Genomic DNA, 57,671 nt, shown 5'->3' on the forward strand with positions numbered 1-57,671 from the left:
TCAGACAATGCTCCGCGCTGATGAACCCCGCGTTGGCCAGCAGGTTCCCGTGCGTGAGCATCACCCCTTTCGGCACGCCTGTCGTGCCCGACGTGTACATGAGCAACGCGACGCCATGCATCTCCGCCGGTACTGGTGCGGCAAGTTGCGTCAGCGGGGCAATCTCGGGCAACGTTGTCGCCTCGGGCGAAGTGCAGACAAGCGCCACCGGTCGCGTCATGCCTTGCGCGCGCAACGCGTCCACCGCTTGCGCGATGGCGGGCAGCATCGCCTCGGACACGAAGATCAGCCGTGTGTCCGAGTGCTCTACGATGTACTCCATCTGCGCAGGCTGGCACAGCAGGTTGATGGGGTTGACGATCAGGCCGCTGTACATCGCCGCGAGAATCAAACGCGCTGTCTGCAGGCCGTTGCCCATGCAGACGGACACGATGTCCCCCTGGCGCAGTCCTGCGTCGGCAAATCGCCGGGCGAGTTCGCGGCAATCGTCGCGCAAGCCGCTAAAGGTGAGCGTGGCCGCGTCGTCGCCCGTCTCGGGGGTCGTCAGCAGGTAGGTCTTTGGGCCGAACGCGTCCGCTTGGGTGTCGATGAGCTCGCGCAGCGTGCGCGGCGTCATCTGGGTTTCGTGGGCCGTGACGTCGGCGACCGACGCCGGATTCATGGGCGCGTTCATCGTCCGACGCTCCCGAAATAGTCGCCCAGCAGATCGTCGACGTCGGGCACGGCCGCCGCGATGGGGAACGCCACGCGTGTCACGTTCAGGTACTGACGAAAGCCGAGGTTGTCGGTGAAATTGTTCTTCCCCCAGGTGCCGCAGCCCATCGACAACGAGAACGGCAGGCCGTTGTCGAAATTGCCACCCGTGGCGAAGCAATGCGCCTGGTTGACGATCACGCGTGCGACCGGCAACGTCTCGGCCAACGTCACCGCCTGCGCCGGGTCCGCCCCATGCAGTCCGACGGAATGGCCCGCGCCCATGTAGGCGTAGATCCGCTCGACGAGCGATGCCGCCTCGGCGAAGTTCCCGGCACGATAGACCGTGAGTACCGGCGAGAGTTTTTCGCCCGAGAACGGATGATCGGCGCCCACGCCGGACTCCTCGACCATCAGGAACGCCGGTTGCTGTGCCGCCACGTCGTCGAGCCCGGCCAACTGCGCGATCGTTTGCGCCGCTTTCGCCGTGCAGCCGCCCGCCAGCTTGCCATCCACCCACATGACGTCCTGAAGTGCGCGCTTCTGGCTGGCGTTCAGCAGCACGCCGCCGGCGGCGCGCAGCGCGTCGATCATGGCGTCGTAGACCGGGCTTTCGATCACGACACTGTTCTCCGACGAACAGCTCGTCGCGTTATCGAAGGTCTTGGAGCGCGCAATCTTGCCCGCCGCATCGGTCAAATCGGCGCTGGTCGTCACGATCGACGCCACGTTGCCCGCTCCGACGCCGAACGCCGGCGTGCCGCTCGTATAGGCCATGCGCACGTTCGCCTGCGATCCGGTGGCGACGATCAGGTCCGCCTGACGCATCAGCGCCGCCGTGGCGGCCTTCGTAATCGGCGCAGGCAGCATCTGCACGAGGTCCGGCGACAGTCCGGCCTTGGCGAGTTCGGCGTGAATGAATTCGAGCAATAACGCGCACGCCGAATGTCCCTTGGGCGACGGCGCGACGATCACCGCATTGCCACACTTGAGCGCGTTGACAATCTTGTTCGCGGGGGTGGCCGCGGGATTGGTGGATGGCGTGATGGCCGCGACGACGCCCACCGGACGCGCAATCTCCACGATGCCTTTCTCCGTGTCCCGCGCGATGACGCCATGCGTCTTGCGCCCGTGCAGATCGCGCAGCAGGCCGAGTGTCTTGCGGAAGTTTTTCTGGAACTTGTCGTCGACGTTGCCGAGTCCGGTGTCGCGCACCGCGAGTTCGGCCAGTTGGCGGTTGCGCGACGGCTCCATGATCGCCCACGCCGCCGCACTGGCTGCCATGTCGAGCGTTTGTTGCCCCGCGCTCGCGAAGTCGCGCTGCGCCGCGTGCGCGCGGGCGACGAGTGCCGCGACCTGAGCGTCGACGTCCTGCTGCGCAGGCGCGTCGGCGCGGGTGCCGGTGGGAGGAACGATGGCTCCGAAGGCCCGTGAATTCATGTGATGTCTCCTGATGCGCAAGGCGCCGGTTGTCGCTTGGTTTCGCGACTCCAATCTAGCCAACCGGGTTGCGTCGCAGGTCTCAAATTCCCGGACAAACCGGACACATTGGACAGGTGTATCGGTCGTCTCGATATTCGGGACCGAAGTGGTCCGCAAAAGTGATGAAAACGATGCAAAATCACGTTAAACAGCGCAGCCGGAATGAAGGCGTCGCAGGTGCGGCGAGTCGGAACCTGTCGCATCGGCAGACGAGGACTGCGCGAGGCATGGCATCAGGAGACAACATGACGGCATCGAATCAATCGAACGCAGCCGCGGTGCGGGCATTCCGCGTGCTCGAGACACTGGCGACGGCTGGCGGGCCGCTCTCGATGATGGATCTCGTCAACGCGCTGGATTTGCCGAAGCAGACGGTGCATCGCATCCTCACCCAGCTCAAGGACGCCTGGCTCATCACGCGCAGCGCCAACGACCGCCGCTACGAATGCTCGCCGCGCGTTCGTGCGCTGGCGATCAACGTGCTGATGCAGACCGGCGCCGCCGCCGCGCGGCATGGCTTGCTCGAGCAACTGGTCACGCGGATCGGCGAGACGTGCAACCTCACGATGCTCTCGGGCAACGACGTGATTTATGTGGATCGTGTGGAGACGGAATGGCCGCTGCGCATGCACCTGCAGCCGGGTTCGCACGTGCCGATGCACTGCTCGGCCAGCGGCAAGCTGTTACTGAGTTTTCTGCCGAAGGAACGGCGCGAACGGCTGATCGAAACCCTGCCGCTGCGCAAATTCTCGGAGCAGACGTTGACCGACCGCGGTGAATTTCGCACTGAACTCGAGCGCACGCGCCGGCGCAAGATGGGCATCAACAATCAGGAACACTTGCAGGGCTTGATTGCGATTGCGGTGCCGGTCATGCTCAACCGCAATCGCGCCTGCGCGGCCATTGCGGTGCAGGCGCCCATCGGACGGCTGACGCTCGACGATCTCCTCGCCTTCGAGCCGGAGCTGAGATTCGCCGCCGAGGAGACGGCGAAAACCTTCAAGAATTGAGTGACGCGGTGCGTGACGATGTGCCGTGCACCAGACGTTCGAACAGGTCGCCCCCGCCCATCTGCCCGCCTTTGAGCAGTATCTCCATGCCGTCGAGCGCTGGCGCATCGCTGCGAAGCCGGCACAGGGGCGCCCCCGGCGACACCATGCCCGCGTAAGCCAGCCCCCAGGCATCGAGCGCGCGCACGCCGTGACTCGACGTGTCGCCGCCGGCAATCGCCATGCGGGAGATGGGCACCTCGTCCAACACCTGCCTGAGCAGCCGCCCGCCCGCTTGCGCCAATGCCAGCGCAGGGACCGCCCGATCCTGCGTCGACGGGTGGGACGATGATTCAGTCGACGCGTCGGTGAACGGCACGGTGCAGGCGAGCGTGTGGCGTCCGGCGCGAAGGTGCGTGGCCAGTTGCGCGGCGGCCTCGCGGCAGTAGCGTCCATCCGGCTCGATCAGCCGTGCGGCGTCGAGGCGCACGACCTCGAACGACACAGCGGCCGTCACCTGGGCCGCCGTCACCGGCGACAGGCTTCCCGCCAGCACCAGCACTGGACCCTTCGCCGCCGGGACATCGTCATCCACCGCCTCGCCGCTTCGCGACATCGCGCTCGCCAGCGCCTGCGTCACGCTGCTCGGCCCTACGGCCAGCAGCGGTGAGCGCCGCGCCGCGCCCCAGAGCTGCGCGCCGATCTGCGGCAAGTCGCCCTGCCGGGCCACGTCCCAGAGCACGTTGACCACCCCCTCGGCCCGCAACGCGTCGACACGCGCCGACACCGCATTCGTCGAAGCGGTCGCCCCAACGTCGTCCCCCGGCGGAGTGTCGTAGCATGTCCAAGGCACGAGGCCGATATCGTTCAGACCCTGCTGCGCCAGATGACGCCGCAGATCGGCTTCATGCATCGGCGTCACCGGATGACGGCTCATCGTCGGATGCCGGTCGATGCGCACGACTTCACCGCCCACGCCGGCCGCAGCGAAGAGATTGCCGAAGAGGCAGTAGCGGCCAAGATTGGGTTGTCCCCCGACGATCGCGACCCATGGGCTCGGCATCGACGACGACAACGCACTCACGGCCTCGCCAATGCTTCCGACCTCCGGCGCGCTATCGAACGTCGAGCAGGTCTTATAATGCAGCACCGTGGGTTGCAAGTGCCGGGCCAGCGCCGCAATCGGCGCCAGCTCTTCACGCATGCGAGCCGGCGCGAGCGAGCGCGACACGCCGGCGATTCCCAGGCAGTCGAGTGGCCCGAGCGTTGCGAGACGCGCCGCGTCCGGGGGCGCGAACAGCAGAATGCTGCGCAAGCCCGCGCGTGCCGCGCTCGCCAGGGTATCCGTCGCACCGGTGAAGTCATCGCCGTAATAAAGCAGTTGGGGGCGATGCGTCATATCCGCCGGAGATTCGATAGGCATGGCAGCACCGGTCAATGGCCGAAAAATCGCAACGCGGCCGCCAGCGCGGGCGCATCGCGAGACGCCGCTTCAAGCGACTGGCCGGCACGCACCGCCGCCCATGCGTCCCGTAGACTCTGCACCCCCGCCGCCGGGCCATCGGGATGCGCCAGAATCCCGCCACCCGCCATGAAGAGCAGATCGTCGCGGCCGACGGCGCGCCAGGTCGCCGGCACCGTGCCGGCCCATTGCCCCGACGAGAACGCCGGCATCACCTGGTCTCGCGCGATGTCCTGCTCGGCAGCATCGACGGCCAGCGGCGCATAGCAGTCGTGCGCCGACTCGATCACCTCCTCGTCGGCCTGCGCGAACTTGCCTTGCAGGCCATGCACATGCATGTGATCGACACCGGCCAATCGCCATAGCGTTTGATAGGCCTGAAAGCCCATCCCCAGCATCGGATCGCGCGACATAGCACCGTAGCCGTTTCGATGCGCGTGGATTGCCAGATCGGTGTGACGGCGCAGCGTCTGCACGGCAGAGAATCCGCACCAGTTCAGGCTCACCATGACGCAATTGCCGCCTTCGCGCATCACGAGATCGGCATGGCGTCGCATCGCATCCGTTTCGTCGGTGATGTTGAAAGCCACCATCACCAGCTTGCCGGTGCGCGCCCGATGCTCGCGCACGACGGCCATCACCGCGGGCACCCGCTGAGCGAGCGGCGCGTGCACGGGGTTGGCACACACTTCGTCATCCTTGATGAAGTCGACGCCCGCCGCGCACAGCCGCGCGACCAGCGCCGCCGTTTCCGCGGCGCTCATGCCGACGTTCGGCTTGAGGATCGTGCCGACCAGCGCGCCTTCGCGCACGCCCGTCGCCTCGCGCGTACCTGCGATGCCATAGCGCGGAAAGTCGAACTGCTGTCGGTAGCTCGCCGGCAACGCAATGCGCTCCAGCCGCATGCCCGTCACTTCGCCGAGGTCATACAGATTGCCCGCAAGCGTGGCCGCGAGCGTTGGCAGATTGACGCCGACGTTGTCATACGGAAACGCTATCCGAACGCGGGCCCGATGCCACGGGCCACGGATGCCCTTGCGCTCGAGAAAGGCGTTCGGCAACGACGGCTGCGCCACGTCGCCTGCGAGGTCGACCGCTTCGACCACGGCGCGCGCGCGCTCACGCAGCGCATCGGTCTCGCCGGCCACGCGGGTAAATGTGCCGCAGGACTGCTCGCCGGCCATGACTTCGGCGACCCTGCGCGGATCGAGCGGCGTCTCGATCAGATAGGTGGCAGACAGGGTCGCGCTCATAGCGTCGTGAGGTCCGGAAAGGCGCGCACGGGATCGGTGCCGTCCCAGGCGGCCGCAGCCTCGCGAATCATCGTGAAGAGCTTGCCCTTCGGGCCGGCGACTTCGGACAACTCGATGGTCGTCCCGGGATGACAGCCGGGGTCGGCACTGCGATCCTCGAAATAAACGAAGCGGCCGTTCTCGCCCACCTCGCCGCTCATGCAGACTTCGAACCCCGCGTCACGCGCGCGCGCCAGATCGGCGTCGAAGTCCTCGGTCCAGTACGCCACGTGCTGCGCGCCGCTGCGCCCGGCGTTGAGGAAGTCGCGGTACATCGACGGCACGTCGTTGCGGATCTGCAGCAATTCGATCTGCAACCCGCCCGCGTTCGCCAGCGCCACGGCGTTGTGCGGTTCGAAGCGCTCGCCGCGGTAGGTGTAGTTGCGGATCGGCACCTTGGGGTTGTAGTACCACGGCCCGACACCGAGCACGTTCGACCAATAGGTCATTGCCGCCTCGATGTCCGGCACAAGGTATGCCACCTGGCGTATCTCGCCGAAGAATCTGCTCATGGTCTTCTCTGTAATCGTCTGTTGCGTAAGGTACGGATGGGCGGCGCCACGCGAGGCGAATCGATCGCGCCCGCCGCCATCCTTGAATGTGGCGATGCATACCACCGCATGGGGCACTTGCCGCGCCGTGGTGTCGTCGGTGTCGCCGGTGTCGGCGGCTTCGTCAATGAAGGAAGCCGATCGAGATCCAGGGAATCGCAGCCACGCAGATCAAACCGACGATGAGCGCCGCGAGATAGCCCCAGATCGCCCGCATGCCCTTCGCGGGATCGACCTTGCCGATGGCACAGGCGGCGTAGTACCCCACGCCGAAGGGCGGTGCGAACAGACCCAGGCCCATCGAGAGCACCACGATCATCGCGTAATGCACCTCGTGCACGCCCACCGCGCGGGCGATTGGGAACATCAGCGGCCCGAACAGCACGATGGCCGGAATGCCCTCGAGCACGCTGCCCAGCACGATGAACGCGACGATGGACACCACGATGAAACCCGCACTTCCACCGGGCACGCGTTCCATCGCGGCCGCGAAGTCCTGCGCGAAGCCCGATTGCGTGAGTCCCCACGCCATGCCGGTCGCCGCACCAATGATGAAGATGATTGCGCCCGACAAGGCCGCCGTCTCGATCAGCATCGGCAGCAGCCGCCGCGCGTCGAACCTGCGATAGAGCAGCAAGCCCGCCACGACCGAATAAGCGATGCCGATGGTCGACACCTCGGTGGCCGTCGCAATGCCCTCGACGACCGCCGCACGAATCACGAACGGCAGCGCCACCGCCGGCAACGCGTACACGAAGGCGCGCCACACGTCGCCCTTCCTGGCCTTCTCCACCCCGGACAGATCCTCATGGCGATAACGCCACCACACCACGCTGCACAGCGCAATGCCGAGCACCACGCCCGGCAGCAAGCCCCCGGTGAACAGCGCCGAAATCGACACCCCGGTCACCGACCCGATGGTGATCAGCACGATCGAGGGCGGAATGGTCTCGGTCTGTGCGCCCGTCGTCGAGAGCAACGCCACGAGATCGCCGGGATCCGCCCCGCGCTTCTTCATCTCGGGGAACAGCACGGGCGCGATGGCCGCCATATCGGCCGCCTTGGAACCGGAGATGCCCGACACCAGGTACATCCCGCCGATGAGCACATAGCTCAGGCCGCCACGCACATGACCGAGCAGGCTTGCGAGAAACTGCACCATCGCCCGCGCCATGCCCGTCATCTCGATCAGCAACCCGAGGAAAACGAACAGCGGCACCGCCAGCAGGATCAGGTGCGACATGCCTTCGTCCATCCGGCCCACGAGCACGACCATCGGCGTGTGCGTCGTCAGCGCGAGAAAGCCGAAGGTCGCCAGGGCGAACGAGAACGCGATCGGCACGCCCGCGAACACGCACGCCCCGACGACACCCGCGAAGAAGATGACCAGATTCCAGCGCCCGAGCGGCGCCAGCACCGGTCCGAGCAGCCAGAAGCCGACGCACACCACGCCCACCAGCGCTACGGCCTGGATCACCCGCGCGGCGGGCGCGGTGCGCAGCAGTCGCAATACGCTCACCACGAGCATCAAGGCCACGCCGACCGGCAACGCCGCCGCGCGCCAGACGTTGCTGATCTCCATCGCGGGCGTGATCACGAACGCCTCTTCCGACGCGTACTCGTACGCCGGATGCACAATGAGCATCAGGAACGCGAGCGCGGCGGCGATCGCCAGCACGTCGAGGAATGCCCGCGTCGACGGCGATGCCTTGCCGACGAACGCTGTCATGCGCATATGCTCGCCGCGCCGCAACGCGACCACGGCGCCAAGCATCGACATCCAGAGAAACAGGATACCGGCGAGCTCGTCGCCCCAGACCAGCGGGGCATGGAACACATAGCGGGCGACGACCCCAGCGAGCATCACGAGGATGTCCGCGAGCACGAGCAGTGCTGCGGGAATCTCCGTGAGCCAACCGATGGCGCGATCGAGGCTGCCGACGAACGCCCGCCAGCCATGCAACGGCAGGTCGGCGGCACCGCTCGCCGGCAGCGAGTCCCCGGCGGGTACGCCGTGCGGGGAATGCGCAGGACGGGGGGTCATCTCAGGCCACCTTGCCGGCCGTCGCTTCGAGAAGCGCCCAGGCTTCCGGGCCGAATTTCTTCTTCCACTCGGCGTAGTAGCCCGATTTCTGCAACTGGGCGCGGAACGTCTCCGGCGCAGCGGCATTGAACGCGAGTCCCTTGCTCGAGAGCGCGTTCTGCAGGCCCGTGTTGAGCTTGTAGACGTCTTCGCGCTGCTGGATAGCCGCCTCGTTGAAGGCCCGCGCGGCGATGACCTTGAGGTCGTCCGGCAGCGCGCGCCACGAACGGCCATTCACGACGAGGTGATAGCCGTCCCAGCTATGGTTCGTGACCGAGCAGAACTTCTGCACTTCGTAGAGCTTCGCCGTCTCCACGATGGCGAGCGGGTTCTCCTGCGCGTCGACAACGTGCGTCTGCAGTGCGGAATAGACCTCGCTGAACTGAAGGCTCGTCGGCGACGCCTGAAGCGACTTGAACAGCGAAATGCCCATCGGGCTGACGGGCACACGAATCTTCATGCCGGCAAGATCGGTCGCCTTCGTGATGGGCTTGTTGCCGCTCGTGATCTGACGGAAGCCGTTGTCCCACATCTTCTCAAAGGTGTAGAGCCCCGTCTTCGCGAAGGTCTCGCGAATGCTGTTGCCGAGCTTGCCGTCGACCGCGTGCCACACCTGGTCGTAGTTGGAGAACGCAAAGCCGACCGCCGTAATGGCACTGATCGGCGCGAGCGTCGCAATCACCATCGTGCCGGCGTTGAAAATGTCAATACCGCCGTTGCGCACTTGCGCGAGCATGTCGGTGTCGCCACCGAGCTGATTGTTCGGGAAGATGCGCAGTTCCATGCGCCCCTTGCTCTCCGAAGCGATGCGCGCCGCGACCTCCTGCGCCCGCACGTTCAGCGGATGGCTGACCGGCAGATTGTTGCCGTACTTGAACACGTATGCCGGCGCCGCGGCACGCGCCATGCGCGGCAGCGCGCCCGTCACACCGGCAACGCCCGCGACACCCAGTGCGGGCAAGGCGGAAAGCGCACGCAAAATGTTGCGTCGGCCCTGAGAAGTTGAATCGGTCATCCGCATGTCTCCTGATTTATGGTTTTTACACAAGCGTCGGCGCGGCGGTCAGCGCGACGGCGCGAAATCCCGACACCCCGCTCGCCGATTGATCCGCCCGGCGGCGTGGCGTCAGTTGCAGCGAACGTGCATGCCGCCGTCGACGAGCAATTCCACGCCGTTGATGTAGCGCGCCTCGTCCGACGCCAGAAATACGGCCGCATTCGCCACATCCCAACCATCCCCCATGCGACCGGTCGGGGACAGACGGTTGCGCGCCTCCACCATCGCCTGCGCGCTCGGGTAAAAGCCGGAAATTTGTTGATAGATGTGCGGCGTGTCCATCACGCCCGGCAGAATGCAGTTCGCCCGGATGCCCTTGGCCGCGTACTGCAACGCCACGCTCTGCGTGAGCGAATTCACCGCGCCCTTCGATGCGGCGTAGGCGCAATACGCATAGCCGGTCCAGCGCACGCCGCCGAGCGCGCCGATGTTCACGATCGCGCCGCTGCCCTGGGCTTCCATGAGCGGCAGCACGGCCTTGCACGTGAGGAACATGCTCTTGACGTTGACCGTCATCACGCGATCCCAGACGTCCTCGGTGGTTTCCACGGGCCCGCCCTGGGAGGTAATGCCAACGTTGTTGTGCAGGATGTCGACGCGGCCGTAGGTCTCGATGGCGGCCGCCACGGCACGCTGCACGTCGTCCCAGCGCGTAACATCGGCGGCCAGCGCAACGGCGTCGTTGCCTTCGTCGGCGATCACACGGCATGTGACGTCGGCCGCGCCCTGCGCGCGGTCCACGGCCACCACCTTGGCGCCGCTGCGAGCATAGGCCACGGCGGCCGCCTTGCCATTGCCCCACCCGTCGCCGACCGATCCCGCGCCGAACACCAACGCCACGCGTCCCGCCAACCGACGCGGCGCCGACTCACCGACTGCTGCCATCACAATGTCTCCTGTGCATTCGCGTACCGGCCTGGCGGTACGTTCGTGGATGTCTTGAAGACGTACGATAGGTCGCAACGCCATAATCGACCAACTCGGAATCGTGATGCGATTTGATGTGTTTTGATGAAGTATGCTGTGATCGTCGACGCGACGGCACGTGAAGCGAGGCCGCCGCCGCACATCACATTGAGGGGGGAAGCGAATGAGACGAAACATGCCCAATCTGGCCGACATCGCACGTCTGGCGGGCGTTTCCACGGCAACGGTCGATCGCGTGCTGCATCGCCGCGAGGGCGTGCGGCAGACGACCGTGCAGCGTGTGCTGCATGCGGCCGGTGAACTGCAATACCTGCCCGAGCCGGCACTGGAAGCCGTTCGGGCGGTACCTCCCACGCAGGTGCTGTTCGTTCTGCCCGGTCGCAGCAGCAAGTTCCTTCGCATGCTGGGCGAATGGGTGCAGTGCTCGCAAAACCAATGGGCGCCGTATCACGTGAACTGTCGCGTCCAGTTCATCCAGGGGTTCGATCCGGACGCCCTGTCAGCCGCATTGCTGCGGCGCGGACGCGGGTGCAACGGGGTGGCCTTCATGCCGCTGGAGCATCCCAAGGTGCGCGAGGCAGTGGACACGCTGGCCGACGAGGGCGTGGCGGCCGTGACGTTGGTGTCCGACCTGTCGCACTCGCGGCGCATCGCCTATGTGGGGTTGGACAATGGCTCGGCCGGGCGAACGGCGGCGTATCTGATCGCGCGCTTCGTCGGCGCGAAGCGGCACGCGAAGGTGGCGCTCATCGCGGGCTCGCTCAGCTACAAGGCGCACGTTGAACGCGAGGCGGGGTTTCTGCAGCTCTTCTCAGAGCAATACCCGCAGATGCAGGTCGTCGGGCTTCGCGAAGGCTACGACGACGAAGCGGTCAACTACCGGCAGACGCGGGCACTGCTCGAACAGCATCCGGATCTCGCGGCAATCTACAACATCGGCGGCGGTTCGGAAGGCGTTGGGCAGGCGCTCAAGGAAGCGGGAATGCAACACAAGGTGGTCTTCATCGGGCACGGTCTGACGCCGGATACCCGCGCACTGCTGATCGACGGATCGATGGATGCCGTCATCACGCAAAGCCCGCAAAGCGCCATCATGAACTGCGTGCGCATCTTCGCGAATCTGCGCGAGAAACGCGATCTGTCCGCCGGCATCGAGGCGAATCGCAGCCAGGTGATCTTTCGCGAGAATCTGCCGTAAGCCATCGCGCGGCGGCGAGACGTTGCTCGCCGTGCCCGCAGCGTTGCGTGAAGCGTACCGGCGCGTCGAACCCGCGAATCCGTCCTCGTGCTCGACACGCCGACCGACCAAAACAAAACACCAGGCTCAGCGGTAGCCGTTCGGGTTCTGCATCTGCCAGCGCCAGTGATCGGCGCACATACGATCGATACCGTATTCGGCTTCCCAGCCGATGAGATCGCGCGCCATGGCGGTCGCCGCATAGCAGCTACCGATGTCCCCGGCGCGCCGCTCGACGATCTCGTACGGCACCGGCCGGCCGCTCGCGGCTTCGAACGCCTTCACAACCTGCAGCACGGTGTAACCGTGTCCGGTGCCCAGGTTGACCGTGAAGCCGCCATCGCGTTGCTTGAGCGCATCAAGTGCGGCGAGGTGCCCGCGCGCGAGATCGACCACGTGAATGTAGTCGCGCATGCCCGTGCCGTCCGGCGTCGGCCAGTCGCCGCCGAACACCCGCAGGCGCTGGAGCTTGCCGACCGCCACTTGCGCCACGAACGGCATCAGGTTGTTCGGCACACCTGAGGGATCCTCGCCGATGCGCCCGCTCTCGTGTGCGCCGACCGGATTGAAGTAACGCAACAGCGCGATACGCCAGCTCGGGTCCGCCTTGGCCACGTCGTTCAGGATCGTCTCGGCCATGAGCTTGGTCTGACCGTAGGGATTCGTCGCCGACAGCGGGAACGACTCGTCGATGGGTACCGTTGCCGGATTGCCGTACACGGTCGCCGACGAGCTGAACACGAGATCCTTGACGCCATGCGACTGCATGGTCTCGACCAGCGTGAGCAGGCTGTCGATGTTGTTGCGATAGTAGGCGAGCGGCATTTCGACCGACTCCCCCACCGCCTTGAGCGCGGCGAAGTGAATTGCGCCGGTAATGCCAAAGCGCGTGAACAGGTCGTCGAGCACGGGCTTCGAGCACGCGTCGCCCTCGATAAAGACCGGGGCGCGCCCGGCAATTTCACCGATGCGCCGCACCGCCTCTCGATGGCTGTTGACCAGATTGTCGAGAATGACCACGTCATAGCCGTGCGCGAGCAGCTCGACACAGGTATGCGAGCCGATGTAACCGGCACCGCCGGTCACGAGAATGGTTCCGAGTGTATTCATGCTTTGCCCTTGAGGCATCTCATCCGTTGGCTATTCGACGGTCACCGATTTCGCCAGATTGCGGGGCTTGTCGACGTCGGCGCCCCGGGCACACGCCGTATGATAAGCCAGCAATTGCAGAGGCACCACGTGGAGCACCGGCGACAGCTCACCGTAATGTTCGGGCATGCGGATGACACGAATACCCTCGGCGCTGGCAATGCGCATATCGCCGTCGGCCAGCACGTAGAGTTCGCCGCCACGCGCGCGCACTTCCTGCATGTTCGACTTGAGCTTCTCCACCAGCACGTCGTTCGGGGCGACGGTCACCACCGGCATCTGCTCGCTGACCAGCGCGAGCGGGCCGTGCTTGAGTTCCCCAGCAGGATACGCCTCGGCGTGGATGTACGAAATCTCCTTGAGCTTGAGCGCCCCTTCGAGGGCGATCGGATAGTGCAGCCCTCGCCCGAGGAACAGCGCGCTCGGCACGTCGGCAAATTGCGCCGCCCAGGCGATGAGCTGCGGCTCGAGCGCGAGCACACTCGTGAGCGCCGCCGGCAAATGACGTAACTGCGCGAGGTGGCGCGCCGCCTCGGTCGCATCGATGCGCTTGCGCTCGACACCGAGCGTGACGGCCAGCATGAACAGCGACACGAGTTGCGTGGTGAACGCCTTGGTCGACGCCACGCCGATTTCCGTGCCCGCGCGCGTGATGAACGACATCGCCGTCTGCCGCACGAGCGCGCTGGTCGCCACGTTGCAGATCGCCAGCGTGCGCTCATGTCCCAGGCCCTGGGCGTGCTTGAGCGCGGCAAGCGTGTCGGCGGTCTCTCCCGACTGCGAGATGGTCACGACGAGCGCTTGCGGATTTGGCACCGACTCGCGATAGCGGTACTCGCTCGCGATCTCGACCTGCGTGGGAATGCCGGCGAGCGCTTCAAGCCAGTATTTGGCGGTGAGCCCCGCGTAGTAGCTGGTGCCGCAAGCGAGAATCAGCACACCGTTCACCTGCGGCAAGACGTCGGCGGCGCCTTCGCCGAACAAGGCCGGAGAAAATTCGGTGATATCGGCAATCGTGTCCGCAATCGCCCGCGGCTGCTCGAAGATCTCCTTCTGCATGTAATGCTGATACGGCCCCAGCGAGACTTCGGACTGGTACGCCGCCATCGCGCGTACCGAACGCTCGACCTCTACGCCCTGAGCGTCGAGCACCGACACGCGCGCTGGCGTGAGCAACGCCACGTCGCCTTCTTCGAGATACATGAACCGGTCGCAGTGACCGGCGAGCGCCATGGCGTCGGAAGCGAGGAAATGCCCATCCGCCGCAAAGCCGATCACGAGCGGCGAACCTTGACGCGCGCACACCATGCGCTCCGGTTCGCCCTTGCTGATGACGGCGATGGCATAAGCGCCCCGCAATTGCGCAATGGCCGAGCGCACGGCATGCACGAGCGTGCCGCCGTCGTTCGCCGCGAAATGCGCATCGACCAGATGGGCGATGACCTCGGTGTCGGTCTGGCTCGTGAACTCGTAGCCCTTGGCCCGCAGCGCGTCGCGCAGCGCCTCATGGTTCTCGATGATGCCGTTGTGCACCAGCCCGATCCGTTCGCGCGAGAAGATCGGATGCGCGTTCTCGGTCGCCGGCGCGCCGTGCGTCGCCCACCGCGTGTGCGCGATGCCCAGTCCCGCGCCCATGGCCGCGTCGGCCAGTTGCGCCTGGAGTTGCGCCACGCGCGACACGCTGCGCACGCGTGTGAGCTGATGTGCTGCGTCGAGTACGGCCACGCCGCACGAATCATAGCCACGATATTCGAGACGGCGCAGTCCTTCGACCAGCACCGGTACCACGTCACGGCGTGCCACGCCGCCCACGATTCCACACATGACTTCCCCTCAACAATCAATTGGATGAGCGCAGCACGCCGCCGCCGCCCGAATGGCCGGTTGCGTTCGTCTGCGTGTTGACCTGTCTGATGTCCGGCGTTGTGATGACGGCTCGCCGGGATTGTCTTCCGCCTTCTTCGTTGTCTCGCCCGGTGCGCTGCGTCAGTCCTGCGCCGCGGCGGGATTGACTTGCATGAGGTGACCGTCGCCCACGTAAGGAATGAGGCCCTGCGCACGAATCTGCGCGACGGCTTGCCTGGCGCACTCGGTATCCGCGGGGGCGCAGTAATCGATCGAGATCACCGGCAGGTCGTAGCGCTCGCGCACTTCGCGCGCTCGCGCAAGCAGCCACGCGCGATCGTCTTCCGGCACCGCCACGTACCGCTGATTCCCTTCGTCCCAACCGCGATAGAGCGATTCGAACGCCACGGCCGCCACGTCGCCGTGTACCTCGGGCATCAGCACGAAACCGCGATTCAGAATCAGTTCGGCACGCGGGAAACGGCGCCGAATTCGCTTGATGACCGCGACCAGCCCGGCTTGCTGACGCGCACGCTCGGCATCGGTCTTGGCGACCAGTTCATACGAATCGAGCGTGTCGAGGAAAAAGCCGCGATAGCCCTTGGCCCATAACGGCGCGATGACCTTCTCCACGAAAAACTGCGGCCAGCCCGGGGCGGCCTGATCGATCACTTCCGATTTCCAGTCGCCATTGCGGCCAATGCGCCAGGCTTTCGGGATCGCGGCGTAGTAGTCGCGCGTGGACAAGACTTCGCCCACGCTGACGTAAGCGATCCAGCGCCGGCCCTTGGGCTCGGTGGCCGGGTCGACGGCCTTCGGCACGAAGCCGTTGTCGGGCTCGATCACCACCTGATCGTAGCCGGCGAGCGCCTTCGGGTCGAGCGTCGCGCCATAGAAAAACGCAATGCGCCCGAAGACAGGCGGCTGCGCCGATGCGGTGTTGAGGAAGAAGCCGGCAAAGACCCCCACCACCCCGCCCATGAATCGAGCCAGTGGCCGGCGCCACCAAGTGGCGTGCGGTTGCGTCGTGTTGTCAGACATGGCGATCGGCAGCGGCAGTATCAGTGTCAGCGCTGCTGTTGCAGCATGTAGGTCTCATATTCGAGCGCGTCGAGCCGGCGATCGAGCAACTGCATCGCCACCATCACGACGACCAGCAGCGCCAGCGCGAAACCGTAGCCGTACGCATTCGGTCCGAGCATCAGCGTGACCCACGTAAACAGGCCGTTGGCGACGACCATCGCGGCGGTGAGCGCCAGCACCGTGCCACGCCGGTCCAGATAAAAGAAGATGTTCAGAATCCCGAGGAAAAGCACTTGCAGGCTCGCGGAAATGACGTCGATGTGCAGCAGCGGCAGATACAGCACCGAAATGCCGATCAGCCGCAACAGCTTGTCGCCGAACGCGAAGATCAGCAGCGTAACAACCGCCTGGATCTTCAGAATTTCGTACAGACCGGTACGGACCGAGCGCACCATCATGTCGCGCGATTCTTCGATGTACTTGAGCGTTCCGCCGGTACGCACCGCGTTGAAGAACTGATCGTAGTACTCGACGAAATCCGTCTCGATACGCAGCAGAAACACCGCCATGCCCGGAATCACGCACAGGTACGAGAGAAATACCGGCAGATCGTAGATCACCGACGCGCGCAGCGGGCCGATCACGTCCTGCCCGGTTACCGGATAGAACCAGAACATCAGCTTGTCGAGCCAGATGCCCAGATTGAACAGCAACCCCACGAACATCAACGACGGATACGAGAAGCGACGCGCAAAGACCTGCCAAAGCAGATATTCGTCCGTGCGGTAATTGCGGTGAATCAGGCAGACCATGCCGAGCAGCAGGATCAGGTGACCGATAACGAAACCGCCGAGCAGCCCTTCGAGCCCGTATCGATTGAGCAGCACCGCACTCACCACCGTCACGGTGTAGCCGACGAAGAAGATCGCCAGCACGGCACGGTATTGCTTCACGCTCGTGAGAAACAACACGCCGATCCAGATATTGCTCACGATCACGAAGCCCGTGAGCATCAACAGCCGATAGCCCGTGGACTGACCGCGGAACACGGTCAGCGCGAGGATGAGGCCGATGATGCCCGTGCCGACCGTCGTTACCAACGCAACCGCGTTGTAGTTCGGCAGCACCAGATCGGGACGCCGCTCGAACAGCCGGTCGCTCAGAAAGCGTGTGAACGAGAGTTGAAGTATGCCCGTGACGATGAGGCTGAACGCGATCAGATACGTCACCGACACCTGGAACTGCACGATGAGGCCCGGCGGTTGCACGACCGCGAGGCTCATCAGGCCGATGAGCAGAATACCGAGAATCGAGAGAATCAGCGGGCCCGCGCTGATGACCCCGGCGTAGCCATAGGCCGCGAGCGTGCTGGTCAGCGTGTCGCGCCGGAGAATCTTGCGAAGTTCAAAGCCAATACCGGCCATCAGTGGTCTCCCGCAACCACCCCGGCGGCGGGACGCGCCAGCAGTGTCTCGTACAAACTGCGATAGGCGTCCTGCATCTGGGTGATCGTGTAATAGCGTTCGACGCGCGCGATCGCCGCGCGCTGGGCCGCATGCCAGGTGGTGGGCTCGAGCACGTCGAGCAGCGCCTGGGCGAATTGCTCCGGGTTGGCGATCTGCACGACCTTGCCGGCAGGCCCCAGGGCGCGATCCTCATCGCCCAGGCCTTCGACCAGTTGGCGGCACGAGCCGACGTCGGTCGTCACCACGGGCACTCCGGCCGCGTAGGCCTCCAGCACCACCAGCGGCAACGCTTCGGAAATCGACGACAGCGCCATGACGCCGACCTGCGGCAGGATGTCGGACACCTTCTGAAAGCCCATGAACCGAAGGCTGTCTTCCAACCCCAGGCTCGCCGCAATGTCACGGCACTCCTGCGCGTAGGCCGGATCTTCTTCCTCGGGGCCGACCACCCACCCCTGCAGTCCCGGCATGTGGCGACTGGCGATGAAGATCGCCCGAATGAACGTCTTGATGTCCTTGATGGGCACCACCCGGCCGATCAGCGCCACCACCGGCGGGATGTCGGCCGGACGCTGCTCGCGCAACGGCGCGAACTGCGCCACCGAGATGCCATTGGGCGTGTTGCGGGTCTTGTACTCGGGCGCGCCGTCGGCGATCTGGCGCAGACGATTGCCCTCGAAGAGCGCGGTGATCTCGTCGGCCGCCTCGTAGCACACGCGTCCCATCGCTTCGAAGAAACGCACCCACAGGTTCTGGAAATAACCGACCTGCGAGATGTCGCGCTCGAACAGCCCCCGGTTGTCGCGAATCCACTGGCTCTGCAGCAGATCGATCTTGCGCTCCTTGGTATAAATGCCGTGCTCCGAGACCAGCAGCGGACGCTGGTGCTTGAAGCGCAGCAACGCGCCCAGGAAGCCCGCGTACCCCGTGGAAACGGTGTGGTACACCCTGGCCGGGATCAACTGGTCGCAAATGCGCGCGAGTTGCCACAGCGGCTTGTGCATGATCCGGATCGTCCAGAAATAGTCCGTGAACGACGGATCCAGGCAGTACTTCTTGTAGCGATCGGTGATCATGTCCCACGAGCGCCGGCTGTGCAGAAAATTGGCCTCGCTGATCTCGCCGTCTTCGGCGAGCATCGGAATCACGTCGTGAATCAGCTTGCCGATGCCTTGCAGGTCGTCGCGCCGGCGCAGCATGTCATGCATCTTCTCCATCTTCTCGAACGCCTGCGCGTCGCCTTCGGCGGCACGCATCGGCGCGGGCGCCTCGAATTCGTACAGATAATGCGCCTCGAAATGCACGATGTTGTCGTACAGCGGATAGACCATGTCGCCGTAGTCTTCGCGACGGCTGCCGATGAACACGACGGCAAACGTCAGATCCGGGAATGCGCGGATCATTTGATCCACCCACGACGACACGCCGCCCCGCACATACGGGAAGGTGCCTTCGAGCAGCAAAGCGATGTCGGCCGAGTCAGCGCGACGTTCGTTGGTACGCATTAGCGGGTCCAGAAACGCATGACGGGCTGCAGCATCGGGGTGGCCGTGCCATTCCCGAGGCCGGCGAGCATCTGCCCGACCCGTGCGTATTGATGTTTGAGGAACGCGACTTCGGCAAGCCAGGGCACGAGTCGGTCCGCAGGAAATTGATGGAACTCGGCACGCTGCAGACACTGTTCCGCTTGCTCCGGATCGTGACGCATCAGCGCGCAACGGCCCAGCAGGTACCACATGACCGCATCGCTCTCGCGATGGGCGAGCGCCTCGCGGGCAAATCGCTCCACGCGCTCCATCGTGAATCGGTACACCTCGCCGCGCACGAGGTTCTGATAAATCAGCTCCCAGTACAACTCGGCGAGCCGATGGCTCGCGTCGGCACGATCATCATCATTCTCTGCACGATCGCGCTGAGTGCGCGCGTCGAAAATACGCTGCATGATCTGCTTTTCCACGCCGTCGATAATCCCGTAGGCGAGCAACCGGATCTCTTCCACCGGATCGGCCAGCAGGTCCCGCATGATCTCGCCGGTGGCCCGCGACGGCAGCGCCTGCACCGACACCAGTGCGGCCACGCGGTCTTCGCTGGTGCCTTGCGTGTTGCGCAACCGCGCACGCAGGCGCGCACCGGCGCCGTGCGTGACGCGCGAGACCAGATACGTCACGAACTCGGGGCGATCAACCGCCCCGGAGCGGGCGAGCTCTTTCGGCGCGGGGAACAACACGCTGATCGCCATCACGCCGAGGAACAGCAGCAAACCGCCCACCGGCATGAACAAGCTGATCGCCAGGCTGTGCCAGAACGCCCCGGTACGCCCGTGGTAATGCTCCGGCAGTACCGAACGAACGAAGGTCGCGGTGAGCACTGCCGTGAGCAGTTGCCATCCAAAGAAGACCACGAGCGGGTCGATCCGCCAGGCCGGTTCGAAAAGCGTGTGCACCGCCTGGGCCTGCGCGAGCAGGGCCAGGATACCGAGCGCGATCGCCAGCAGTTTTTTAAGCATGATCGCGGCAGCGCTCCAGCAATTTGCTCAGCCCCTCGCCCGGGGCGCGCTCGTCCACGCTCGCCGAGTGCACTGCCACGTGACCGGTCTGGAAATCCAGCCCGTATTGCTGACGCAGCGCGCTCTCAATGCGGATGAGGTACCCGTCGATGCCATTTTCATCGGTAATCGGCATCAGGGCGATGGCGATTTGCTGACGAGGGCCTGACTGAATCCACAAGGCGTCGAGTGCCCGGCGCGAACGCACGGTCTGCTCGAACAGCGAATCGCCGCTCGCGCCCCGCGGGAAAACGAGCGCCACGAGCGAGGACTGGATGCCGCTCTGGCGCTTCATGCGAGCAAGGCGACCCAACTCCAGCGCGAAGTCGTAGGGCACGCTTGGCACCTCGTCGCGCACGCTGGCCACCACGCCCTGCTGTGCCACGCCGTCGGCGTAATAGGCCAGCAGCACCAGCAGCAATTGCAGGTTGTCGTGATTGAGCGCGAGGAACGACATGCGGCGCACGATCAGCATGCCGTTGATGTTGCCGTCCGTGTCGGTGAGCGGTGCGCACACAATATACGCACTGCCCTCGCCTACCGTCACGTCGTCGCGCACATGCGAGAGCGTGCCTTCGCGCAGGCAAGTCTGCACGAGCGGATCGCTCTCGACCGGCGTGAACGCCTCGCCCACGCACGCCACCGCCGTGGGCACCAGCCGCCCGAGGTGCACCGGGAAGACCGACGCCACTTCGATCTGGCACGTCAGCGCGGCAAATTCGAGCATCGGCTGTGCGTTGGGCAACGTTTGTGCCGCGGCGCCCGCCTCGTTGGACGTCGTCAGTTCCCGCAATCGCATGATGGCGTCGCGCAGGGTGCTCGGCTTGGTGAGCAAATCGCGCTCGAGCCGTTCGTGCGAGACACGCAGCAGGTAGTGATTGTTCGTAATGGCGACGAGGCGATCGTTCAGATACGTGTTGATGCCTCGAGCCCGCGTCGCGCGGTTGCCCCAGATGTCGCAGAAGTGCCCGCCGACGACGATCATCGTGAAGCCGCCGACGAAGAACATCGCCGGGAACGGCTCGCCATGCAAGCCATACAAGCCGTACCAGACGGCGGCAAGCACGAGCCCCGCCACCACGCCGAGCAGCGCGCCGTAGCGCAGCGCCATGACCAGGGCGACGAGCCACATCCATGGAAAGCCCAGCCCGATGAGCAGCGGATCGCCGGGTCGCAGCAGCCAGGCAATCGCCACGGCGAGCGCCATGCCGGTGACCACCTCGAAGACCGCTACCGGTCGCGCCACGGCCGGCGCGATCAGTCGGCCATAGGTGCTCACGTTGCCGAACGGCTCCGAGCGTCGCACCTGTTCCGGGCCGACGGGCTTCGCGTCGATGGCAGCGTCCTGTTGAGTCGCGGTTTTCACGATGCGGCCCGTTACCGTTGCGCCAGCGGTGCCAGCAGATTGCGAATCAACGTCTGACCGACGCCGGCCAGGCTCGAACGGCTCCAGCCGCTGCGGCTGCCGGTCGCGCTCCAGACGATGCTGCCGTTCGAGACATCGATGACATCGAACGTCACGCCGGCCACCGGCTCACCATCGACACCGACCTTGTAGCGCCATTCGGTCACAGCCCCCGAGAGCGCATACTTCGCCCCGGTCTTGCGCGCCCATTCCAGGGCACGCATGCGCGCCTGTGCGTTGTTGCCGCCGACGAGCGAATCGCCGCCATCCGGATCGCCGACATAGCGATGCAGATCGGTAAAGCCGTTCTGGACCAGAATGCTTTGGGCAATGCTCTCGGCGCGCTGGCCGGCATCCGGCGTTTCCGTCGTATTGGCGATCGGCAGAATCGCCCAGGCGGCCGTCTTGGGCAGATTCGGCGCGTCGCCGACATTCATCGTCGAACAGCCCGCCACCAGCGCGGTCAGGACGGCAGCGCCGGCCAGGCGGCGCCACAGCTTACTCACGATTGTCTTCATGGTCTTGCTCTCCCTTGCGGATGCGAAATTTCAGTAGAACAGCCGGTACGCGATGCCGACCTGCGTCGTGGCAACACCGGTGCCGTTGGTGATGTCGTGCGAGTAATACACGCGAGCGTGATCGTTGCCGAGCACCGACCCCGCCATGCCCAGGTTGACCTGCGGCCCCCAGCCTTGCTGACTGTCATGAATGTAGCCCACGTCGAGATACGGCCGCCAGGCACGCCGGTAAGCGTTCTGATAGTCCTGTCCGAAGCCGGCCATGACACCGTACTGGGTCGTTGTGATCGGCATGAACTCCGAGGCCACCGGCGCGGTGCCGGTCGGCAGCAGCACGGCGAGCGACGGGATGGTGGCCGTGCCCGGCGTATAAATGCCGCGCTCGGCCACGAGCCTGACGTTCAGGTCCGGGTAGTCGATGCGCAGCTTGTACCCCAATTCGCCGCCGAAGCGCCAGCCACGTCCGAGGTATGTGCGGTCCTGCGCATGAAAACGGTCGTACTCGGCGTTCGCCTGACCGTACCAACGACCATCGCCAGCCCACAGCATCTGCACACTGCCGAAGTCGCGCGTTCCGGCGACCTGCGTGTTCGGCGCAATATCGGTGAACTGGTTATAGCCCGCCTGGAACGTCGTGGTCAGTGGCGTATTGCGGTTGAATGCGGCCGACGCAAGTCCGGTGAAGAAGCTGTTCAACTCGCTGCGATGCCCGACCGTCAGCGCCAGATCCCGCGCCACGGTGCGATCGCGTACGGTGAAGTTGAAGATCCGGTCATGCGCCGGCACCCAGGCAAGCTGCGACGTGTCGATGGTTCGCTGATTGCGCTGGATCGCCTCGACCGTCACACCGATGCGGCTGGTGAGGTTGAGACTGCCGATCAGCGAACTCTCCAGATAGCTCAGCGGCGCCTGGCGCGAATAAAAGAGATCGAAGCCCGCATTCGATCGATCACGCAGGATCGTGTCCGTGAATGTCGTGTGCACGGCGTCGTTGTTCGGTGCGCCGTCGGCCGCACGCCATGCGAGCGTCTCGGCCTGGGTCGAGCGTCCGAGCCGTTCGTTCGCATCGACCTCGCTTTCAATCGGCATGCGACCTTGCCGGCGGTCGAGCAGTTGCGCCATCTTGTCGCGGTCGTTGTTCTCGAGCGCGAGGGCAATCTCCGCATCGGCGGGGCGCAGCAGACGATTCGCGTATTCGCGCGCCAGCCAGGCACGGGCCAGATCGAAGTGTTCGCCGGACAGCGCCCACGCCAGTCCGACGTCGCGCGTGGTCGCGCTGATCACCGCCTGTCGCGAGAGCAACGCGGGGTCGCGCGTCGCCGGCGAGTCGGTCGCGTCGCCGGCGGGTTTGAGCGGCGCCAGCTCGGCCGATTCGCCCAGCAGCGAGTCGCCGACCTTGGCGCTGTCCGCCGAACGACGGTCATCGCGCAGCAGATTTGCCAACAACTGACGCGACGTGTCGCCATTCGAGAACACTTGCGCGAGCGTGACACGCGCGGCTTGCGCTTCGAGCACGCCGTCGTTATCCGAGGTCTGCGCCGCAAGGCGTTGCACCACCGCGCCCGGCCGCCGGCGCGGGGCGATGCGCAGTTGTCCGGTCTGGGCACGCGTTTGCAGATCGCGCCAGGCGCCGCGACGAATGCGCCACGCGGTATGGGCATCGCCGGCCGCCTCTTCGGCGTCGGCGAGCGAGAGCATCCACAGCGGGTCGTCGTCCGAGAGCGACGCCTGTTGGCGCAAGTACGTCAACGCCTCACGCGCATTGCCCAGGCGTAGCAGACCGGCCCCGTACGCCCCCCAGTATTCGGCGTTTCCGGCCACGAGCGGACGATAGTCATGCAGCGCCATGCCGAGCGCGTCGTCGCTGCCATAGTCGACCAGCGCCCACAGGTAGGCAACCCGCACTTCGTCACCCGCATTGTCCAGGCGGGATGCCGCGCGCAGATCGGCCAGCGCCGCGTCCCAACGCTGAATCTGCTGATAATAGGTCGCGCGGGTGGAGAGCAGTTCGCTCGACTTGGCGAAGCGATCGCGCTGCTCGGCGTCGAGACCGTCGAGCAGGGCCTGCACCCGATCATAGGCGCGGGCCGTCGTGTAGAAGTAGATGGCCGACTGGAGCGCAATATCCGAATCGTTCTGCCGGAATTCCGCTTCGGCCGTACGGCCGGCATCGAGCGGATACCCCTGATAGAAGTAGGTCATCGCATTGAGGTCGAGCGCCTCGGCCTTGCCCGTGCGCAACAGGCGCGGATACGCATAGTTGGCGTCTTCGTCGCTTTGCGCCAGGCGCGCCACTTCGGCGTACGTGCGCCAGTAGCGCGCGTCGTCCGGCAGCGTTCCGGCGATGTCGCGCACCTTGCGCAGCTCGGCCAGCGCCGGCTTCACCTGGCCCTTTTGATACATCAGGCTGGCAATGCGCAGCGCATAGGCCGGCGACGGACCGAATTCCTTTTGCAGCGTCTCGAACGTCGCCAGCGCCTCGGCGTCCTGCCCAACGCGCTGGGCAACGTCGCCCTCGCGCTCCAGCAGCGCGCGGCGCTGATTGCCCACCGCATGGCGCTTGAGATATGCCAGCGCCTCGTCGGGGCGGCCGAGACGTTCGTAGGTATTGACGATATCGTCCTTGAGCTTGAGATCGCTCGGCTGGCGCTCGGCTTCGAAGATCTGTGCCGCGAGATAGGCCTGATCGTCATTGAGCTGCGGCGCGAGCTGATAGACGTTCTGCCATGCTTCGGCGTTGCCCGTGGCGTCGGCGTACTTGCGCCAATAGGTGAGCGCGACCGAGGGATGCCCGTTCCATTGCGCGACCTGCGCGAGACGGCGCGTCCAGACGAGTGGATCGAGCTTGCGTTGCAGCGCCTGCTGCGCGAGCTTTTCGGCGTCGTCGAGCTGACGCGCTTCGACAAACGCCTTGAAGGCCACGTCGTAATCGTTCGCCGTCACGCTGTTGGCATTGGCACCGCCCGCAGCCGACGTCGCGGCTGCCGTACCGGCTTGCCAATCGAATTTCCCAGGGGCGTCCGGCCTGGACGTCTTGTCCGCGTTCGCCGCCTTCGTCGCTTTGGTGGATGCGTCCGATGCGGCATCCGCCGCACTCGCGCCACGGGCCAAGCCCACATCGGCGACACGAACGATGCGATACGCGTCCATGCGCTCGCGTGCGCGCACGCCTTCCGGGCCATCGAGATAGCGCAGATGCGCACGACCGGCGCCGTCGAGCCCGCGGCCATCGGCGGTCACCCCCGGCAACCAGCCGGCGAGCTGCACATGCGCCCCGCGCGACGGCGGCACCAGGCTCGACAGTTGCGTGAGTGCCCGCGCGTATTTCGTCATCAGGTCCGGGCGGCCCGCCTGACGAGCGACATCGAGCAGATATCGCAGGGTTACCGGATCGTTGGCCAGTTCACCCACGCGTTTCTCGCCTTCCGCACATGCGCGCGAAATCTGGTTCGCCGACACGAGCACGCGGATGCCCGCGAGGAACAGGCGACGGCGATCGTCGCGCGTGGTTGCCGCGTCTTGCGCGGCGAAATAGGCATTGGCGGCATCGTCATACGCGGCGTGAGCGAAGGCGGCGTCCGCCAGCTTCTCCTGCCATTGCGCGGCGTTCTTGGCATCGGCGGCCGCCAGCAGGCGGTAGTCGCGCAGCATCAAATTCTGGGCACCTGCCAGCCGGGCCTTTTCCGCCAGCATGCGCAGCGTCGGCACGTCCCACTGGTACTGCGACGTTGCGTCGAGCAGTTCCACGTATCGCGCCATGCGCTCGGCGCGACGCGGATCGTCGGCGGGCACTTCGTACGCCCGCTGCTCCGTGGCCGCCAGCGCGAGCAGAATGCCGCGACGGCGATCTGGCTCGTCGGACATGCCGCGCAGCGTCTTCGCGACACCCATCGCGTCGTCCCAACGGCCCAGCCCCAGATATTGTTGGCCGAGCAGATCGAGATAACGGGGCGCGCCGGGTTCAATGCGCAGCCACGCTTCGAGATAGGCCACCGACAGTTCGCTCGGCGGTTGCGCGGCGAGCGCGCGCGTCTGGTCGTCGTCGCTCGGGTGAGCCGCGGCAAGCGCGAGCACGATGCCTGCGCCGATCGCGACCGTCAGCCACGGCGCGCTCAGCCGTTCGCGCCTGTCGAACGGTTTTCCAGTCACTGAGTCGGCAATCCTGTCGGGATCGGGGCGAGCGGCGTCAGTCACAGTCGACCCCCACGGTATGCATGACGACCGGCTTCTCGGCAACGCCGGAGACCTCGGCGCGCAGGCGACCCGCGCCATCGGCACGCCCCTTGGCCGCACCGTCGACGCTGATGCGGCAACCAGCGGCATTGGCCACGCTCACGAACGGCTTGTAGTAGCCGCCAAAGCGGAACGACAGGTTGCGCCCGGTGCGCTGGAAGTCGCGGATGAACCCGGCGGCTTCGTCGATGTGCGGCGTGCGCTCGGCGCCCTTCGGGGCGATCGAGAACTCGGCGGTGTCGCCCCCCATGTGGATGTACAGCCCGCCCGGCCCCGGCAGATAACCCGCGACGTCATCGGACGTCCCCATGTCCGGCACACCCGTGCCCGGCCAGCGCATTTCGCGCAAATCGGCACCGCTGCGCACGCGCCAGCGCGTGGCGCCGTCGGCGGCCACCTCGCGCGCCACGGCCACGCGACGCCAGTCCAGCACGCGGCGGATGTATTCCGTGGTGAAGATCGGGAACACGGGCTGCTTGAGCACCGCGTTATAGACCTCCTTGAGCGCATTGAGCGATGCGACCTTCGTGCCCGAGTACATGTGGTAGTAGAGGTTCACTGCCTTGAAGCGAATGGGCTTGTCGGTCATGGCGAACGTTTCGAGCACGCGCGTGTAGCCGTAGTAGGGCCCGAGCCAGTCGTTCGTGTAGACGTTTTCGTCCATCACGGCGGCATACACCTGGAACTCGGTCGGCAGGCTGCCCTTCGCTACGCCGTATGGTGCGATGTTGGTCCAGCTGTTGTTCGTCTTCGTGATGATCGTATCGCCGCCGTTGATCGCCAGCACGCCCGCGGCCCATGCCTTGCGAATTGCAATCGCGGGGGCCTGCGCATCGCCCGGCCATTGCAGCACCACGACCTTCTTGCCCGGAGGCGCAAGACGCCCGTTGATATAGTCGATCGAGCCCTGGATCTCGCGGTCGAGGTTGAACTTGTAGTTGGGGATGTCGAGCGAGAAGGCATCGTCTCCGCCCCACTCCTTGTTCGCCTTGCCAGTGATACGCTCGCCGGTGGTCTGGTTGATCTGCTCCAGATTAAACGGGTGCGAGAAGGTGTGCGTGCCGATCTCGACGTTCGGCAGTGCGAACATCTTGCGAGCAATCTCTTCGAGACGCGGCGAAATCTTCGGATACAGCCCCTTCGCGCCGACCTCGCCCTCGATCACCGACAGCGTCGTGGGCACAGGGTACTTCGTGTAGATCTGTTCATACAGCGCCATCGAACCGTAGTCGACCCCCGGGAATTCCGCGCGCGAGGCGAAGCCGTCGCCGTCGACGTGCACGAACATCAGTCGGCGGCCGTTCTCGGTGGTCACGTCGGGCACTGGCATCTGCGGCAGCGCCAACGCCTGGCGCAGGAAATCGATCGGCTGAATCGCCCAGCGCTCCTGCCCGATGCCGGCCAGCGACGTCACCCCATAGGGGTTCAGCGTATAGCCGCCCCACGGCAACATGCCGGCCATGTCGTAAGTGTAGGTGCCCGCTTGCAGGCGCAGCAGCGGCTGGCCAGTCGGTCCCACGCGCACGCCGAGGGCGTCGCGCACGTCGGGCGTCGGCATGATCTCGAAGCCCATCATCGGCGCCTTGCTCACCACGCTCGGCACCACCGAGCCGGGCACGGTGCCCGCCACGCGCTCGAAGCCCAACACCTGAGCCGTCTGCTGATCGATCGGGAAACCGAACTGTCCGATCACCGCCACGCGCATGCCGTCATGAATTCGGGCCAGCAGCCAGCGTCGCCACGCGCCGGCATTGTTCACATTGCGATCGATGGATACGACGATGCCCGCATAGCGGTCGGTACGTACATTGGCCGGCATCGGGCCCTTGTTCACGTCGACATACTGCACGTCGTAACCGAGGTAGTTCAGCGGCATCGAAATATCGCGCGCGCCGGTCGTCAGGTCGATGGGTTCGCCGTCGCCCGGCGCCTGCACCATCAGCACTTTGCGCGGCATCACTTCGATGCGGCCGACACCGACCGTCTCAACGTCCGGATCCGTGACGAACGCACGCACGCCTGTCTGATTGAGCGTGCGCGCCGTATCGCGACGGCAGGCCACATCCGCGCTCGCGCAGTAGTCCATCGCAAACGTCGGCAGATGAGATTGCTCGCGCAACGCTTTGAGCTGGTCGAGCGCGGACTGTCGCGCGTCGGCCGGTGTGTCGACGAAAATCATCGCCCGAGCGTCGTATCGATGCAACAACCCGTCGGCCAGCACACCGGCAAGCGCGGGGGCCAGCGACGACGCCAGGCTCAAGTGGTTTCGCAGTACGAGACGCGCATCGGCATAACGGGCGCGCACGGCTTTCACGCGCGCGGCGATGCGCGCGTCGCTATCGGCATCAGCCACGAGCGGCGCGCCGTCGTCGATCAGGAAATTACGATAGCCTTTCGCCCAGAGCGGCGCGACGCGCGCGTCGACGAACGCCTCTGGCGTTTGCACGGTGTCGCGAGCGTCCAGGCGGGCGAACCAAGTGGTATGCGGGGTGAGCGATGCGTCGGGCGCCGAAGTTTGTGTCGGGTCGATGACGACCCAATCGAAGGACTGCAGCGCGTCGACCGGCAGGTCGCGACCGTAGTAGAGCGCGATGTCGGGCACGGCGGACGACAACGGCGCCATGGCCGCCGGGGCGGGCATTGTCGGCGTTACCGATGGCGCTGCGGCCAGGGCCATGCCGGCCGGGATCATCGTCGTGAGCATGACGAACGACCGCAGCGAACCGGTGACCATGCCGCGCGTACGGCGCAACCAACGGCCGAACACATTACGACTTCCCCGATTCCCCAAAACGCCGCGGAAATTCCGTGCCTCCGCCGCGAATGCTTGTCCCTTCGATGCCATTAGCGTGTGTGCAATCAATGATTTGCGTTCGACCGTATCACGCGTCGCACGCACTGATCAATCTTCGGAGTCTCCCCGCCGGACGGCGAAACCGTCAAACGGGAAAGTTCGTGGTGGTACGTTGGCCGCAGTTCCCCCCCCGGGGCGGTGACCGATGTCGCACGTACGCGTCAATAGCGCAATCTACGACGGGATGATGTCTGATACCTGCGCTCAAGCACGATGCCTGGGATTCGAGCCTGGACGATCGCGCGGCTTGAATTGAGCGACGGATTTCCAGATGACCCGATTCGTCCTTCCCGCGAAGGACTGTGCGCATGCCGATTGTGGCATTTGGGCTGCCCAGCGCCGCAAAATTCGATGTCATCTCACCGTAGCTACGGACTTTAAAGGGCAACCGTCCCATCAGCGTCCCCCAGACAGTTATGGGAGGGTTGACGAAATTGAACGCATGGGCATCGCGTTCGTCCGCAACCGCTGCCATCGTCGATCAGCCGTATTGGGTAAGGGTTTGCCGTGCGCTCACATGGGAGCCGGCACCGCGCCCGGCCTCACCCGCCGCGTCCACCATGCTGAAGATCCGGCGGGTCGGACCGTCGGACGAGGCGGCCAACTCCCGCGCCACGCGCCAGAACGTCTCCAGAAACGCCAGCGCCGCGCCTTGCAGCGGTTCATAACGACGGGTGACGAGACAAGTTGCACTTTCGTCGGTAATGGCTTCGAAATCAAGTATGACGAAACGGTCGCGCATGTCCGGCGACATAGTTCAGAAGCCGGTAAGACGGGCTTGCCCGAGGCCGGGAGCCGCCGATGACGACGGTTTTGCATCATCGGCTGGCCTGGCATGGGTGTCAATCGGAGGTTGACGCGGAAATTTGGCGTTACCGCCCGGGCCGCCATCGATGTGGCTGACGGCGGTGCCTGACACTGTGCGACGTCTCGTCGTGGCGGCGGTGCTGACGACGCCGGCGGTGTTCAGAACGCCCGGTGGACGTCTCCCCGCGCACAACCACCGCCACACATCAGGGGTGACCCGCCGCACGGTCCACGCAGCCGAGGATGAACAACGCGCCACTGAATCCCAGCGCGACGACGCACACGCCACGCCATCCTTCCCACGCCCACGCGGCACCCGAGAGCACCGCGCCAAACGCGCCGCCTACGAAGAAGATCCCGACGAAGAGTGCGTTCAACCGGCCGCGTGCCGGCGGATTGATAAGGTTGATGGCGCGCCGTCCGAGCGTCTGGTCCGTAATGACGCCGGCGTCGAGAGTTGCGGCGCCGGCAACCAGGAGCGCAAGCGCCAGGCCCGGGTGCATCGTTGGCGAGAACCCGCCCCATCCGGCGCCCGCAGCGCCAAGCATGAGCACAGCGGCAATCATTGCGAGATGGGCGACGAACTGCGTCGTGCGACCGTGCCCACGATCCCCCAGATATCCGGCGAGCGGTGTCACGACGGCGCCCGTGGCGCCAGCCAGTGCGAAGCCCGCGATCCCCTGCATTCCGAGCGAAAACGGCGGTTGTGCGAGCAGGAGTGCGATAGCCGTCCAGAACGCGCTGAATGCGCCGAGCGCGAGCGCCGCCTGCATGGCGCGCCGTTGCAGGACCGGCTCTGTGCGCAAAAGCGTCCAGAGCGAGCGAAGCAAAGCCGGATAACGTGCCCCGGCCTGTGGTTTGCGATTCGGTAACCGGGCGTACAGCACGATCGCAAGCAACGCGTTGGCCAACGCCGCAACGCCGTAGAACGTGCGCCAACCCCACGCGCCGGCGATCAGACTCGCGAGTGGACGCGACAGCAGAATGCCCAGCATCAGGCCGCTCATCACGTTTCCGACGGCCCGCCCTCGACGGCTCTCAGGGGCCATCGACGCAGCCATCGGCACGAGCATCTGGATCACACTGGACGTCGCTCCCGCCAGGAACACCGACACGAGGAACACACCGCCCGACTGCGCGAACGAGGCGAGCGCAAGAAACGCGGCGCAGCAGGCGAGCGTCCGAAAGATGAGTCTGCGATTTTCGACCAGATCGCACAGCGGCACGAGTAGTAGCAAACCCGTCGCGTAGCCGAGCTGCGGCAGCATTGCGATCAGACCCGCAAGCTCCGTGGGCAGCTTCAGCGCGCGACTGACAGGCCCGGTCAACGGTTGCGCCGCCGACAGATTCACGACGACGATGCCGACCGCGGCGGCAAAGAATACTGTCAATGGCGTGGTCAACGTGACAGGCGTCGCTGGCGATGGTGGCATGGGCGCGACGACGGCGTCGCGCGAACAGGGGGTAGCCGGCTGAGTCATGTTTCGATTCCGATGAATGACTGAAGGTCACAGGGGGTGACGGTTCGGCTGATTGTAGGAACAGGTTCGTTATGCCACAATTGAATTATGTTTATATTCATTATGCCAATTTGTTTTGAACACACATGACTTGCAGGCTTTCGTCGCCGTGGTCGAAAGCGAATCGATGGCACAGGCATCGGAGAAGCTTTTCCTGACGCAACCCGGTCTCACACGACGCGTCCAGAATCTGGAGAAGATGCTGGGCGTCGAGTTGCTTGACCGGCAAAGCAAGCCGCTAAAGCCGACGCCTGCCGGACGCGAGGTGTACGGATTGGCCCGCACGGTGTTGCGCGCGGTCGACGACCTGAAAGCCGTTACCTCGCCCGATACGGAGCCGTCGGGCGAATTCCGTATCGGCGTGCCGCCATTTCTCTCGGCGCTTGCGCTGGAACAACCCATCGACTTTCTGCGCAACACCTTCCCGAAGCTGACGCTTCGAGTAACGGCGGCATGGTCGCCGGGACTGTTGCAAAGTCTCGAGCAGGCAAAGGTGGATGCCGCCGTCGTGCTACTGCCGGAGAGCGTGGCGTTGCCCGAAGGTGTGACGTCGACGCTTCTCTCGCGCAAGCCCATGGTGGTCGTCGCGCCCAGCGCCTTCGGGCTGGCCAACAAGCCGGTGACGCTCGCCGATCTTGCGAATCATCCTTGGGTACTGAATCAGGACGGTTGCGGCATGCGCTCGGGACTTGCCAGGGCGATGGCGATGGCCGGATTGCCGTTCAACGTCGCGGTGGAAGCGTTCGGCTCGGAGTTGCAGTTGTCGCTAGTTGCGCGCGGCCTCGGCATAGGACTGGCCACCCCCGAAGTCCTTGCACGCAGTGCGCATGCCAAGGCGCTGCAAGTCCTCGACGTGCCTGAGTTCCGAAGCGGGCTCAACGTCTGGCTCGTGCACGGCGCGTTGCCGAGCCGGCTCGCTCGCCCAGTCGCGTTGATGCGCGACGCGTTGGCGGAGAGGCTGGCAGAGGGTGACGTCCGGCTGGCGCCCTCCACGCCCACACGCAAGCGACGCAAGACATCATGAGATTCCTCGTCGCCACCTTGGGTGTGGATGGCGGACAAGCGGCGAAGCGGCGTTTGATATATCGGAGACCCACCTTTTAGCGAATGCGACGCATTCGTGATACGATCCGGGCGAATTCCAGATTCGGCCATCCCGGCGGACCGAAAATCGGCCTTTCACCACGATGCTCACTCGCTCACGCAAACGTTTCAGCGCATGGCTTGGCTTGACCGCCATGTGCCTGGCGCTTTGCGCGCCGATCGTGAGCCAGTGGCTGGCCGCGCACCGCGCGAGCGTTTCGCAGATCGACGCAACCTTCTGTACCGCAGACGGATTGACGCCGTCGGCCGTGCCAACCATCGCGCACGACGATTCGCACGCGGACATGCGTCACGCACCGGCCGCCGATCATGGCGGGCACGGTGACGCCTGCGGCTATTGCTCGTTACTTGCGAACCATCCGCCGCTGGTCATGCCGCCGCACGCAAGTGCGGTGTCGTTTGTCTGGATCGCCCGGGCCGGTCCGACGTCGGCCGTCGCGCCACAACCCCGTCCGCTCGCCTACATTCCGCCCGCCCGGGCCCCGCCGCACCGTTCCTGATTGACGCCTTTTCTTGCCCGGCAAGCCATTGCAATGCATTGGCCTGCCGGTCGTCATTCGCTCATCGCAGTCAGGAAAATCCATGCTCTCTCCCTTTGCGCCCAAGACGCCGCTGGCGCTCGCGCTGGCCGCCGTGTTGCCGGTCATCGCCCACGCCGCCGATAACAACGATCAAACCCCGACCGCTTCTGCGGTCGAACTCGCACCGACGTCCGTGACGGCGTCCTCAGAGCGCTTGCCCAAGCGCGTACTCGATCCCAATCTGCCGTCGTCAAGTGCGACGGTAACCGCAGACCAACTGCAATATCAGAATGTCGAGACGACCGAAGATGCATTGCGTTACGTCCCCGGTATGGCCGTGCGCCGCCGCTTCATCGGCGATCTGAATTCGACGATCGCCGTGCGTGGCACGAGCAATTCGCAGACCGCGCGGGGTCTCGTCTATGCCGACGGTTTGCTGCTCAGCAACTTCCTGGGCAATACATGGACGTTCGCGCCGCGCTGGTCGATGGTGTTCCCCGAGGAAATCGATCAGGTCGATGTGATCTACGGCCCGTTTTCGGCGTTGTATCCCGGCAACTCGATCGGCGCGACCGTTCTCGTCAGCACCCGCATGCCCGACAAATTCGTCACGGACGCGAAGATCCAAGGGTTCACGCAGCACTTCAATCTGTTCGGTGTGAATCGAAGCTTCAACGGCAGCAACGTGAGTGCGAGCGTTGGCGACAAGTTCGGCAACCTGTCGCTGCTGGTGGGCGTCGACCACATGGAGAACACGGGACAACCGCTCCAGTTCTACACGGCGACGCAATCGACCACGCCTGCCACGGCAAGCGCCAAGGTCGTGAGCGGCGCGTATTCCTATCGCGACCAGAACGGCGTGCCGGGTGTGGTGATGGGCGTGAACGGAGAAGGCATCGAGCGTGTGACGCAAGACCAGCTCAAGCTCAAGGCCACCTACGATTTCACCCCGACGCTGCAAGGCGGTTTTAGCTTCGGTTACTGGCACCAGAACTACAACAGCCAGACAAGCACGTTCCTGCGCGATGCGAACGGCAATCCGGTGTATTCAGGGACGGTCAACATCAATGGCTACCAATATGTCATTCCGGCATCGGCTTTTGCGCCGAGTCAGGGCGTGAGCGAGAACCTGCTTTACGGCCTGTCGCTCAAGACACGCCACAAATCCGGCTGGAATTGGGAAGCCATCGCGTCGTACTTCGATATTTCGCAAAGCGAGGCCCGCACGGCCAGCACCGGAGCGCCCGGCAACGGACCGGGGACGGTCACGTATGGCGACGGTACCGGCTGGAAGTCGATTGACCTGCGCAGCACCTATACGCCCGCCCAGGTCGGGGCGGGCGCACATTGGCTGGCGTTCGGTTATCACTTCGACACGTATTTCCTCGATAACCGCACGTTCAACACGTCGGCATGGGTCAACGGAAACGATACGTCGCTCGCCAATGCGTTCGGCGGCAATACGCTCACGCAGGCACTGTATGCCCAGGACACATGGCAGTTCCTGCCGCGCTGGAAACTGACCACAGGTCTGCGTTACGAAGATTGGCGCGCCTATTCTGGGGCACGCACGCTCGGCGGCCTGACGGTGCCGTATGCGGGATCGTCCGACAGCCACTTTTCGCCGAAGCTGTCGCTAGCGTTCGCGGCGACGCAAGACCTGACGCTGCGCGCATCCATCGCACGCGCCTACCGGTTCCCGACCGTCTCCGAGCTCTTCCAGGGCTCGATCACCGGCACGAACATCGTCAACAACAACCCGGGACTGCGCCCAGAAGACGATCTCGCGAAGGAGTTGAGCGCCGAGTGGCAACTGGAGGTCGGCAAGGTGCGCGTTTCGCTGTTCCAGGACGACGTGAAAAACACGATCTTCAGTCAGATAAATACGACCGTGTTCCCCAACGTCACGAACTTCCAGAACATCGACAAGGTTCGCTCGCGCGGTATCGATACGGCTTTCGACGGTCAGGACGTCCTCTTTCAAGGCCTCGACATCGCCGCCGGCCTGACGTACACGCAGTCGAAGATCATGGCGAATACGAATAATCCAGCGTCAGTTGGCAAGTACTTCTATCGGATTCCGCTGTGGCGCGCGAATCTGGTGGCGACCTACCGCTTCAATGCGAAGACGGCAGTGACCGGCGCGATTCGTTACTCGGGCCGTCAGTACAACACGCTGACCAATAGCGACAACAATCCGAACACGTTTGGCGGCACGAGCACCTATACCGTCGTCGATGCGAAGTTCACCTACAAACCGACTGCGCGCACGCAAATCGGTATCGGCGTGGATAACCTGTTCGACACGCGCTACTTCGTTTATCACCCCTACGCTGGCCGCACCTTCTTCATCGAAGGCAAGTTCGCCATCTGAATCGCAGGCCAAGGAGATCACGAATCATGGGGATACCTTTCACGCCGATGCGCGACGTGCCGGCCAATCAGGTCGCCAGCCGCTATCGCACGCTGTGGCGCTGGCACTTCTATGCCGGGCTGTTCGTCATGCCCTGGCTCATGGTGTTGGCCGTCACGGGAACGATCTACGTCTTTCAACCACAGATTGAACCGTGGCTTTATCACGACCGAATGGTCGTTGCCGCGTCACAGGCACCTCGCCTGACCGAGCAAACGCTCATGAAACGTGCTTCGGCATCGCTGCCGCGAGGCGCCACGATCAGTTCGGTCGAGGTGAATCGCGATCCGGCACGAAGCGCGGAATTCATCTTCCGCCTACCCGGCGGCGAGCGCGAGAGTGTGTACGTCAACCCGTACTCGGGCGAGGTGCTGGGCACGCTGAGCGTGGAGCATCGGCTGATGAAGCAGGTGCGCCAGTTGCATCGCGCGATGATGCTCGGCAAACCGGGGGAGTTGCTCATGGAGCTGGCCGGTTGCTGGACACTGGTCATGCTGGCGACTGGTGTGGCGCTGTGGTGGCCGCGCGGCAGCGCGACATGGGCGGGTGCGCTCAAACCGCGACTTCAGTTGCGTGGCCGGCCTCTGCTGCGCAATCTGCATGGCGTCGCGGGCCTTTGGCTCGCGGCGGGCGGACTGGCGTTTGTGCTCACCGGGTTGCCTTGGTCGGGCTCGTGGGGCAAGCAGTTCAAGGCCATCGCGACGCAAGCGGGCATGGGCTATCCTGCCGGCGCGTGGGGCGAAGCGCCGGTACGCTCTCGCATGCCGACAAAGATGGATGATCTACCGATCGCTCAAATGCCGTGGGCCGTGGGCGACACGACGGTGCCCAATTCGAAGGTGCCGGCGCACGAGATGATCGCCATGCATGGCGATCACGGCGATCCGGAAATGATCGGAATGCAAGGCATGGGCGCCTCGTCTCAAGCCGGCGGCGCAAGCGCCGCCGACGAACATGCCGCGCACGGTGGCGGTGGCGCCAAGAACGGGCTGACGATCGCCCAACTTGGCGCTCAGGGTGCGCTGCCCATCGACCGCGTGATGGAAATCGCGGCGAGCAAAGGCGTGAGCAGCGGATACAGCCTGGTCGTTCCGTCGCGCGCCGATGGCGTCTACACCGTTTCTTACTTCCCGCCTGATCCGCGCGACGAACGCACCCTGCACATCGACCAGTACAGCGGCACGGTGCTGCGCGACATCGATTACGACGCCTATGGCGGCGTCGCGCAGGCGATCTCGTATGGCACGTCGCTGCACATGGGCCGATACTTCGGCGCCGCAAATCAATGGCTATGCGCGCTGATTTCGATGGGGCTCTTCGCCATGGCAGCCACAGGCGCCGCGATGTGGTGGATACGCCGCCCGTCTCGCTCGCTGGGCGCACCCGCGCGAATGCCAATGCGCGTTCCCATGCGTGGCTGGATCGTGTCCCTGGTCGTGCTGGGCGTCGTGTTTCCGCTGATGGGCGCGACGATGCTCGCGGTCTGGGCGCTTGACCGGATGTGGGTCAGGCGGGCAACGAAGCCGCTGCGGCAGACGGCACAATGAATGTCGTTGATGGGACCCCGCTGGGCAGGGGACCATCCCGCGCGTATGCGTCTGCATCAGTGCATTGTGAACCCGCAATCCAGCGGAGAACGACGATTGAGGCCATTACGCAACACGCATGAATATGTCAAAACTATTTGAATAATGTCAAAGTCCCTCGCCAAAGCCATGGTTATGCTCGACCAAGAGTCGGATTCGACATGCGCATGCTGGATAGCGCACATGACCATAACATGGGTTCAGAGAGGCGAACATGCAATTTGGGCGAGCAAGAACGAGGGCTGGCAAGCCATCAAGGCACGACGGTGTCGTGCGGCGAGCCGAGGCGCCGGCGCGGCTACGCTTGCGGCACAGCAATCTGCTGTCCCTGATTGCCACGGCTCTGGTGTGGTCATCCCCGGTGCTTGCCCAGGACAAAGTGGCGCAATCGCCCACCGGCGAACCGCCATCGCCCGCGGCTCAGGTGCCCAGCCTGCCACCGCAAGCACCCAGCGATAACGCTGTTCCGGGCAAGGCCCCGGATCGCATCCCCACACCGGCCAGCCCGGCGAGTGCCACTGGCGCACCGTTCTCGCTCGGATCGTTCCTGATCTATCCAGAGCTCGCCACCTCGTGGATGTATGACAGTAATGTCTACTTTTTGCCGAACGACACTCGCCTGAGCGACCGGGCCTGGATCTTCTCTCCGGCGATCCGGGCCGAATCGAACTGGGCCAAGCATGAACTGGATTTTCACGCGTCCTTGGACAGTACACGCTACTCGACCTACACGTCGGAGAATTCGAACGATTTCCATTTAAGCACTGAAGGCCGCTACGACTTCAGTGCGAATACCAACGTCTACGGTGGCGTGCATTTCTCACAAGAGCACGAAGACCGCGAGTCGCCCTCGGCGCGTAACGGTTTGACACCCACTCAATACCATCAATTGCGCCTGTATGGCGGTGTGTTTCATCAGTTCGGTCGGGTCTCGGTGCGCGTGGCGGGTACGGCACAGCAGCTCACTTATAACAACGTCAACTTCCTCACCAGCAGCGGCGCCGTCAACATCATCAACAATAGCGACCGCGACCGCTGGCAGTACACCGGCGGCGTGCGCGTCGGATACGAGGTCACGCCACGCATCGAGCCCTACGTTCAGATCGCCTTCGATAACCGGTACTACAACAGCTCGGTCGACGATCTCGGCTATGAGCGCGACTCGACCGGGATGCGCTATCTGGCCGGCGTCCGATGGAACATTCCTCGCGTATTGAAACTCGATGCATTCGCCGGGTGGCTGCGACAGGATTATCGAGATCCGCGATTCGTCGACGTCACCGCGCCCGTGGTAGGCGCCGCGCTGCAATGGGTACCTACCGATCGCACCACTGTGTCGGCCTATCTCGACCGAACGGTCGAGGAAACCACCGTCACGTCAACACCGTCGCCCAGCTTGTTGCTGGTGTCGTCGAGCTATTTGAACACTTACGCATCGCTCGGCGTCGAACAACGCTTGACGGAAAAACTGACCGTCAGGGGCACCGGCTCGCTGTCCCACGTCGCTTATAAAGGCATTCCCCGCAGCGACGACTACTACGGCGCCACGTTGGGGATGAGCTACCGCTTTCATCGGAATCTATTGCTCGACCTGAGCGTGACCGCACGACGACTCAATTCAAGCGTCCCGACCGAGAATTTCAATCAGTACACGGTGATGGCCCGCGTGGTCATCCCCTTTTCGCACTGATCGTCCCCTGCGAATTATGCGTCGCCGGCACCGAATCCGCCGGCACGCTGCCGCATAAATGCGACGCTGCGCATCGGACTTCGGGTTGCCTCAGACAAACGCCATCCGCGCCGCTCGGCTGCATGCAATGCCCTTGATGCGCATCAATATCCGCAGCGTGCAAGCTGCAAAAATGTAGTCGAACAATACAGGTCGACACGAGTGCATTCGGCCCTGATCACGTGAATCGGCGCACTTCCATATCCATGCAACGAGAGGAAATTCATGTCCACCAAACCCCTATCCATGACCAGAATCGTCATTGCCACCGCAGCGTCGCTCGGCATGGTCATGAGTGTCAGCAGCACCGCCCCGAATTGGCTGGCTTCACTGGCGCCAATCTCATCCGCGCATGCTCAGAGCGGCACACCGAAGGGCGCGGGCGGGCCAAGCGCCGAGCGCGGCAACAAGGGCAAGCGCGGCTCGTCAACTGATGCGGGTTCAAGCGGTTCCGGCCAAGGCGGCCCGAGCGCCGACAGCGATGCGAAAGGGCCGAAGTATGGCGGCGGAGGCTCCAAGCCAGCCCCGGGCACTCAAGGAGGCAAACCGGCTTGGGCGCAGGAAGGCATTCCTTCGGATCTTGAACTGGGTCGCCTGAACGTAGCCCGCGCGCCGTCTCATGTGCTTGACCGCTCGCTGGCCGATGCGCTCTCCAGCATGCAACCGGCGTTCTATAACCAGGTTCTGGCGATCGCAGACAACGCCGCGCTCACCATGGATCAGAAAGTCGCGGCGCTGCAAACGTTAGTCAAGCAGACGTTCACCGATACGTCGGTTGTCATGGTCGACTCGCCACTACAAAACCTGGCGCTCTATAAAAATCTGCTGACCACCGGTCAGATCGTCAGCAGTTCGGGAACTTACGACGCGAGCACGTCGGCGACCCGTGCGCTCCTTCTTGCTGCGGTGTTCATTGGCACGGCGTCCGACAAGACATTGCCGGTCAGTACCGCAACTGTCGACGCCATCAACAAGATCATGACGCTGACGCTACCCACTGGTATTTCGGATGCCGAACTTGGTGCCATTGCAGAAGCAGTGCGCGCAGCGATTGCGGAAGCGCATGGCTGATCGCCGCCGCGCGCAGTTGGTCACGTCATTCGCCATTGAACGTTCGAGCCACGAGAAATGGGCGCCATCATGAAACATAAGGTCCGGGTCGCCATGCTTGCCATGGCGGCAATCGGCACATCTCTGCTCGCGCCGGAGCGCATTGGCACGCCAATCGTCTCTGTTGTGATCGGGCTCGCCAACGCGCAAGACGCAGGCGGAGGTGGCGGCCATGACAGTGGCGGCAGCAGCGGAGGGCATGACAGCGGCGGCGGTGCCAGTGGCCATAACGGCGGCGGCAGTGGGCGTGGCGGTGGCGGACATGATGCAGGCGGGGAAACCGGGGGGACCGTGGAAAAAGGCCATGGCACGCGCTACGGACACGAGGGTCACGAAAGCGGCCAACACCAGGGCGCCACCTCTCATCCCTCGCCAGGTGCTGAGCGCTTCGGCGGCGGCAGCGGCATACGTGGCAATGGGCAAGTGCCCGAGGGGGTCGGCCGCTACGGCAGTGGAGCGGCCCGCCTGGAGGACGTGGGCCGCACGCGCCTGCGTTACTGGGGCGGGTGGTCCAACCCGGATGATCCATTGACGCCGCCCGACCCGGGAACCGAGACAACCACGCCGACGATCGGTGACACGTCCGACTTCATTCCGGGCCCGGGGGGTGGTCCGGCGGTCAACGTGCGCAATTCGCTCGACAGTTCACCGCGCTGCCAAGGCGTATCGCTGGGTATGACAGCCGCGCAGCAATTCAGTGGCAGCAATCTGTTGCGCTTGAACACGGCGCGCGGCGAGGTCGATCCGGCGCTGGCCGCCAGCGGCAAGATCGCCGCGCCATATTTGATGGGCAACCTGCAAAGCGAACTGATCAAGCCCGCACCGAATCCGGAACTGGCCGGCACGTTGCTGGGCCTGGTGGCCAAGGCACCGGTCACCGCCGGAGCCGTCATGAAAATCGGATTCCTTCTGTGCGCCAGGATGAACGACACACAGGCGGACCAGATCGCCCAGATTGCAGAGCAACAACGAATGGCGCTCGCCGCGACGCCCGCGCCGAGGAAGTAAGCATGCCACGTCTGGCCGACGAAATAATGGCCGTCGTATCGATTTGCGCGCATGCCATTGCGGCCGTCGCGCAAGCGCAGAGGGGTGAGCGGCTATCACGTTCAGGAGCATCAGACGTGGTTGGAAAGCCGTCGCTCGTCGCAATCGCATTGGTCGTTTCGTAACCCGGCAGGAATTGCCCTGCATACAACGATTGGAGAACACCATGAAATCGCGCAAATTGATTGCCTCGTTGGTCTTGTCCTCAACCCTCGCCTTGCTACTGGGCGGAACCGTGGGAGTCGCCGTAGCTCAGGACCAGACAAAAGACCAGTTGCGGGACAAGGATCAGCTTCAGGACAGAGACCGTCTGAAAGACAAAGACCTGCTTCAAGACAGAACCCGAGACCGGACACAAACGCAGTCGCGAGACACCATCTACGGCAGCCAGTTGATGACGCCGAGCGAACGTAACGAGTATCGCGCCAAGATGCGTGCCGCCAAGACGGTGCGCGAGCGTGAGGCCCTGAGACTGGAACATCACCGCCAGATGCAGGAGCGCGCGCGCGAGCGCGGCGTGACGCTGCCGGATATGCCTCCGGCGCGCGGCAGCGGTACCGGCGGCCGAGGTGGCATGGGCGGCGGCATGGGCGGCGGGGTTGGCGGCGGGGTTGGCGGTGGGGTGGGTGGCGGTGCCGGTGGTGCGGGCGGTGGAGGCCGATAAGCTGGCGCGCCTGCGCTCATAGGACACATCTCGTCGGGGCGGCGACCTCGTAGCGACCGCATGAGCGGCATCAGGATACGGCGTTCGCCTTGCTCGGGCACCGGGATCTCCTTACCCGCTCCCCCGACGAGACGCCTCACGTCAAATGAGACGAGCGAAAGCGTGTCATCACGATCCTCGGCAAACGTTTGTGCTCAGGTCATACCAAGCGACGGCGACGAATCCGCCCACCAGTCCGAGATGCTCGAAAAAGCCGTTGGCAAGCATCAGCCGCGCCTCGGGAGGCGCGGCCCAGAACCGGTTGGCGAGACACGACGCCGCCAGCGTAAATCCGGCCAACGCCAACGCCCCCAACCACCGCCACCGGCCCGTCAGGATCAACAGTGACGCGCCGATTTCAAGCACGATAACGGCCAGTGCCATTGGCGCGGCCGGCGACAAACCGAAGTGCCGCATCTCGGCGATGGCGCCCGGGAAATCCATCGCCTTGTCGATGCCACCTTGCAGATAAGCGCTACACAATAGCAACAGCGCGAGCCAGTAGATCCAGCTCGGTAGCGAACACGTCTTGCGAGCAACCGCAGATGAAACATCCGGCGACGGCGGGAGGGGAGCCATAGAGCACCTCGGTTAACACACGCTGATCAGAACGCCCAGCAAGCTCACGGGTTGATGAAGGCCAGCAGGTCGGCGTTGACCTGATCGGCGTTGATCACGCACATGCCGTGGGACGCCCCCTTGTACACCTTGAGCTTGGCGTTGGGGGCGATCTTGACCGACAGCTCGGCGGCATGGCCGATCGGGACGATCTGGTCGTCGTCGCCGTGCAGGATCAGCGTCGGGATCGTCATTTTCTTCAGATCTTCCGTGTAGTCGACTTCCGAGAATTCCTTGACGCACAGATACTGGCCCAGAATGCTGCCGGTCATGCCCTGCGCCCAGAACGCGTCGACGGTGCCTTGCGACACCTTGGCATCCGGACGGTTGAAACCGAAGAACGGCACCGCCAGGTCCTTGTAGAACTGCGAGCGATTGTCTGCCACGCTCTTGCGGATGTTGTCGAACACCTCGAGCGGCAAGCCGTTCGGATAGGCGGCTGACTTGGCCATGATCGGCGGCACCGCGCCGATCAATACCGCGCGCGCGACGCGCTGGGTGCCGTGCCGGCCAATGTAGTGCGCGACTTCGCCACCGCCGGTCGAGTGACCGACCAGCGTAGCGCCCTGAATGTCGAGCGAGTCCAGCAGCGACGCCAAGTCGTCTGCGTAGGTATCCATATCGTTGCCATGCGCCGACTGGCTGGAACGCCCATGTCCCCTACGGTCGTGCGCGATGACACGACAGCCGTGCTGTACCAGGAAGAGCATCTGCGCGTCCCAGGCGTCGGCATTGAGCGGCCAGCCGTGCGAGAAGACCACGGGTTTTCCGCTACCCCAGTCTTTATAGAAAATTTGCGTGCCGTCTTGGGTGGTGATCGTATTCATCGTCTGCGCTCCGAGGAAGGAATGGCGGAATAGCGAGGGCAACTTCGGGTTGAAACCGGCGTGGGCTGCATTTGCACCGCGGGCCGCCACCGTGGCGGCCGCACCAAGTGTGTCGGCACCGCTCGCCGGCCATCTGCGACTCGAGGTGCCGACGGTGCTGGAGGGCGTCGGGTGTTGTGCTGCAACGCCTGACGGCCGATCACAAGGAAGACTAATGGCTCTGTGCCGGCGCCGCCATCGTCACTTGGTATTAACCGCCCGGGCTGCCCGCCTCGGACGATTCGCTAGAATGCGCTTCCCCCCGATTGGGCGTCAATCAGCCGTTCACGGCTCGCGATGTGCACGTCTATCTCACGCGCGTCGGGCGCGGCACACCTTTGTGCTATTGGTGAGCCCGCTGGACTGTGATTTGATGATGGCGTTCTCCCCATCACGCCCTGCGCATTGCCCATCATGACCCGCGAGCCCAGCGACATCGTCACGAGCATCATTACCCACGAGATCATTCCCGAAGCGACGCATCGCTACGAGCAATGGCTCGCCGACATCCGAAAGACTTGCGAGCGCTTCGAGGGCTATCTTTCCACCGATGTGATCCGGCCCCTCGGTCAGCAGCACACCTATGTGGTGATCATTCGTTTTGACGGCTTTGAAAACCTCACGCGCTGGATGGAGTCTGCCGAACGCCGCGAATTCCTGAAGCGTATGCAGCCCTTTTTGCCGAAGGGCGATCGCTACCAGATCCGCACGGGACTGGAATTCTGGTTCGAGCCTCCTGCGCACAAGCCCGCCACGCCATGGAAGCAGTGGTTGGTGACGTGGTCTGCAATCTTTCCCTTGTCGGTCCTGGTGCCTTGGCTGCTCGGGCCGGTATTCGCCTTGTGGCCCTTCCCCGGCGAGTCGATCGTCGCCCGGATGGCCGGTTCCGCGGTGATCGTGTTGCTGATGGTCTACGTCGTGATGCCACGCTACACGAAGGCGGTCGCCGGCTGGTTGTTTCGCTGAGGTGTAATGACCCAGCGGAGCCAGCACGGGTCAAGCGGCTAACGCGAACGCCTCAGCCGGCGTTTTCAACTTTAGCGCCTGGTGGCGCCGTCGATGGTTGCGGAATTGAGTTCAGTCGGCCCTCTACCTACCCAAAACAAGGGATCGCGACGGCGCCGCCCGCGTGTTAACGTTGCCCCGGCCTCGCCGCAGCGGCAAGCAGCGCTCGGCACGCTGCTCACCGTCCCTTTTCCAGGAGCCTTTTGCGATGACCGATTTTCGTCCCACCCGCCGAAAAGCGCTGAAACTCACGGCGGCGTCACTTGCTGCACCGGCGTTGCTGTCGCCCGCAACCAGCGCCATCGCTGCCGGGCGCGCCGATCTCGACACCGCCATCAACCGCTTTGTCGCCCTCGCGCCGAAAACGACCAGTTGCCTCGTTGCCGTAACCCCACCCCAAGGGCCGGGCTGGCGTGCCGGCTACGCGCCGGAGCAACGCCTGTTCGTCGGCAGTGCCGTCAAAACGTATATCCTCGGCCAGTTCCTGCTTGACGTTGAGTCCGGCCGCAATCAACTCTCCGGCACCCAACTCTGCACCGTTAGTGACGCCGTGCGCACGCCGGGCAGCCCAGTGCTCATCGGACTGAATGGACAGACGCTGTTCCGAACCGCACTCGAGTCGATGATTTCACACAGCGACAACATCAGCACCGACATCACGCTAGCCGCTGTCGGGCCGGCGCGCGTGCGCGAACTGGTCGGGCGAATGGGACTGAACACGGTTCGCATCCCCGATTCCACGCGCGTCCTCTTTTCCTATCTGGCGGGCGCGCCGTCGGGTGTCGATCTCGGCTGGGACGGCATGCAAAAGCTGGAGCACAACGAGAAGGTCTATTACGACAATCATCTTCTCTCACCCCGCACCGATGTCATCAACGACAAGCAATCGATGACCAGTTCGGCCAACGATCTCGTGAATTGGTATCAGCAGGTGCTGGCAGGAAAAGTCTTCACGAAGCCGACGTCACTCATCGAATTCAAGCGAATCTCCGCGATGGCCGACGCGGTGTGGATGACGGTGCCCCAAGGGCTGCTCGCCTATGGCAAGGGCGGCAGTCTCGACTGGGGGACGTTCCACGCCCTGTGCTTCGCCGGGCAGATGCTCGTGGGCAAAACGCCGGTGACGTTCAGCTTTACGTCGAACTGGCTGGACGGCAAGACCAGCGGCGAGCGCACCGAAGCATTCATCTCGGCAGTCAGCGACGTCCTCAAGGCCGCCGCCAACGCCGTTTGAGTCATCCGTGACATCGGTCCCGAACCGTCGTCCGGGACCGCGACGTATCCCTCCTTCGGACTCAGAAGTGCTTCGCCAGCCGCAACGCGGCGCTTTGTACCGTCTGTGACGATGCGGTGCGCAGGTTGTATTCCGCCCGAACCTCGAGCCCTTTCGACGACAGCAGTTCAACCCCAAGCGCAAAGTTGCCGTAGACACGCGGCTGCGATGACGTGATGCGAAACGCCGCACTCGGGAACTGGACGAACGACGCCTCGGCGCTCACATCCCCCTTCGACGCAAAGCTCATCCCTGCCGACAGATAGGGGCGCACGGTCGTGCCACGATAGTCGAGACGTGCGCCCACCTCGACGGCGGGACTCAACACCGCCGTTGTGCGCCCCTCGCTTTGCATCGCAAGATCGAACACGCCGGCGCCACTTTCACGGTAAGCCGAATTCCTGTCGTAGACGACGTCCAGATCGGTGTAGGGCTTCACATACCCTGCGGCGTAGTTCAATTGATAGGACAGCCGGGATCGTGCGCCAACAAAAAAGGCGTCCGGCTGACTCGTGGCTCGCGCGGACGCCCCCGGATATTCGATCGTTCGATTCTGCGTGCCGCTCTCGTAACCGCCCAGCACGGCGAGCGCGATTTGCCACGGCCCCATCTGACGCTTCAACGTCAGTCCGCCCCGGAAGCCATCGCTCGATATGTCCAGCGAGCGATCCGACGAGCGGGCATGCGTCACCACGTAACTCGCCGAACCGCCGACAAACCAGTCAGGCGCAAACTCCTTCTGAGCCCCGAACTGATAGGTCACCTGCTGACTGCGGAAGCCCACATCATCCGCAGTTTGGAAGCGATCGGCGCGGGTGCCGATCACGCGCGCCCAGACGCAACTGCCCTCGCCCATGCGCGTGCCGTCGGTGATGAACTGCGGGCAGCTCATCAAGCGATTCAGGAAGTCGTAGTTCTCATGCCCTCGCGAACCTGCGCGCATGAGTGACGCCGCCCCGGAAAGCACGTCCAGCGTCTTGCGGTAAGACGCCGCATCGCCCGCACTCACGAACGGCTGGAACAAGGGGCCCGCCGCGACCATGCCCGCGTCCCAATGGGTCTGAAGTAGGTCCGCAAACGACGCCTGATTCGCATTGAGCGACACGCCCGGCGGCCGGAAGTTGGCGTCCACCGAAATCAGCGGATCCCGCGAGCCGCCATAGTGATCCTTCATCTGATAGTTGAAGACGAGCGCCGTACTCTTCGCGACGGCCGTCTCACCGGTCGGCGCGTTGTCGAAGTGCCCGATCCCAAGCCAGATGTTCTTGACCGGATTGCGAAGGAGCGGCACGACGCTGCCGCCGAACGTCAATGCCCCCGTCACCGTCAGGAAGTCGCTGTTGTGATTCGTGAAATCGAGGTCGGGCGCGTAGACGCCGGTGCCCGTCTGCGAGAAGCTGCCAATGATTTTCGACGCCTGGAACACGCCCGCCCCCCCGGGGCTGATCGTGCCGTAGTTTTGCGTCAGCCCGGCCGAGAGCGACTGCGCCGTACGTAGCTCGCCGCCCGCGCGGTTCTCAACCGTGCTGTCGGTCGTCAGTTCCACATTGCCCTGCATCAGGCCGCTGTTGACGACACTCGCGCGACTCAGCGACGCGACAGCCGTTGCCGCCGATACCGTACCGGCATTCTCGACGGTCACGCCATCGGTGTTGATGGCGAGAATGCCGATCCCCGAAGTTGCATTGGCCATCACGCTCGCGCCGCTGCCGATCGTCACGCCGATCGGCTTGCCCTGCATCGAACCGCCGCCCGCGTTGCCCATGCTGATCGCCGCAATCGCGGGGGAGTCCGCGCCCATGGCGGCAACCACGCTGCCCGGTTGAAGCGTCACGTCGATTGCGCCGCCCGTGTTGCCGCTCGCGCTCCCAGGCTGTTTCAGCCATACGCCGCCATCGCTGAACACGGCCCCGCCGCCAAGACTCATCGCAAGAATGGCCGGGGCATGCCCGCCGTCAGTGACCACACGGCCGCTCGTATTCACCTGCACCGCGCCCCCCGCCCCCACGGCGCCGGAGACGTTGGCCTGCCGCACCATGTCGAGACCGTAGGTCACTGCGGCGGCATCGCCTGTGATACCGCCTCCACCGCCCACGGACTGCGCCAGCACGCCTGCCGCCCCGTCGCCATGCGTTTGGACGCTACCATCGATGACCACGTCCACCTTGCCGCCGTCGTTGGCGCCAGCGCGTGTGACGACATTGTTGACCGACGCTAGCGTGACGCGTCCCGGCGCGGTGGTCACGCCTGCAATGCCGCCTCCCCCGCCGACGCTTTGCGCAACGATGCCGTGCGCATCCTGACCCAGCGTTTGCACCGCGACGTTACGCGCGACGCTCACGTCGACGTCCGCGCCGTTGCCGAACGTGTCGCCTTGCGCCCCGAGCGTCAGGCTGGTGACCGGCAGCGCCGACGGATTGCCGCCCTCAACCAGCGCGACATACCCGCCGCCACCGCCGATACTTTGCGCCAGCACGCCGAACGACAACGCCCCTCGTGTCGACACGACCGCCTGGTCGGCTGCAGGGTTCGTCAGATCGACACTGACGCTACCGGCGTTGGCTTGCAGACTGCTGCCGCCCGCAGGCGACGCACCGAGCTTGATGACCGCGCCCCCGAGCAAGGACGCAACCGACGCGTCGACGGTCATGCCGGCGGCGCCGCCGCCCCCGGCAACGGACTGCGCGAAAATGCCGTGCGAGAGCACACCGCTCGTATCGATGCTGCCTGAACCCACGACCGAGACGGGCGCACCGTTCATGCTCGACGGCGACAGTTCGCCGCTCAGCGTGCTGCCCAACGTGATGACCGGGACGGCGACCTGCTGCCCTGCAGCGAGATGCGTGCTCGCATTCCCCGTCAGGCCCACCGCTGCGGCACCGCCGCCGCCCGTGATGCTTTGTGCGATGACACCGCTCGCGTCGTTCCCCTGGGTCGCGATGACGCCACCACTCTTGACGTTCACGCGAGAAAACTGTCCCGCATTTCCCGCCAGATTGCCGGTGTACGTTCCCCCAAGCGCGAGCGACACCGCCGGCGATGTCGATCCGGCAGCAGCCCCGAGGCTGCTCGCGCCGAAGGTGTAATCCGTCGCGGCCGCCTGCCCTCCGCCGCCGGAGATGCTTTGCGCAAGGATGCCAGGCGAGCTGTCGCCGGTGGTTTGAATGCGACTGGCAGCATCGCTGGCGTCGACATTGACCGTCCCGCTGCTTCCCCCGCTACCGCCCTGCCCCCCAACGCTGACATTGACGCTGTGTTGCGCGCTGGCGAGATTCGAGCCGAGCAGGTCGATGAGGCGGGTGATCTCATCGATGATGCCTGGCGCGTCCTTCGGTGCCCAATTCGAGAGGAAAAGCTCGAGGTTCTGCGAAGTCGCCGCCCCCGCTCCGCCACCGCCGCCCACGCTCTGCGCGACGATACCCGGCGCACCGAAGCCCGTCGTGGACAGCGTTCCGGTGTTGAGTACATTCGCTTGCCACGCGTCGCCGCCGGAGCCACCCGATCCGCCAACGGCCACATGCGTCCCGACATTGGGTGAGACGTTGAAGTAGGTGCCAATCCTGCCAGCCATCACGCCAAGCAAGCTATCGACGCTCGAAAGCAGGCTCGACACGCTGGTCGATGCCGCCGTGCCGCCCTGACCGCCGCCACCCCCGATACTCTGCGCGACGATCGCCGCCGCGCCGGCGCCCGATGTCGTCACCGGGCCGTGGTTGTTGATGGCGGCCACGTTGCCGGCCCCGCCCTCGCCGCCCGTGCCACCGACGCGAACATCCACACCAACAGTGAGTGAACCGAACGCCACGTTCATCGAATTGCCGGAGGTCGTCAGCCAATTGCCGATCGACTGCAACAGCCCCTGAACCGATCCGGGTGCGCCGAGCGTTGCGCCGAACGACTTCGCGGTTTCCTGTTGCACCATACCGCCCACGCCACCGCCGCCACCAATGCTTTGCGCGACGATGCCATACGAGTGATCGCCAGCCGTGAGCACGCTGCCGTCGACGTTATTGTTGACCAGCGCGACTGCACCATCGCCCCCGCTGCCACCGGCACCGCCGATCGTCGCGCCCACGCTGATGTTGAAGCGACGGTTCGGCGTGGCGATCGATTGCGCCCGTAACGCGGCGGCAGCACTTCCCCCTGCACCGCCACCCCCGCCGATGCTCTGGGCCAGTATGCCGATGCTCTTGTCACCCAGCGTCCAGATACCGCCGCTGTTGTCGACCTGGGCCAACCCGCCGCCGCCGCCGTCGCCGCCGCTACCACCGATGGAGACGTGCGGACTGAGCGTGGCGGAAGGCACCTCCGGGCCGAGATCCGGCGCGATAGTGAGGGTGGCCGAACTGGCGAGTCCGCCATAGCCGCCGCCACCGCCGATGCTTTGCACGACGACGCCATCGCTTGCCACGGCCTGCGTCGTGACGCTGCTCCCATCGTCCAGCGTGGCATGCGCCACGCCACCCGCGCCACCGCCCCCGGCGCTGCCGCCATGACTGACGGCCACACCCAGTCCAACACCGACGGTCATGGCGCTGGACGACCCGCCAGCGCCACCACCGCCCCCCACGCTTTGCAGCAGAACGCCGCTCGAGCCCGCGCCAGCGGTCGAGATCGCTCCGCCCAGATCCATGAGGGCATCGCCGCCGTTTCCGCCGGCACCGCCGTGCCCGCCGGTGGCAATGCCAACGATGATGCCGGTCGTATCGGCGTCGCCGCCGTGCCCCCCGCCGCCACCGATGCTCTGCACCTGCACACCGGCGCTCTGATCGCCCGTGGTGAAAATCGAGCCATTGCTGCTGAGCGTCGTGTTGCCACCGAGTCCGCCGTTGCCGCCGGACCCACCGCCGATGTTCATGATCCCCTGACTCAGTTCAGCCGCCCCCGCGCCGCCCCCCACCGCGTGCGCCAGAATACCGACGGCGTCGTTACCCGACGTCATGATCGTGCCGTCGTTTTTGATATCGACGGCCAGATTTCCGGTGTTGCCACCCGCACCGCCATTCCCGCCATGTCCCGACCAGGGACTGGATTCGCCACCGTTCCCGCCTGCGCCCCCGACGACCGAAACCCGCATCCCCATCGCACCGACGCCGCGCGTCGCGATGCTGCCGGTGTTGATGAGCGTGACGGACCCCGGCGTTCCGCCATCGCCGCCCTGAAATCCGTTACCGGTGACACCGCCGCCGCCATCGCCGCCGTCACCCCCAAGGCTGTAGGCGGCAATGCCCGGTGCGTTAGCCCCATCGGTGGAAATCGCCGCGCCGTTCGTGATGGTGATGTTGCCGGCGTTACCGCCGTTCGAGCCTTTGACGTCCGTGCTATCGCTCATGCGTTTCGGGCCGTTGCCGCCGACGGAACGCGCCAGCACGCCGACTTCGCCATCGCCATGGGCGGTCACGGTGCCGTCCGCCGTCGACACGGTGACATTGCCCGCATTCCCGCCCCATCCGGAGAGCACATAGCCGCCCTCCCAGTCATCGATTCCCAATCCCCCCTGACCGCCCAGCGATTCGGCCCGAATGGCCGCGCCCCCACTTCCGCCGCTCGCACTGGCAGTGATGGTGGCCCCGCCACGCACGACCACGCTGGCATCCCCGGCGTTTCCCCCGACCCCGCCGTTCACGCCGGGCCCCCAGGGAATCGCGCTGGTCTGTCCGTTCCCGCCGATCGATTGCGCCGACAGCCCGAAGCCCACAGCGCTTACCGAGCCGCCATCGAGCGTCAGGCGTGCGAAATTGCCGTTCCCGCCGTTGCCGTTGCCTTCGCCGCGATTGCCCCACAGACCGCCGTCTCCCCCCTTGGAGAGGACGGAGGCGCCAAAACCGTTGCTAATGACGGTGCTTTGCGCGAGCACGAAATCGACGATGCGTCCAAAGCCGCCGCTGCCGCCCCAGTGATCGCGGCCACTGACATCGTCGCCGTTACCGCCGTTGCCGCCGCTCACGTCGACGGCGACGCCGGTCGCCCCATGCGTCGAGAGAATGTTCAGGCCCGAGAGCGTGCGCTCGACGTCGATCTGACCGGGTGCGCCGTCGAAACCGTTGGCGTTGTGACAGCACCCGCCTGTGGCGCCGCGATAGTCGAGAAACAGCGGACCGGACGTCTGCGCAACGGCCGGCCCGGCGAGCATGAGTCCTGCCACGCCGCATATGGCCTTGAGGCGACGTGGCGTCGCCCTTGCGGAAAACCGTTCTCCCACGCTGCCCCCCAATCCGAAAGCGTATGCCCGACTCCCGGATTTGCACGCCGTGTCACTTCGATGTCGTGCGCATTTTCTCGATCCTTGCGCAGCGCGAACCCGTTTGTGCGAAACGTAGCATTCGATGTGTGACGTCTGGCATCCCCCGAATTGAGTAAATTCGGGCTCTGCCTACCCTGTTTGGGGGATGGGCGCTACGATAGCGGTGCGCTAATTTGCATGACATTGTCTCCCCGCCTAATTGTCTGGAATCCCAAGCTATGCCTGCCAGCCCGTCAGTCGATGCCGAACCGGTGCTCCCCGGACCGCTATTGCTCGTGGAAGACGACCCGGCGACACAAACGCGCATGTGCGGCATTCTGAAATCGCTGGGCTATCGCAATGAGATGGTCTGTCTGGCCGGAAGCCTCGCGCAGGCGCGTGCGCATCTGGCAAGCACGCCGTGCGCGCTGATACTGGTCGATGTGGGCCTGCCGGACGGCAGCGGCGTCGATCTGATCGGCGAGTTGCACGAAAGCGATCCCGCCCTTCCGATTCTGGTAATCTCCGCGTGGAGTACGGAGCAGATCATTGTGCGTGCGCTAAGGGCAGGTGCGACCGGGTATCTGCTCAAGGAGCGCGACGACGAGGAAATTGCGCTTTCGATACGCAGCGCACTGCGCGGGGGTGCGCCGATCGATCCTTTTGTTGCCAGGCATATTCTTAGCCTAATCGGCGTCAGCCGGGCGACGCCAGTCACCGGTCAGTCGCCGACGGCCGAGGCCGTGCCGGCATTGAGCCCGCGAGAAATCGAGATTCTCGGGCTCGTCGCCAAAGGCATGACGAACCGCGAGATTGCAGCCCTGCTCAATATCTCCAGTCTCACGGTCGCATGCCACATCAAGAACATCTACAAGAAGCTCGCCGTCAACTCGCGCACGCAGGCCGTGTTCGAAGCGCGTACCTTCGGCTTGTTGCCCTGACCCGCCGCATCGGCACGATGCACTCGGCACGGGGCAGGTCTCTGTCTCTGCGCAGTCTTATCGTCTTTGTCTGCCTTATCGGCCCGGTCCCCGGCATCGTGGACGCCCAGGGACAGACACGCCCGCCCGAGAACACCGCGCCGACGTTCGATCGTATCGAAGCCGTGCGCGCCACGAGCGATGGCGTCGCGAGCATGAACCCCGACGCCGCCAACTGGACTACGGTGCACGCCCCAGACGTCGGCTGGACCGATGTCACGCTGCCCGACGTCTGGACACGCCGCTGGCCGGACTACAACGGCGTGGTCTGGTATCGGCTTACGTGGCGGGAACCGGAGCACCCACAGCCACGTGGCGTGCTGCTGGAATACCTGAATATGGCCGGTGTGGTGTACTTGAACGATGTCCTGATCTCGCGCGACAACTCGCTTGTCGAGCCACTGACGCGAGCGTGGAACACGCCGAGGTACCAAATTCTGGACACGCCGGCGTTACGTCCCGGCGTCAACACGATACTCGTACGCGTCTCGGGCCTGGCGGCGTACAGCCCTGGGCTTGGCCCAGTCGTGCTGGGCAGCCCCGACATCGTGCACGAGCGCTACGAGCGGGAGCAATGGATACGGCGCGACCTGCAACTCTTCAGTCTCGCCATCACCCTGACCCTCGGCATACTCGTGTCGATGCTTTGGTTGTATCGACGCGACGAGTCGGCCTACGGCTGGTTCAGCGTGATGTCGCTCACCTGGTGGCTCTATGCGGTCAATCAGGTGGTCACCCGGCCGTGGCCATTTGCGACGAACGACGCGTGGGAGGTCTTCGTCTCCATCGCATTTCTCGCTTACTGCGGCAGCTTCACGATGTACGTGTTGCGTTTTTGCGGCCGACGCATGCCGCGCCTCGAAGCGTTGTTATGGACAACGTTCGGCGCCGGAGCACTCTGGCTGATCGTCATGCCACACGATCGCATCGAGACATCGCGCGCGATCTGGGCCATAGTGCCCGGCGTGACCTATCTGGCGAGTTGCGTGCTGCTTTTCGTCCTCACATGGCTTGAGCGCAGGCTGGAACAACGTATCGTCTCAATGTGCGCGTTGACCTTCGTCGTCGCCGGCACCCATGATTTTCTGGTGTATTTTGGCGTGCTCACGTCGAACGTCTATTACACGACGCAAACGTCTCAGGTGCTCATGATCGGCATGGCCATCGTGCTTGCGAGGCGCTTTGCCGAAAACGCACGGAGAATCGCTCAGTTCAACGACGAACTGCGCGTCGGCATCGATAATGCGCGCGAGGAACTGGCGCATACACTCAATCGTCAGCACGAACTCGAAGTCGTCAACGCGCGCCTCGCCGAGCGGTTGAATCTCGCACACGATTTGCACGATGGACTGGGCGGCGCATTGGTGTCGAGCATCGCGGCCATCGAACATGCGCCGCACACGTTGCCGCCGGCGCGCTTTCTCGCGTTGCTCAAGGAAATGCGCGACGAACTGCGTTTCGTCATCGACACGGCGGCCACGCATCAGCAAGGTGAGTTGGCGCTCGCCGAGCAGATTGCCCCATTGCGGCATCGGATTTCAGTACTCTTCGAGACCCAGAACATCGAGTGCATCTGGCGGCTCGACGGCATCTCGACGTGCGTGCTCAGCGCCGCGCAATCGCTGGAGTTGCTGCGCATTCTCCAGGAAACGCTGACCAACGTGCTCAAGCACGCGCAGGCGACCCGTATCATTGTCGAACTGCGGCACGACGGCAATCGGGTCACCCTGCGCGTTGAGGACAACGGTGTCGGTTTCGATTTGCAGGGCATGCGAATCAATACCGATGCCCCGCAGGGCGGGCACTTTCACGGCACTGGGCTTAACAGCATGCACCGGCGTGCCCAACGATTGGGGGGCTCACTCTCGCTACTGAGGGAGAACAGTGCGACGGTCGTGATGGTGCAATTCGACCTCAGCTGACGCGCGGCGTATCAAGACCAGGCCTGAAGGGCTACATCGACGACTACAACCGGCACCGCATCAAATCGAAACTTGGTGGACTGAGTCCCGTGGAATATCGAATGCAAGCGGGAAAAAATCAGCGGTTCACCGTCACGGCGAGCGGTGGCGCTTAATCGTCAGCGGACGCCGCATGCACCGGGGCGGCCGGCGCCACGGCTGCCGCCATCTGCGCCGCCGCCTCCTGAAGCGGCGGCACGAACCGCCGCACGGCCTCGGCCGGGCTCACGGCCTGATCGAGATAGATCACGTTAAGACTCGCCAGCACACGTCCCTCCGACACAATGGCGACCGCTACCGCGCCGATCTTGCGCTGGTCGAGCCAGTCGCCATGATTCGAGCCGAAGCCGTTCTCGCGCGTCTGTCGCACGAGATTGCGGATGAACGCGTCGTCGCCGGCAAACCGCTGCTGCAACTCCCCGCCCGCGCCCGTTCGCAGCAAATCGAGAATGTCCTCGCGCTCCGCCTCTGGGCACATGCCGAAGTATGCCCGCCCGGCAGCTGTGAACAGCATCGGCAGGCGCCGCCCGACCATGGCGCGGTGAAACGACAACGGGCTGAAACGATGTGTCGTCTCGCGGATGATCATGGCGTCGCCGTCGGGAGTGGTCAGATCGGAGGGCCACACCACACGCTGCATCAACTTCCCCATGATCGGCGGTGCGACGGTCGCGATGCGTTCGTCGTCCGTGAAGCCCTCGCTGAGCGAGCGCACCGCGAGCGCCAGTCGGAAGGTATCGTCGGAGGTGCTGCGTCGCACGAATCCGTCTTCCAGCAATGTCTCCAGCAGTCTGCGCACGGTGGTGCGGTGAAGTCCCGTCGCTTCGCTCAACTGCTGCGGCGTCGCGCGTCCCCGCGCCATCGCGTTGAGCGCCCGCAGTACCAGCAGGCCGCGCGATAGCCCGCGCACGTTCGGATATTTGCTCATGAAATCGTATTTAAAATCAATGATGTGCATTCTATGCACATTTCGACGAAATTGTTGAGCGCTTTTCGCGACCTGCCTAGACTCATCGAAAAATCAGAGCGCTAGCGGAGACACCTTCTTTTCGGTGTGAGCGAGTGTCGTCGAAGACGCCTCGCTCGACGACCGACCCCGGCCCAACGATTAGCGGACGACACGAGCCGCGACGGAATCAACGAACGCAGCACGCCATTCGAACGCGCCAGACCGGCGTGCGGGGCGCGCTCGCGCTCAAGAAAAGGAGCGAGACACATGAGTACATTCGACAAAGCCGCCAGTGCCGTGGCTGACACCACTGCCGACATCACGACGGACGTGGCCATCGTCGGAGCCGGCCCGGTTGGGCTGATGATCGCGAATATTCTCGGCTTGCAAGGCGTGCGCGTCACGATCCTGGAAAAGCTGGATCAACTCATCGATTACCCGCGCGCCATCGGTCTGGACGACGAGGCCTTGCGTGTATTCCAGGCCGTCGGCCTTGCCGACGCTCTGCTTCCGCATACGACCCCCGATCACTGGATGCGGTTTGTCACGAGCGATGGTCACTGCTTCGCGTCGATCGAGCCGCGTACCGACGAATTCGGCTGGTCGCGCCGCAACGCGTTCATTCAACCGCTCGCCGATCGGGTGCTGTTCGAGGGGCTCGAGCGCTTCGCGCATGTGGACGTGCGTTTCGGGCACGGCGTCGAGGCGCTCGCGCAGGACGCTCGGGGGGTGACGCTGAGCACGCGAACGAGCGATGGCGAAGTCCGTACGGTTCGCGCACGTTACGTTGTCGGCGCCGACGGCGGCAACAGCATGATTCGTCGCCTGCTTCAGGTGCCGTTCGAAGGACGCACGAAGCCCAACCAGTGGATCGTGGTCGACGTGCGTAACGACCCGGTGGGCTCGCCTCACGTTTATCTGCACTGCGATCACGAGCGCCCATACGTTACCGCCGCCCTGCCCCACGGCATTCGCCGCTTCGAATTCATGGTCATGCCGGGCGAGACGGAGGAAGAACTCTCCAGGCCCGAGAACATGGCGGCGCTGATTCGCAAGGTGGTCGCGCATCCGGACCGGGTCGACTACATCCGCAAGCGGGTCTACACGCACAACGCGCGTCTGGCGGAAACGTTCCGCGTGGATCGCGTGCTGCTGGCGGGCGACGCGGCGCACATCATGCCCGTATGGCAGGGGCAGGGCTACAACAGCGGCATTCGCGACGCCAACAACCTGGGCTGGAAGCTTGCGATGGTGATCAAGGGGCAGAGTCTCCCGAGCCTGCTCGACACGTACACCGCCGAGCGCCGGCCACATGCGCGCTCGATGATCCACCTCTCCGAAGTCGCGGGCGACATCTTTGCACCGACCACGCGCTTCGGCGTGCGCTTCCGTGATGCCTTCGTGCGCAGCTTCAACCTGTTTCCGTCGGTCAGGCGCTACTTCGTGGAAATGCGTTTCAAGCCGATGCCGCGCTACGAAGCGGGAGTGGTGTTGCTTCCCCCCTCCACATCCACCGGCGGCTGGCTGGCGCGCCTGTTGAAGCGCTCGGGCAATTCGGCGCCGGGCCGTCTGCTGGGCCTGATGAGCGAGAAGCGCGATTCGTGGCTCGGCCGCCGGGTGTATGGCCGTGACCCGTTTGCCAGTTCGCCGGTCGGGCGTCTGTTCATTCAGCCGAGTGTCCGCACCGGGACCGGCGAGCTTCAACGTCTCGACGACGTCATCGGCAATCACTTTGCCGTGCTCGGATGGGGGGCCGACCCGACGTTCGGCCTGACGGCGCGTGCGCGCGCCGTTGCCGAGACACTGGGCGTGCGCTTCGTGCTGGCCAAGCCCGACGTGCAGATGGCGCACACCGACGACGTGCCGGAGGGCGTGATCGCGATCGGCGATCCACTCAATCGACTGAAAGACTGGTTCGGTGCGCGTTCGCAATCCGTGGTCTTGCTGCGCCCCGATCGATTCGTCGCCGGTGTCTGCGCCCCGCAGGAAGTGTCGGACGCGCTGATCGCGCTAGCCGGCAAGGTAGCGCTCTCCGATGATCCGGTGCGGCAGGCGACGCCGTTGCACGCGCCAAAGCATCACGCCCCCGCCCTCGTCATGCAGCAAGTTGCCGGAGCCTAAGTCATGCCGATTCATCTCGAATGCATTTCGCACACACCGTTGCACGGCTATTTCGATCCGCCCGACGACATCGTGTCCGAAGTGAAGCGGGTGCAGGCGCAGGCACGCGAGCGCGTGCGCGCGTTCGATCCCGAACTGGTTGTCGTATTCGCGCCGGACCACTTCAATGGCTTCTTCTATGACGTCATGCCGCCGTTCTGCATCGGCGCGGCGGCCACGGCGATCGGCGACTTCAACAGCCTGGCCGGCAAGCTGCCGGTCCCGTCAGATATCGCGCATGCGCTCGCCGAGCATGTGCTGGCGTCGGAGGTCGATGTCGCGCTG

General features: G+C 64.5%; 40 protein-coding genes and 1 pseudogene (2 of these 41 running past the window's edge). 17 read left to right on the forward strand and 24 right to left on the reverse strand.

Annotated elements, in window-relative coordinates:
* Together PanNE5_RS00500 and sauS are read right to left on the reverse strand one after the other, a co-directional pair.
* Positions 1–661, reverse strand: partial view of an AMP-binding protein gene (locus PanNE5_RS00500; protein WP_410007601.1) — the beginning only. The gene continues 947 nt to the left of window position 1, outside the view; only the first 661 of its 1,608 coding nucleotides appear in the window; it begins with the start codon at positions 659–661; its stop codon lies beyond the left edge, outside the window.
* 8 nt (positions 662–669) lie between these two features.
* Complete coding sequence (sauS, locus tag PanNE5_RS00505; RefSeq protein ID WP_261938951.1) at positions 670–2,133, reverse strand: acylating sulfoacetaldehyde dehydrogenase; 1,464 nt, start codon at positions 2,131–2,133, stop codon at positions 670–672.
* 287 nt (positions 2,134–2,420) lie between these two features.
* Here sauS and PanNE5_RS00510 point away from each other — a divergent pair, with 287 nt between their 5' ends.
* Positions 2,421–3,185 carry an IclR family transcriptional regulator gene (locus PanNE5_RS00510; RefSeq protein WP_017235448.1) on the forward strand — a complete coding sequence of 255 codons (765 nt, stop codon included), beginning with the start codon at positions 2,421–2,423 and terminating at the stop codon, positions 3,183–3,185.
* On the opposite strand, the gene PanNE5_RS00515 is transcribed toward PanNE5_RS00510, so the two are convergent.
* From PanNE5_RS00515 to PanNE5_RS00540, 6 genes are all read right to left on the reverse strand, one after another.
* A complete protein-coding gene (locus PanNE5_RS00515; protein ID WP_261938952.1) occupies positions 3,175–4,563 on the reverse strand; it encodes a four-carbon acid sugar kinase family protein in 1,389 nt (462 codons plus the stop codon). The two genes, PanNE5_RS00510 and PanNE5_RS00515, sit on opposite strands and share 11 nt — an antisense overlap.
* A 35-nt stretch (positions 4,564–4,598) precedes the next feature.
* Complete coding sequence (locus PanNE5_RS00520; protein WP_261938953.1) at positions 4,599–5,879, reverse strand: ribulose-bisphosphate carboxylase large subunit family protein; 1,281 nt, start codon at positions 5,877–5,879, stop codon at positions 4,599–4,601.
* A complete protein-coding gene (locus PanNE5_RS00525) occupies positions 5,876–6,430 on the reverse strand; it encodes a VOC family protein (RefSeq protein ID WP_026132269.1) in 555 nt (184 codons plus the stop codon). Before PanNE5_RS00525 ends, PanNE5_RS00520 begins: the two co-directional genes overlap by 4 nt.
* Before the next feature lie 163 nt (positions 6,431–6,593).
* On the reverse strand, positions 6,594–8,513 hold the full coding sequence (locus tag PanNE5_RS00530) for a TRAP transporter large permease subunit (protein WP_261938954.1): 1,920 nt from the start codon (positions 8,511–8,513) through the stop codon (positions 6,594–6,596).
* 1 nt (position 8,514) lies between these two features.
* Positions 8,515–9,567, reverse strand: coding sequence for a TRAP transporter substrate-binding protein (locus tag PanNE5_RS00535; protein WP_017235443.1), 1,053 nt, complete (start codon positions 9,565–9,567; stop codon positions 8,515–8,517).
* A gap of 111 nt (positions 9,568–9,678) precedes the next feature.
* Positions 9,679–10,494, reverse strand: coding sequence for an SDR family NAD(P)-dependent oxidoreductase (locus tag PanNE5_RS00540; protein WP_261938955.1), 816 nt, complete (start codon positions 10,492–10,494; stop codon positions 9,679–9,681).
* Positions 10,495–10,711: 217 nt separating this feature from the next.
* Here PanNE5_RS00540 and PanNE5_RS00545 point away from each other — a divergent pair, with 217 nt between their 5' ends.
* Complete coding sequence (locus PanNE5_RS00545) at positions 10,712–11,734, forward strand: LacI family DNA-binding transcriptional regulator (protein ID WP_017235441.1); 1,023 nt, start codon at positions 10,712–10,714, stop codon at positions 11,732–11,734.
* Positions 11,735–11,860: 126 nt separating this feature from the next.
* Here the strand turns inward: PanNE5_RS00545 and galE are convergent, their stop codons facing one another.
* The 12 genes from galE to PanNE5_RS00605 all read right to left on the reverse strand — a co-directional run bounded on the left by galE (position 11,861) and on the right by PanNE5_RS00605 (position 31,051).
* Positions 11,861–12,883, reverse strand: coding sequence for a UDP-glucose 4-epimerase GalE (gene galE / locus PanNE5_RS00550; RefSeq protein ID WP_261938956.1), 1,023 nt, complete (start codon positions 12,881–12,883; stop codon positions 11,861–11,863).
* Positions 12,884–12,913: 30 nt separating this feature from the next.
* Positions 12,914–14,746, reverse strand: a complete 1,833-nt coding sequence (gene glmS, locus PanNE5_RS00555; protein WP_261938957.1) for a glutamine--fructose-6-phosphate transaminase (isomerizing) — start codon at positions 14,744–14,746, stop codon at positions 12,914–12,916.
* Between the two features lie 162 nt (positions 14,747–14,908).
* Entirely contained in the window at positions 14,909–15,808 is a 900-nt protein-coding gene (locus PanNE5_RS00560; RefSeq protein ID WP_261938958.1) for an endo alpha-1,4 polygalactosaminidase, read from the reverse strand.
* A 26-nt stretch (positions 15,809–15,834) separates the two neighbouring features.
* A complete protein-coding gene (gene pelG / locus PanNE5_RS00565) occupies positions 15,835–17,214 on the reverse strand; it encodes an exopolysaccharide Pel transporter PelG (RefSeq protein WP_150563815.1) in 1,380 nt (459 codons plus the stop codon).
* The gene (gene pelF / locus PanNE5_RS00570) at positions 17,214–18,761 is read right to left on the reverse strand and encodes a GT4 family glycosyltransferase PelF (protein ID WP_261938959.1); all 1,548 of its coding nucleotides are present in this window, start codon (positions 18,759–18,761) and stop codon (positions 17,214–17,216) included. The genes pelG and pelF overlap by 1 nt, the downstream gene beginning before the upstream one ends.
* Positions 18,761–19,762, reverse strand: a complete 1,002-nt coding sequence (locus PanNE5_RS00575; protein WP_261938960.1) for a hypothetical protein — start codon at positions 19,760–19,762, stop codon at positions 18,761–18,763. Before PanNE5_RS00575 ends, pelF begins: the two co-directional genes overlap by 1 nt.
* On the reverse strand, positions 19,755–21,167 hold the full coding sequence (locus PanNE5_RS00580) for a PelD GGDEF domain-containing protein (protein WP_150563818.1): 1,413 nt from the start codon (positions 21,165–21,167) through the stop codon (positions 19,755–19,757). The genes PanNE5_RS00575 and PanNE5_RS00580 overlap by 8 nt, the downstream gene beginning before the upstream one ends.
* A gap of 11 nt (positions 21,168–21,178) precedes the next feature.
* Positions 21,179–21,724: a hypothetical protein gene (locus tag PanNE5_RS00585; protein WP_017235433.1), complete on the reverse strand. Its 546-nt coding sequence runs from the start codon at positions 21,722–21,724 to the stop codon at positions 21,179–21,181.
* Positions 21,725–21,754: 30 nt separating this feature from the next.
* A complete protein-coding gene (locus PanNE5_RS00590; protein WP_261938961.1) occupies positions 21,755–25,873 on the reverse strand; it encodes a tetratricopeptide repeat protein in 4,119 nt (1,372 codons plus the stop codon).
* 37 nt (positions 25,874–25,910) lie between these two features.
* Entirely contained in the window at positions 25,911–28,724 is a 2,814-nt protein-coding gene (locus PanNE5_RS00595; RefSeq protein ID WP_261938962.1) for a sugar ABC transporter, read from the reverse strand.
* 568 nt (positions 28,725–29,292) lie between these two features.
* A complete protein-coding gene (locus PanNE5_RS00600) occupies positions 29,293–29,565 on the reverse strand; it encodes a hypothetical protein (RefSeq protein WP_261938963.1) in 273 nt (90 codons plus the stop codon).
* 259 nt (positions 29,566–29,824) lie between these two features.
* Positions 29,825–31,051 (reverse strand): MFS transporter, encoded by a 1,227-nt coding sequence (locus tag PanNE5_RS00605; protein ID WP_261939904.1) that lies wholly within the window; start codon positions 31,049–31,051, stop codon positions 29,825–29,827.
* A 163-nt stretch (positions 31,052–31,214) separates the two neighbouring features.
* On the opposite strand from PanNE5_RS00605, the gene PanNE5_RS00610 reads away from it, so the two are divergent.
* The 8 genes from PanNE5_RS00610 to PanNE5_RS00645 all read left to right on the forward strand — a co-directional run bounded on the left by PanNE5_RS00610 (position 31,215) and on the right by PanNE5_RS00645 (position 41,312).
* Positions 31,215–32,162 (forward strand): LysR family transcriptional regulator, encoded by a 948-nt coding sequence (locus PanNE5_RS00610; protein ID WP_261938964.1) that lies wholly within the window; start codon positions 31,215–31,217, stop codon positions 32,160–32,162.
* Positions 32,163–32,325: 163 nt separating this feature from the next.
* The gene (locus PanNE5_RS00615; RefSeq protein WP_261938965.1) at positions 32,326–32,742 is read left to right on the forward strand and encodes a DUF2946 domain-containing protein; all 417 of its coding nucleotides are present in this window, start codon (positions 32,326–32,328) and stop codon (positions 32,740–32,742) included.
* A gap of 82 nt (positions 32,743–32,824) precedes the next feature.
* Positions 32,825–35,137 (forward strand): TonB-dependent receptor, encoded by a 2,313-nt coding sequence (locus PanNE5_RS00620; protein WP_261938966.1) that lies wholly within the window; start codon positions 32,825–32,827, stop codon positions 35,135–35,137.
* A gap of 26 nt (positions 35,138–35,163) precedes the next feature.
* A complete protein-coding gene (locus tag PanNE5_RS00625; protein ID WP_261938967.1) occupies positions 35,164–36,723 on the forward strand; it encodes a PepSY-associated TM helix domain-containing protein in 1,560 nt (519 codons plus the stop codon).
* A 310-nt stretch (positions 36,724–37,033) separates the two neighbouring features.
* Positions 37,034–38,452, forward strand: coding sequence for an outer membrane beta-barrel protein (locus tag PanNE5_RS00630; protein WP_261938968.1), 1,419 nt, complete (start codon positions 37,034–37,036; stop codon positions 38,450–38,452).
* Between the two features lie 264 nt (positions 38,453–38,716).
* On the forward strand, positions 38,717–39,562 hold the full coding sequence (locus PanNE5_RS00635) for a hypothetical protein (RefSeq protein ID WP_261938969.1): 846 nt from the start codon (positions 38,717–38,719) through the stop codon (positions 39,560–39,562).
* A 57-nt stretch (positions 39,563–39,619) separates the two neighbouring features.
* Positions 39,620–40,609 carry a hypothetical protein gene (locus tag PanNE5_RS00640; protein ID WP_261938970.1) on the forward strand — a complete coding sequence of 330 codons (990 nt, stop codon included), beginning with the start codon at positions 39,620–39,622 and terminating at the stop codon, positions 40,607–40,609.
* Between the two features lie 205 nt (positions 40,610–40,814).
* On the forward strand, positions 40,815–41,312 hold the full coding sequence (locus PanNE5_RS00645) for a hypothetical protein (protein WP_261938971.1): 498 nt from the start codon (positions 40,815–40,817) through the stop codon (positions 41,310–41,312).
* Between the two features lie 168 nt (positions 41,313–41,480).
* Here PanNE5_RS00645 and PanNE5_RS00650 read toward each other — a convergent pair whose 3' ends face one another.
* Positions 41,481–41,930 carry a DoxX family protein gene (locus tag PanNE5_RS00650; protein ID WP_261938972.1) on the reverse strand — a complete coding sequence of 150 codons (450 nt, stop codon included), beginning with the start codon at positions 41,928–41,930 and terminating at the stop codon, positions 41,481–41,483.
* A gap of 44 nt (positions 41,931–41,974) precedes the next feature.
* Positions 41,975–42,796, reverse strand: coding sequence for an alpha/beta fold hydrolase (locus tag PanNE5_RS00655; RefSeq protein WP_261938973.1), 822 nt, complete (start codon positions 42,794–42,796; stop codon positions 41,975–41,977).
* 453 nt (positions 42,797–43,249) lie between these two features.
* On the opposite strand from PanNE5_RS00655, the gene PanNE5_RS00660 reads away from it, so the two are divergent.
* Positions 43,250–43,801 (forward strand): antibiotic biosynthesis monooxygenase, encoded by a 552-nt coding sequence (locus PanNE5_RS00660; protein ID WP_261938974.1) that lies wholly within the window; start codon positions 43,250–43,252, stop codon positions 43,799–43,801.
* Positions 43,802–44,048: 247 nt separating this feature from the next.
* A complete protein-coding gene (locus PanNE5_RS00665) occupies positions 44,049–45,074 on the forward strand; it encodes a serine hydrolase (protein WP_261938975.1) in 1,026 nt (341 codons plus the stop codon).
* A gap of 61 nt (positions 45,075–45,135) precedes the next feature.
* Here PanNE5_RS00665 and PanNE5_RS00670 read toward each other — a convergent pair whose 3' ends face one another.
* Entirely contained in the window at positions 45,136–51,258 is a 6,123-nt protein-coding gene (locus PanNE5_RS00670; RefSeq protein ID WP_261938976.1) for an autotransporter outer membrane beta-barrel domain-containing protein, read from the reverse strand.
* 317 nt (positions 51,259–51,575) lie between these two features.
* Between PanNE5_RS00670 and PanNE5_RS00675 the strand changes: the two genes are divergently transcribed.
* The 3 genes and pseudogenes from PanNE5_RS00675 to PanNE5_RS00685 form a co-directional block, all read left to right on the forward strand.
* Entirely contained in the window at positions 51,576–52,277 is a 702-nt protein-coding gene (locus PanNE5_RS00675) for a response regulator transcription factor (RefSeq protein ID WP_261938977.1), read from the forward strand.
* A gap of 98 nt (positions 52,278–52,375) precedes the next feature.
* On the forward strand, positions 52,376–54,238 hold the full coding sequence (locus PanNE5_RS00680) for an ATP-binding protein (protein WP_261938978.1): 1,863 nt from the start codon (positions 52,376–52,378) through the stop codon (positions 54,236–54,238).
* Between the two features lie 20 nt (positions 54,239–54,258).
* A pseudogene (locus tag PanNE5_RS00685) lies at positions 54,259–54,393 on the forward strand (IS3 family transposase); the annotation flags it as partial.
* Here the strand turns inward: PanNE5_RS00685 and PanNE5_RS00690 are convergent.
* The gene (locus PanNE5_RS00690; protein WP_261938979.1) at positions 54,390–55,205 is read right to left on the reverse strand and encodes a DNA-binding transcriptional regulator; all 816 of its coding nucleotides are present in this window, start codon (positions 55,203–55,205) and stop codon (positions 54,390–54,392) included. The pseudogene PanNE5_RS00685 and the gene PanNE5_RS00690 sit on opposite strands and share 4 nt — an antisense overlap.
* A 288-nt stretch (positions 55,206–55,493) precedes the next feature.
* Here PanNE5_RS00690 and PanNE5_RS00695 point away from each other — a divergent pair, with 288 nt between their 5' ends.
* A complete protein-coding gene (locus PanNE5_RS00695) occupies positions 55,494–57,347 on the forward strand; it encodes a bifunctional 3-(3-hydroxy-phenyl)propionate/3-hydroxycinnamic acid hydroxylase (RefSeq protein WP_261938980.1) in 1,854 nt (617 codons plus the stop codon).
* A gap of 3 nt (positions 57,348–57,350) precedes the next feature.
* On the forward strand, positions 57,351–57,671 hold the beginning of the coding sequence (locus PanNE5_RS00700; protein ID WP_261938981.1) for a 3-carboxyethylcatechol 2,3-dioxygenase. 639 nt of this gene lie beyond the right edge of the window; 321 of the gene's 960 nt are visible here — the first part of the coding sequence; the start codon lies at positions 57,351–57,353; its stop codon lies off the right edge, out of view.

This window comes from Pandoraea sp. NE5, assembly GCF_024363545.1.
GTDB lineage: Bacteria > Pseudomonadota > Gammaproteobacteria > Burkholderiales > Burkholderiaceae > Pandoraea > Pandoraea cepalis.

Coding starts and splice junctions, on each gene's coding strand:
- sauS (WP_261938951.1), bottom strand. CDS start 2,133: ATGAATTCACGGGCCTTCGGAGCCATCGTTCCTCCCACCGGCACCCGC.
- PanNE5_RS00510 (WP_017235448.1), top strand. CDS start 2,421: ATGACGGCATCGAATCAATCGAACGCAGCCGCGGTGCGGGCATTCCGC.
- PanNE5_RS00515 (WP_261938952.1), bottom strand. CDS start 4,563: ATGACGCATCGCCCCCAACTGCTTTATTACGGCGATGACTTCACCGGT.
- PanNE5_RS00520 (WP_261938953.1), bottom strand. CDS start 5,879: ATGAGCGCGACCCTGTCTGCCACCTATCTGATCGAGACGCCGCTCGAT.
- PanNE5_RS00525 (WP_026132269.1), bottom strand. CDS start 6,430: ATGAGCAGATTCTTCGGCGAGATACGCCAGGTGGCATACCTTGTGCCG.
- PanNE5_RS00530 (WP_261938954.1), bottom strand. CDS start 8,513: ATGACCCCCCGTCCTGCGCATTCCCCGCACGGCGTACCCGCCGGGGAC.
- PanNE5_RS00535 (WP_017235443.1), bottom strand. CDS start 9,567: ATGACCGATTCAACTTCTCAGGGCCGACGCAACATTTTGCGTGCGCTT.
- PanNE5_RS00540 (WP_261938955.1), bottom strand. CDS start 10,494: ATGGCAGCAGTCGGTGAGTCGGCGCCGCGTCGGTTGGCGGGACGCGTG.
- PanNE5_RS00545 (WP_017235441.1), top strand. CDS start 10,712: ATGCCCAATCTGGCCGACATCGCACGTCTGGCGGGCGTTTCCACGGCA.
- galE (WP_261938956.1), bottom strand. CDS start 12,883: ATGAATACACTCGGAACCATTCTCGTGACCGGCGGTGCCGGTTACATC.
- glmS (WP_261938957.1), bottom strand. CDS start 14,746: ATGTGTGGAATCGTGGGCGGCGTGGCACGCCGTGACGTGGTACCGGTG.
- PanNE5_RS00560 (WP_261938958.1), bottom strand. CDS start 15,808: ATGTCTGACAACACGACGCAACCGCACGCCACTTGGTGGCGCCGGCCA.
- pelG (WP_150563815.1), bottom strand. CDS start 17,214: ATGGCCGGTATTGGCTTTGAACTTCGCAAGATTCTCCGGCGCGACACG.
- pelF (WP_261938959.1), bottom strand. CDS start 18,761: ATGCGTACCAACGAACGTCGCGCTGACTCGGCCGACATCGCTTTGCTG.
- PanNE5_RS00575 (WP_261938960.1), bottom strand. CDS start 19,762: ATGCTTAAAAAACTGCTGGCGATCGCGCTCGGTATCCTGGCCCTGCTC.
- PanNE5_RS00585 (WP_017235433.1), bottom strand. CDS start 21,724: ATGAAGACAATCGTGAGTAAGCTGTGGCGCCGCCTGGCCGGCGCTGCC.
- PanNE5_RS00600 (WP_261938963.1), bottom strand. CDS start 29,565: ATGTCGCCGGACATGCGCGACCGTTTCGTCATACTTGATTTCGAAGCC.
- PanNE5_RS00605 (WP_261939904.1), bottom strand. CDS start 31,051: ATGCCACCATCGCCAGCGACGCCTGTCACGTTGACCACGCCATTGACA.
- PanNE5_RS00615 (WP_261938965.1), top strand. CDS start 32,326: ATGCTCACTCGCTCACGCAAACGTTTCAGCGCATGGCTTGGCTTGACC.
- PanNE5_RS00620 (WP_261938966.1), top strand. CDS start 32,825: ATGCTCTCTCCCTTTGCGCCCAAGACGCCGCTGGCGCTCGCGCTGGCC.
- PanNE5_RS00625 (WP_261938967.1), top strand. CDS start 35,164: ATGGGGATACCTTTCACGCCGATGCGCGACGTGCCGGCCAATCAGGTC.
- PanNE5_RS00635 (WP_261938969.1), top strand. CDS start 38,717: ATGTCCACCAAACCCCTATCCATGACCAGAATCGTCATTGCCACCGCA.
- PanNE5_RS00640 (WP_261938970.1), top strand. CDS start 39,620: ATGGGCGCCATCATGAAACATAAGGTCCGGGTCGCCATGCTTGCCATG.
- PanNE5_RS00645 (WP_261938971.1), top strand. CDS start 40,815: ATGAAATCGCGCAAATTGATTGCCTCGTTGGTCTTGTCCTCAACCCTC.
- PanNE5_RS00650 (WP_261938972.1), bottom strand. CDS start 41,930: ATGGCTCCCCTCCCGCCGTCGCCGGATGTTTCATCTGCGGTTGCTCGC.
- PanNE5_RS00655 (WP_261938973.1), bottom strand. CDS start 42,796: ATGAATACGATCACCACCCAAGACGGCACGCAAATTTTCTATAAAGAC.
- PanNE5_RS00660 (WP_261938974.1), top strand. CDS start 43,250: ATGACCCGCGAGCCCAGCGACATCGTCACGAGCATCATTACCCACGAG.
- PanNE5_RS00665 (WP_261938975.1), top strand. CDS start 44,049: ATGACCGATTTTCGTCCCACCCGCCGAAAAGCGCTGAAACTCACGGCG.
- PanNE5_RS00675 (WP_261938977.1), top strand. CDS start 51,576: ATGCCTGCCAGCCCGTCAGTCGATGCCGAACCGGTGCTCCCCGGACCG.
- PanNE5_RS00690 (WP_261938979.1), bottom strand. CDS start 55,205: ATGAGCAAATATCCGAACGTGCGCGGGCTATCGCGCGGCCTGCTGGTA.
- PanNE5_RS00695 (WP_261938980.1), top strand. CDS start 55,494: ATGAGTACATTCGACAAAGCCGCCAGTGCCGTGGCTGACACCACTGCC.